This is a genomic window from Rhodococcus sp. RCBS9, from assembly GCF_029457415.1.
In the GTDB taxonomy this organism is placed as follows: Bacteria; Actinomycetota; Actinomycetes; order Mycobacteriales; family Mycobacteriaceae; genus Rhodococcus_F; species Rhodococcus_F qingshengii.
The window spans coordinates 3,721,386-3,779,056 of record NZ_CP120422.1 but is presented as its reverse complement, the minus strand read 5'-3'; the positions used below and the strand labels follow the sequence as shown (position 1 = coordinate 3,779,056).

Annotated in this window: 52 protein-coding genes and 1 riboswitch (2 of these 53 cut by a window edge); of the genes, 27 read left to right on the top strand and 25 right to left on the bottom strand. The window is 63.6% G+C overall.

Translation table 11 applies throughout. The features are described from left to right. Together P0M12_RS17715 and P0M12_RS17710 are read left to right on the top strand one after the other, a co-directional pair. Nucleotides 1-810, top strand: the 3' portion of a protein-coding gene (locus P0M12_RS17715; RefSeq protein ID WP_007734539.1) for a DUF3068 domain-containing protein. 324 nt of this gene lie to the left of the window's left edge; 810 of the gene's 1,134 nt are visible here — the last part of the coding sequence; the start codon falls outside the window, past its left edge; its stop codon occupies nucleotides 808-810. Nucleotides 811-979: 169 nt separating this feature from the next. Then, nucleotides 980-1,936, top strand: coding sequence for an ABC transporter substrate-binding protein (locus P0M12_RS17710; RefSeq protein ID WP_277376643.1), 957 nt, complete (start codon nucleotides 980-982; stop codon nucleotides 1,934-1,936). On the opposite strand, the gene P0M12_RS17705 is transcribed toward P0M12_RS17710, so the two are convergent. Continuing rightward, on the bottom strand, nucleotides 1,917-3,143 hold the full coding sequence (locus tag P0M12_RS17705; RefSeq protein ID WP_277376642.1) for a polysaccharide biosynthesis protein: 1,227 nt from the start codon (nucleotides 3,141-3,143) through the stop codon (nucleotides 1,917-1,919). The two genes, P0M12_RS17710 and P0M12_RS17705, sit on opposite strands and share 20 nt — an antisense overlap. 33 nt (nucleotides 3,144-3,176) lie before the next feature. Between P0M12_RS17705 and P0M12_RS17700 the strand changes: the two genes are divergently transcribed. After that, a complete protein-coding gene (locus P0M12_RS17700) occupies nucleotides 3,177-4,916 on the top strand; it encodes a hypothetical protein (protein ID WP_277376641.1) in 1,740 nt (579 codons plus the stop codon). Here P0M12_RS17700 and P0M12_RS17695 read toward each other — a convergent pair. Next, on the bottom strand, nucleotides 4,863-6,077 hold the full coding sequence (locus P0M12_RS17695) for a glycosyltransferase family 4 protein (RefSeq protein WP_007734528.1): 1,215 nt from the start codon (nucleotides 6,075-6,077) through the stop codon (nucleotides 4,863-4,865). The two genes, P0M12_RS17700 and P0M12_RS17695, sit on opposite strands and share 54 nt — an antisense overlap. Nucleotides 6,078-6,250: 173 nt before the next feature. On the opposite strand from P0M12_RS17695, the gene P0M12_RS17690 reads away from it, so the two are divergent. The 5 genes from P0M12_RS17690 to P0M12_RS17670 all read left to right on the top strand — a co-directional run bounded on the left by P0M12_RS17690 (nucleotide 6,251) and on the right by P0M12_RS17670 (nucleotide 11,861). Then, a complete protein-coding gene (locus P0M12_RS17690) occupies nucleotides 6,251-7,021 on the top strand; it encodes a class I SAM-dependent methyltransferase (protein WP_003945692.1) in 771 nt (256 codons plus the stop codon). 4 nt (nucleotides 7,022-7,025) lie between these two features. After that, nucleotides 7,026-7,913, top strand: a complete 888-nt coding sequence (locus P0M12_RS17685; protein WP_277376639.1) for an ROK family protein — start codon at nucleotides 7,026-7,028, stop codon at nucleotides 7,911-7,913. Nucleotides 7,914-8,052: 139 nt separating this feature from the next. Beyond that, nucleotides 8,053-9,240, top strand: a complete 1,188-nt coding sequence (locus tag P0M12_RS17680; protein ID WP_277376638.1) for a phosphotransferase family protein — start codon at nucleotides 8,053-8,055, stop codon at nucleotides 9,238-9,240. A gap of 1 nt (nucleotide 9,241) precedes the next feature. Next, nucleotides 9,242-10,411 (top strand): hypothetical protein, encoded by a 1,170-nt coding sequence (locus P0M12_RS17675; protein WP_007734519.1) that lies wholly within the window; start codon nucleotides 9,242-9,244, stop codon nucleotides 10,409-10,411. Between the two features lie 4 nt (nucleotides 10,412-10,415). Beyond that, nucleotides 10,416-11,861, top strand: a complete 1,446-nt coding sequence (locus tag P0M12_RS17670; RefSeq protein ID WP_003945530.1) for an aldehyde dehydrogenase — start codon at nucleotides 10,416-10,418, stop codon at nucleotides 11,859-11,861. Between the two features lie 330 nt (nucleotides 11,862-12,191). On the opposite strand, the gene P0M12_RS17665 is transcribed toward P0M12_RS17670, so the two are convergent. The 5 genes from P0M12_RS17665 to P0M12_RS17645 form a co-directional block, all read right to left on the bottom strand. Next, nucleotides 12,192-12,893 (bottom strand): (2Fe-2S) ferredoxin domain-containing protein, encoded by a 702-nt coding sequence (locus P0M12_RS17665; protein WP_277376636.1) that lies wholly within the window; start codon nucleotides 12,891-12,893, stop codon nucleotides 12,192-12,194. Further along, nucleotides 12,890-13,951, bottom strand: coding sequence for an ABC transporter substrate-binding protein (locus tag P0M12_RS17660; protein ID WP_070162151.1), 1,062 nt, complete (start codon nucleotides 13,949-13,951; stop codon nucleotides 12,890-12,892). The genes P0M12_RS17665 and P0M12_RS17660 overlap by 4 nt, the downstream gene beginning before the upstream one ends. Next, nucleotides 13,948-14,766, bottom strand: a complete 819-nt coding sequence (locus tag P0M12_RS17655; protein WP_277376635.1) for an ABC transporter ATP-binding protein — start codon at nucleotides 14,764-14,766, stop codon at nucleotides 13,948-13,950. Before P0M12_RS17655 ends, P0M12_RS17660 begins: the two co-directional genes overlap by 4 nt. After that, a complete protein-coding gene (locus P0M12_RS17650; protein ID WP_007734507.1) occupies nucleotides 14,763-15,770 on the bottom strand; it encodes an iron ABC transporter permease in 1,008 nt (335 codons plus the stop codon). The genes P0M12_RS17655 and P0M12_RS17650 overlap by 4 nt, the downstream gene beginning before the upstream one ends. 115 nt (nucleotides 15,771-15,885) lie before the next feature. Beyond that, a riboswitch (cobalamin riboswitch) is annotated at nucleotides 15,886-16,023 on the bottom strand. Nucleotides 16,024-16,039: 16 nt separating this feature from the next. Continuing rightward, nucleotides 16,040-16,648, bottom strand: coding sequence for a TetR/AcrR family transcriptional regulator (locus P0M12_RS17645; RefSeq protein ID WP_081557423.1), 609 nt, complete (start codon nucleotides 16,646-16,648; stop codon nucleotides 16,040-16,042). Nucleotides 16,649-16,700: 52 nt separating this feature from the next. Between P0M12_RS17645 and P0M12_RS17640 the strand changes: the two genes are divergently transcribed. Genes P0M12_RS17640 through P0M12_RS17630 form a run of 3 tightly spaced genes read left to right on the top strand, consistent with a single transcriptional unit; the run spans nucleotide 16,701 to nucleotide 18,931 of the window. Continuing rightward, on the top strand, nucleotides 16,701-17,639 hold the full coding sequence (locus P0M12_RS17640; RefSeq protein WP_277376634.1) for an alpha/beta hydrolase: 939 nt from the start codon (nucleotides 16,701-16,703) through the stop codon (nucleotides 17,637-17,639). Nucleotides 17,640-17,649: 10 nt separating this feature from the next. After that, nucleotides 17,650-18,597 carry a cation diffusion facilitator family transporter gene (locus P0M12_RS17635; protein WP_042452614.1) on the top strand — a complete coding sequence of 316 codons (948 nt, stop codon included), beginning with the start codon at nucleotides 17,650-17,652 and terminating at the stop codon, nucleotides 18,595-18,597. 28 nt (nucleotides 18,598-18,625) lie between these two features. Then, nucleotides 18,626-18,931, top strand: a complete 306-nt coding sequence (locus tag P0M12_RS17630) for a hypothetical protein (RefSeq protein WP_020968582.1) — start codon at nucleotides 18,626-18,628, stop codon at nucleotides 18,929-18,931. 58 nt (nucleotides 18,932-18,989) lie between these two features. Here the strand turns inward: P0M12_RS17630 and epsC are convergent, their stop codons facing one another. The 6 genes from epsC to P0M12_RS17600 all read right to left on the bottom strand — a co-directional run bounded on the left by epsC (nucleotide 18,990) and on the right by P0M12_RS17600 (nucleotide 25,500). After that, nucleotides 18,990-19,568, bottom strand: coding sequence for a serine O-acetyltransferase EpsC (epsC, locus tag P0M12_RS17625; protein WP_003945907.1), 579 nt, complete (start codon nucleotides 19,566-19,568; stop codon nucleotides 18,990-18,992). A 5-nt stretch (nucleotides 19,569-19,573) separates the two neighbouring features. Next, nucleotides 19,574-20,509, bottom strand: coding sequence for a cysteine synthase A (gene cysK / locus P0M12_RS17620; protein WP_003945916.1), 936 nt, complete (start codon nucleotides 20,507-20,509; stop codon nucleotides 19,574-19,576). A 181-nt stretch (nucleotides 20,510-20,690) separates the two neighbouring features. Beyond that, nucleotides 20,691-22,520, bottom strand: coding sequence for a phosphoenolpyruvate carboxykinase (GTP) (locus tag P0M12_RS17615; protein WP_003945806.1), 1,830 nt, complete (start codon nucleotides 22,518-22,520; stop codon nucleotides 20,691-20,693). A 277-nt stretch (nucleotides 22,521-22,797) separates the two neighbouring features. Continuing rightward, nucleotides 22,798-23,136, bottom strand: a complete 339-nt coding sequence (locus P0M12_RS17610) for a DUF6802 family protein (protein ID WP_007734497.1) — start codon at nucleotides 23,134-23,136, stop codon at nucleotides 22,798-22,800. Nucleotides 23,137-23,270: 134 nt separating this feature from the next. Then, nucleotides 23,271-24,422 (bottom strand): hypothetical protein, encoded by a 1,152-nt coding sequence (locus tag P0M12_RS17605; protein ID WP_231782974.1) that lies wholly within the window; start codon nucleotides 24,420-24,422, stop codon nucleotides 23,271-23,273. Between the two features lie 181 nt (nucleotides 24,423-24,603). Beyond that, on the bottom strand, nucleotides 24,604-25,500 hold the full coding sequence (locus P0M12_RS17600; protein WP_007734494.1) for a GTPase domain-containing protein: 897 nt from the start codon (nucleotides 25,498-25,500) through the stop codon (nucleotides 24,604-24,606). Nucleotides 25,501-25,699: 199 nt separating this feature from the next. On the opposite strand from P0M12_RS17600, the gene trmB reads away from it, so the two are divergent. Genes trmB through P0M12_RS17585 form a run of 3 tightly spaced genes read left to right on the top strand, consistent with a single transcriptional unit; the run spans nucleotide 25,700 to nucleotide 30,112 of the window. Further along, the gene (gene trmB, locus P0M12_RS17595) at nucleotides 25,700-26,458 is read left to right on the top strand and encodes a tRNA (guanosine(46)-N7)-methyltransferase TrmB (RefSeq protein WP_007734493.1); all 759 of its coding nucleotides are present in this window, start codon (nucleotides 25,700-25,702) and stop codon (nucleotides 26,456-26,458) included. Next, nucleotides 26,455-27,162, top strand: coding sequence for an NYN domain-containing protein (locus tag P0M12_RS17590; RefSeq protein WP_003945733.1), 708 nt, complete (start codon nucleotides 26,455-26,457; stop codon nucleotides 27,160-27,162). Before trmB ends, P0M12_RS17590 begins: the two co-directional genes overlap by 4 nt. Before the next feature lie 10 nt (nucleotides 27,163-27,172). Then, entirely contained in the window at nucleotides 27,173-30,112 is a 2,940-nt protein-coding gene (locus tag P0M12_RS17585; protein WP_277376632.1) for an MMPL family transporter, read from the top strand. Here P0M12_RS17585 and P0M12_RS17580 read toward each other — a convergent pair. Then, the gene (locus P0M12_RS17580) at nucleotides 30,087-31,949 is read right to left on the bottom strand and encodes a DUF2339 domain-containing protein (RefSeq protein WP_058227307.1); all 1,863 of its coding nucleotides are present in this window, start codon (nucleotides 31,947-31,949) and stop codon (nucleotides 30,087-30,089) included. The two genes, P0M12_RS17585 and P0M12_RS17580, sit on opposite strands and share 26 nt — an antisense overlap. A gap of 137 nt (nucleotides 31,950-32,086) precedes the next feature. Then, nucleotides 32,087-32,659, bottom strand: coding sequence for a TetR/AcrR family transcriptional regulator (locus P0M12_RS17575; RefSeq protein WP_042920278.1), 573 nt, complete (start codon nucleotides 32,657-32,659; stop codon nucleotides 32,087-32,089). A 152-nt stretch (nucleotides 32,660-32,811) separates the two neighbouring features. On the opposite strand from P0M12_RS17575, the gene P0M12_RS17570 reads away from it, so the two are divergent. Continuing rightward, on the top strand, nucleotides 32,812-33,339 hold the full coding sequence (locus P0M12_RS17570) for a cupin domain-containing protein (RefSeq protein ID WP_007734488.1): 528 nt from the start codon (nucleotides 32,812-32,814) through the stop codon (nucleotides 33,337-33,339). Nucleotides 33,340-33,374: 35 nt separating this feature from the next. Beyond that, nucleotides 33,375-33,827: a MaoC family dehydratase gene (locus P0M12_RS17565; RefSeq protein WP_003945664.1), complete on the top strand. Its 453-nt coding sequence runs from the start codon at nucleotides 33,375-33,377 to the stop codon at nucleotides 33,825-33,827. Nucleotides 33,828-33,831: 4 nt separating this feature from the next. Here the strand turns inward: P0M12_RS17565 and P0M12_RS17560 are convergent, their stop codons facing one another. From P0M12_RS17560 to P0M12_RS17545, 4 genes are read right to left on the bottom strand one after another with little or no spacing between them, the layout of a single operon-like run. Beyond that, nucleotides 33,832-34,551: a DUF1707 domain-containing protein gene (locus P0M12_RS17560; protein ID WP_007734485.1), complete on the bottom strand. Its 720-nt coding sequence runs from the start codon at nucleotides 34,549-34,551 to the stop codon at nucleotides 33,832-33,834. A gap of 17 nt (nucleotides 34,552-34,568) precedes the next feature. Next, the gene (locus P0M12_RS17555) at nucleotides 34,569-35,201 is read right to left on the bottom strand and encodes a response regulator transcription factor (protein WP_047269712.1); all 633 of its coding nucleotides are present in this window, start codon (nucleotides 35,199-35,201) and stop codon (nucleotides 34,569-34,571) included. Between the two features lie 28 nt (nucleotides 35,202-35,229). After that, the gene (locus P0M12_RS17550; protein WP_003945490.1) at nucleotides 35,230-36,453 is read right to left on the bottom strand and encodes a DUF5931 domain-containing protein; all 1,224 of its coding nucleotides are present in this window, start codon (nucleotides 36,451-36,453) and stop codon (nucleotides 35,230-35,232) included. Next, the gene (locus tag P0M12_RS17545) at nucleotides 36,446-37,624 is read right to left on the bottom strand and encodes an AI-2E family transporter (RefSeq protein WP_277377925.1); all 1,179 of its coding nucleotides are present in this window, start codon (nucleotides 37,622-37,624) and stop codon (nucleotides 36,446-36,448) included. Before P0M12_RS17545 ends, P0M12_RS17550 begins: the two co-directional genes overlap by 8 nt. A gap of 192 nt (nucleotides 37,625-37,816) precedes the next feature. Here P0M12_RS17545 and P0M12_RS17540 point away from each other — a divergent pair, with 192 nt between their 5' ends. Together P0M12_RS17540 and P0M12_RS17535 are read left to right on the top strand one after the other, a co-directional pair. After that, nucleotides 37,817-39,295 carry an adenylate/guanylate cyclase domain-containing protein gene (locus tag P0M12_RS17540; RefSeq protein WP_277377924.1) on the top strand — a complete coding sequence of 493 codons (1,479 nt, stop codon included), beginning with the start codon at nucleotides 37,817-37,819 and terminating at the stop codon, nucleotides 39,293-39,295. 9 nt (nucleotides 39,296-39,304) lie between these two features. Next, nucleotides 39,305-40,411, top strand: a complete 1,107-nt coding sequence (locus P0M12_RS17535) for a TIGR00374 family protein (protein ID WP_058039159.1) — start codon at nucleotides 39,305-39,307, stop codon at nucleotides 40,409-40,411. Here P0M12_RS17535 and P0M12_RS17530 read toward each other — a convergent pair. Continuing rightward, on the bottom strand, nucleotides 40,408-41,088 hold the full coding sequence (locus P0M12_RS17530; protein ID WP_007734477.1) for a FadR/GntR family transcriptional regulator: 681 nt from the start codon (nucleotides 41,086-41,088) through the stop codon (nucleotides 40,408-40,410). The genes P0M12_RS17535 and P0M12_RS17530 overlap by 4 nt on opposite strands. Nucleotides 41,089-41,251: 163 nt before the next feature. On the opposite strand from P0M12_RS17530, the gene P0M12_RS17525 reads away from it, so the two are divergent. The 4 genes from P0M12_RS17525 (at nucleotide 41,252) to P0M12_RS17510 (ending at nucleotide 45,587) form a co-directional block, all read left to right on the top strand. Continuing rightward, nucleotides 41,252-42,988: a 2-isopropylmalate synthase gene (locus P0M12_RS17525; RefSeq protein WP_277376630.1), complete on the top strand. Its 1,737-nt coding sequence runs from the start codon at nucleotides 41,252-41,254 to the stop codon at nucleotides 42,986-42,988. Nucleotides 42,989-43,066: 78 nt separating this feature from the next. After that, complete coding sequence (locus tag P0M12_RS17520) at nucleotides 43,067-43,615, top strand: YceI family protein (RefSeq protein WP_003945643.1); 549 nt, start codon at nucleotides 43,067-43,069, stop codon at nucleotides 43,613-43,615. Between the two features lie 64 nt (nucleotides 43,616-43,679). Further along, nucleotides 43,680-44,057: a DUF3054 domain-containing protein gene (locus P0M12_RS17515; RefSeq protein ID WP_003945710.1), complete on the top strand. Its 378-nt coding sequence runs from the start codon at nucleotides 43,680-43,682 to the stop codon at nucleotides 44,055-44,057. 57 nt (nucleotides 44,058-44,114) lie between these two features. Continuing rightward, nucleotides 44,115-45,587: a peptide MFS transporter gene (locus tag P0M12_RS17510; protein ID WP_003945468.1), complete on the top strand. Its 1,473-nt coding sequence runs from the start codon at nucleotides 44,115-44,117 to the stop codon at nucleotides 45,585-45,587. 6 nt (nucleotides 45,588-45,593) lie between these two features. Here P0M12_RS17510 and P0M12_RS17505 read toward each other — a convergent pair whose 3' ends face one another. The 3 genes from P0M12_RS17505 to P0M12_RS17495 form a co-directional block, all read right to left on the bottom strand. After that, the gene (locus tag P0M12_RS17505; RefSeq protein WP_003945554.1) at nucleotides 45,594-46,331 is read right to left on the bottom strand and encodes a sulfite exporter TauE/SafE family protein; all 738 of its coding nucleotides are present in this window, start codon (nucleotides 46,329-46,331) and stop codon (nucleotides 45,594-45,596) included. Nucleotides 46,332-46,361: 30 nt separating this feature from the next. Then, nucleotides 46,362-48,041 (bottom strand): NTF2-like N-terminal transpeptidase domain-containing protein, encoded by a 1,680-nt coding sequence (locus tag P0M12_RS17500; RefSeq protein ID WP_003945897.1) that lies wholly within the window; start codon nucleotides 48,039-48,041, stop codon nucleotides 46,362-46,364. Nucleotides 48,042-48,148: 107 nt separating this feature from the next. Next, nucleotides 48,149-49,966 (bottom strand): penicillin-binding transpeptidase domain-containing protein, encoded by a 1,818-nt coding sequence (locus tag P0M12_RS17495; RefSeq protein WP_042452633.1) that lies wholly within the window; start codon nucleotides 49,964-49,966, stop codon nucleotides 48,149-48,151. 96 nt (nucleotides 49,967-50,062) lie between these two features. On the opposite strand from P0M12_RS17495, the gene P0M12_RS17490 reads away from it, so the two are divergent. The 4 genes from P0M12_RS17490 (at nucleotide 50,063) to P0M12_RS17475 (ending at nucleotide 53,956) form a co-directional block, all read left to right on the top strand. Beyond that, nucleotides 50,063-50,617 carry a hypothetical protein gene (locus P0M12_RS17490; protein ID WP_003945732.1) on the top strand — a complete coding sequence of 185 codons (555 nt, stop codon included), beginning with the start codon at nucleotides 50,063-50,065 and terminating at the stop codon, nucleotides 50,615-50,617. A 234-nt stretch (nucleotides 50,618-50,851) separates the two neighbouring features. Continuing rightward, complete coding sequence (locus P0M12_RS17485; RefSeq protein WP_042452635.1) at nucleotides 50,852-52,453, top strand: ABC-F family ATP-binding cassette domain-containing protein; 1,602 nt, start codon at nucleotides 50,852-50,854, stop codon at nucleotides 52,451-52,453. 8 nt (nucleotides 52,454-52,461) lie between these two features. Further along, nucleotides 52,462-53,043 (top strand): hypothetical protein, encoded by a 582-nt coding sequence (locus tag P0M12_RS17480; RefSeq protein WP_228401920.1) that lies wholly within the window; start codon nucleotides 52,462-52,464, stop codon nucleotides 53,041-53,043. 142 nt (nucleotides 53,044-53,185) lie between these two features. After that, complete coding sequence (locus P0M12_RS17475; RefSeq protein WP_058039300.1) at nucleotides 53,186-53,956, top strand: alpha/beta fold hydrolase; 771 nt, start codon at nucleotides 53,186-53,188, stop codon at nucleotides 53,954-53,956. 18 nt (nucleotides 53,957-53,974) lie between these two features. Here the strand turns inward: P0M12_RS17475 and P0M12_RS17470 are convergent, their stop codons facing one another. Continuing rightward, nucleotides 53,975-56,023: a heavy metal translocating P-type ATPase gene (locus P0M12_RS17470; RefSeq protein WP_277376627.1), complete on the bottom strand. Its 2,049-nt coding sequence runs from the start codon at nucleotides 56,021-56,023 to the stop codon at nucleotides 53,975-53,977. 142 nt (nucleotides 56,024-56,165) lie between these two features. Further along, nucleotides 56,166-56,816, bottom strand: a complete 651-nt coding sequence (locus P0M12_RS17465) for a DUF305 domain-containing protein (protein WP_007734459.1) — start codon at nucleotides 56,814-56,816, stop codon at nucleotides 56,166-56,168. A 216-nt stretch (nucleotides 56,817-57,032) separates the two neighbouring features. Between P0M12_RS17465 and P0M12_RS17460 the strand changes: the two genes are divergently transcribed. Beyond that, nucleotides 57,033-57,671, top strand: partial view of a response regulator transcription factor gene (locus P0M12_RS17460; protein ID WP_007734457.1) — the 5' portion only. Its footprint extends 75 nt past the window's final position; only the first 639 of its 714 coding nucleotides appear in the window; it begins with the start codon at nucleotides 57,033-57,035; its stop codon lies off the right edge, out of view.

Below are 57,671 nucleotides of genomic sequence, written 5' to 3'. Positions count from 1 at the left end.
ACCGGACTGCTGACCGCAACCCTGGACCGCGTCACGCTCGATCGCGTCAGCTCGATGCCGACCAACGATCCGGTCGGAACCGTCCAGACGTCCAGCGACCAGCCCGCCGAAGAAGTTTCCCGCGACGGTCTGCAGTACAAGTTCCCGTTCAACACGGAACAGAAGAGCTACCCCTACTTCGACCTGAACGCTCGCGCCACGAAGGACATCGACTTCGTCGAAGAGACCGAGATCAACGGGCTGAAGGTGTACCACTTCCAGCAGACGATCGATCCCGTCGACCTGTCGAAGGTCGTCAACTCCCCCACCAACAAGCTGAGCCTGCCCGCCGACACCTGGGGCGTTCCCGGTGGCGCTACTCCGATCACGATGACGCGTTGGTACACCAACGTCCGTGACCTGTGGGTCGAGCCCAAGACCGGCGTCGTCGTCAAGGGCCAGGAGCAGTTGCACCAGTACTACGGACGCAACAAGGACTCGGTCGACGTCGAGGTTCTCAAGGTCACGCTGCCCTTCGACGAAGCAACCATCGAGTACCAGGTCCAGCAGGCACGTGACGGCATGGACAAGCTCTCGCTGTTCGGCCGCACAGTCCCGATCGTGGCAGGTGTGCTCGGCGTCATCGCGCTGATCGCCGGTATCTTCCTCGGCATTCGCGGCGGCAAGGGCGGAACTCCGGCCCGCGCTGCACACGGCGGAACGAACCAGAATCCCAGCGGCCAGGGCTCGCCCGAGCCGGCTCCGGGTGAGCACGACTGGACCTCGGACGACACTCAGGTGATTCCGCGTCCGGATCTGCGCAAGGACTGATTCAGACAGTAAGCAGAGCGCCCCTTCCACACGGAAGGGGCGCTCTGCTGCGTTTCGGGGCTTTGTTGCCGGATCGGCGTACGGATTGGCGCAACGGGTCGTTCCCTCCGCGTGGTTGCGGGCTTAGCGTTTTCTGGAAGTCCAGACCACCCCGAACACGAGGAGCCACATGCCCGCATCAACAGTTCTGGGTTCGCACATCCGTGTCAGCGATCTGACGCGACGGAGGTTTGTTGTCGGCACGGCTGCATTCTCCGGGCTGTTCGCCGCCGGTTGCGCGACGTCCGCCGGTACCGAGGGCGATTCGGCCGGGATGCGCACGGTCACGACCTCGCTCGGAACCTACGACATTCCGGTCACCCCGAAGCGCGTCGTCGCCATCGACTCCAGACTCGACCTCGAACCAGCCGTTGCGATGGGCCTGCCGGTCATCGCGTACAGCTTCGACGCCGCCGAGCCGTGGGTTCCGGCCGATCCCACGGCACAGGTGTTCGAGGCACCGGTCAACGTCGAGGCAATTCTCGCGCTGGAACCGGACCTGATCATCTGCACCGACATCGGTGAGGCCTCCGACATGTGGCCGCTACAGCAGTTGAGCCAGACAGCGCCTGTGCTTCCGATGGACTTCACGCGCCCGTGGCGCGAGAACATCGATCAGCTGGCGAGTTGGCTGAATCGCACCGAGAACCCCGACGTCCGTCAGGTCATCGGAGCGTACGAGGACAAGGCAGCCGGATTGAAGGAACGCCACGCCCCGAGCTTGGCGAGCAAGCAGATCGTGCTGCTGAACTACGTGAATCAGAAGGTCAACGGCGTCAACCGCAAGGGCATCTCCACACAGGTGGCCGAAGACCTCGGCGTCCAGCTCCAGTGGCCGGTCGAGGGACAGAAGGAGATCTCTACCGAAAACCTCGTGACTGCCCTCGACTCGGCCGACGGAATGATCGTCACCACCCCGCCCGGCGTGGATCCCGTCAGCGACGACCGCGCGATGTGGAACCGTATCCGCGCAGTACAAGGCGACAACGTCGTCTACACGGGTGGGAACATCAACTACGGATCCGTCTACACCGCGATGCGTACGCTCGACTACTTCGACGATTTGTTCACGCGTCTGGAGAACTGACGCCGGTGTGAGGTGCCGGCCGGGCGCGGTCGGCACTTCGCACTGCGGCGACGGACACCGCCAACGCCGTCGTCGACGCAACCACCACGGCGACGCCGATCAACTCTCCCGGCGTCTTCGCCCACACCAGCATCACCGTCGCCTCCACGGCCAGTCCTGCCCACGCCAAAAGGGCCACTCGCGTGCGTTCTGACGCGATTGCGGACAGCAAAGCACCCTGGAGTACCGCCAACGCTGCACCGTGCAGAGCGAAGGCCCACAGCATCGGAGCCACGGCGGCGTACGCGTCGCCCACGAGCATCGGCACCAGCGGGCCGGCAACCGCGGCCCCCAGAACCAGGACGGCGCCGATACCGACGAGCACCGCCAACGCCGAGCGAACCGCCTGCGCCGAGTGCGCCGGGTTCGCCATCTTCGGGTACAGCACGACGCCCACTGCCTGTGGCAGCCAGAACGCCACCTTCGTCGCGACGGCGCCGAGTGCGTAGACACCGGCGTCGTATTCGCTGAGAACGACACGGACGATCAGCAGGTCCAGCGAAGACAACGCGATCAGCGCGAGCTGAACCTGAGACGCCGCGAGCACGGAGACGACGCCGGTACGCACCGGACGGTCCTCGCTCACCGAGACGGTTCGGTCGACCACTCGAACTATCGCCACCAGCAACGCAGTTCCGGCCGCGCCCGCGACCAATGCCGCGCCTGCTCCGCCGCCGAAAGCCAGAACGATCACTGCCGGAAGGACTTTCATCACCCCGGCCCCTGCCAGTACGGCGCTGAGAGTGCCGAATCGACCGTGTCCTTGCAACAACCCCTGCTCCGTGGCCAGCAGAACCAACATGGGCGCAGTCACCAATGCCGAGAACGACGCCACGATTCCGGTGTCGAGCAGCCACGCCATCGCCGGAGTGAGCGCCACCGCGAGGACGGCGACGATCGCGGTGCATCGATACCCCAACGACCGCAACGCATCTGTGCTCTTGCCACGCACCGCCTCGCGGGCGACCACCGTCTGCAACGCCAAAGCCGGAACCGCAAGTACCAACTGGGCGGCAAGCAGACTCGCGAACTCGCCGTAGCCGACCGGACCCAACCATCGGCTGGCCAACCAGGCCAACAGGTACGACGCGACATTGGCCGTCATCGATCCCACCAAAACCATGCCGACCCCGGCCGCGGCGGCGCGATCGAGTGGTTGGCGAGGCATGGCAGTAATGATGCACCACGTATCGTGCGCGTCATGACAGTGCAAGCCGGATACCGCCGTTACCTGCCTGCGGCGTACAGCCTGGCGCTGGCACTGTTGATCCTCGGACCGCTGCTCGGCCCCGGCTACCTCCTGCTGCGCGACGCCGTCAGCACGCCGCGCTCGTACCTGACCGACTCCGCTCTCGGACTCACCGATGCCGCGGCCCGCGCCGTTCCCCAGGACGCGCTGATCGCAGCGTTGAGCACCGTGATCGACGGCGGACTGGTGGTCAAGTTCATCCTGCTCGTGGCGCTCTGGCTCGCCGGTTGGGGTGCGGCACGCATGGTCGCCGTCCTACTGCCGACGGCCGGTGTCGGTCCACAACTCGTCGCGTCGACGGTGATGCTCTGGAACCCCTACGTGGCCGAGCGCCTGTTGCAAGGACATTGGAGCCTGCTGACCGGATATGCCGCACTGCCGTGGATCGTGTGTGCCGGAATCGGAGTTCGCCGAGCCACGCCCGGGTCCTGGTGGGCGTTGGCCGCGTCACTGGCATTCGCGGGCCTGACACCTACCGGCGCTCTGCTCGCTCTGACGGCCGCACTGGTGGTAGTTGCCACCCCCGGAGGCCGAACCTCGGCCATGCGGCGTGTCTGCGGCACTATCGGACTGTTCCTCGTCGCCGCCTCGCCGTGGTTGGTAGCCACCTTCGTATCCGGAGCAGCAGGCGACGGTTCCGATCCGGCGGGAGTCGCCGCCTTTGCCGCCCGAGCAGAACCGGGACTCGCGACGCTCGGCAGCCTCGCCGGTCTCGGCGGTATCTGGAACTCGGCAGCGGTACCGTCCACGCGCACAACACTCTTCGCATTGGTGGGAACAGTTCTTCTGCTTGTCGTGGTGTTTGCCGGTATGCCCGCTCTGTGGCGCCGACGCCGGAACCCCGTTGTCAGTGGACTCGGCGCGCTGGCCCTGTTCGCGGTGCTCGCTCCGACCCTGGGCGCTACTCCGTGGGGGCTCGACGTCGGCCGATGGTCGGTCGAGGTGTTCACCGGCGCCGGTCTACTGCGTGACGCCCAGAAGTGGGTCGCGCTGGCCGTACCGTTCTACGCACTCGCTGCCGCCGCCGCGGTGATGTGGGCAGGCAATCGGTTCTCCCTTCCCCGCCCGACATTCTCGATCGCCGCCGTCGTGGTGACGATCGTGGCGCTACCGGATCTGGTGTGGGGTGTCGGCGGCGCGTTGAAGCCCGTGCACTATCCCGGGTCCTGGACCGTGGTGGCCGAGCAACTACGAGACGAAACCGGTGACGTTGCAGTGCTTCCCGCCGGGATGTTCCGCGCCTTCCCCTACAGCGGTGATGCGCCGGTACTCGATCCAGCACCACGCTTCCTACCCCTCGACGTGCTGCAGACCGGCCAACTGGTGGTTGCCGGTGGTGCTGTCGGCGGTGAAGGAACCCGGGCCACTCGGGTCGAGGACCTACTGCTGGCCGGCGGAAGTCCTACGCAGTTGGCCGATCTCGGAGTCGGATGGGTACTGATCGAGCGCGGGACACCAGGTCAACTCGGCAACTCGGCAACCACGCTCGACGGCTTGGAACAGGTCTTCGCCGACAACGATCTCGCGCTATTCCGAGTACCGGGAGACATTGCCACGCAGGAAGCCTCGACCAGTGCCCGAACTGCCGTCATCGCTGCGCATCTCGCGTGGGTACTGATGGGTGCGATCGCGCTGATCTCAGTCGGACTGAACCAGAACCGAATTCGACTCGCGCGGCGCGGCCAGTCCTGAGACCCACCGACCGTCCTTGTGCGCGGTCAGCACCTCGAGCACTCCGGTGCCGGTCTGCTCCCAGGAGAACTCACCGGACCACACCCGAGCTTTCTCACCGAGCACCATGCGAAGTTCGTGGTCGCGGAGCAGAGTGCCGGCAGCCTGCGTCAGATCGGCGATGTCGCCGTCGCCGGCATTCTCGCCCCCGACCAGAAGGCCCGTCACTCCGTCGACGATCGAGTCGGTCAGACCCTTCGAACTGCGGTAACCGATCGTCGGAACACCGTGCTGCGCAGCCTCGATGACCGCCAGGCCCCACCCTTCCTTCCGCGAAGGCATGAGGTGGATCCACGATTGCGCCAGCAGTTCGTGTTTGCGAGCCTCGTCGACGTGGCCGTAGAACGAGACGGCGTCACCGATCCCCAACTCGGCGGCGCGATCGCGCAGGTTCTGCTCCCACCAACCACCACCGATGACGTCGAGATGGATGTCCGGAAGCGTAGGCCGCAGGGCTGCGACCGCTTCGAGTGCGTCCTCGATCTGCTTGTGCGGCACCAGCCGTGAGAGAACCGAGATGGTGGGACGCTCGGCCCTGGTGATCGATCCGCCCGCGTCGACGCCGACGGGGAGCCGATCGGCACCGTTGCGCACCACGGCAATTCGTTCGCGCTCGACACCGAGATCTACCAATTCTTCCGCTGAGGGAAGCGACACCGTCAGATACTGACTACGTCGATGGGTGCGCGGTGACAATCGCGATTCGACCCACCAGCCGATCCGACCGACGAGCTTGCCTGCCACCGGCCACTGTTCACGATGGCAGTGATGGACCAGAAGCGTGACCGGCGCACCCGCCACGGTCTTGGAGAAGAAGGGGATGCCGTTCTGAGTGTCGATCACCGCGTCGGGGCGAATGCCCTTGAGCGATCCGAAACCCAGACGTCCGGCGGCAATGGCGGCCAGAGCGCGGGGGTACACGCTGAAACGTCCACCGGCCCGGCTGATCGTGATGCCGTCTCGAACCTCCGACGCGGGCGCCCCGGGATACGACGCCGTCCGCAGCGTCACCTTGATACCGCGCTCGGCCAACTGGGATCCGACCTGCTCGAGGTAACGCTCGCTTCCACCGCCCTGGGGATGCCCGGTATCGCGCCAGCAGAGCAACAGAACCTCGCGCACGTGCGTTACTCCCTGAGTTGGTCGGTGGCCACCCCGGTTCGGGCGATCCTGCGGGATGCCCCGCCTGACCGGCCGGTAACCCTGCCGAACACCCTAACTGTTCGAGCGTCGGTATTGCCGCGCTCCTGACGGTGTTCGTGGACCGGGTGCCCCAGTGGCTAAAGTTGCTACCCGTGACCAAGCCCGCAGTGACCCGCATTTTCGGCCGACGGGCAACCCTGAAACGCTCGTTCGGCCTGCTCAGCGACTTCCGCCACGAGCAGTCCGCGCCCGACATCTTCTACGGCGCGCTCGCGCGCGACTCCGTCGAATTGATCTCGGACCTGCACGAAGGTCACACCGGACGATCCCTCGACGGTCTCACCGTCCTCGACGTCGGCGGTGGTCCGGGCTATTTCGCGGAGGTCTTTCAAGCCGCAGGTGCCCGCTACATTCCCGTCGAACCCGATCCGTCGGAGATGCATGCTGCGGGTCTGACCGTGGGCGGCGCGGTGCGTGGATCCGGTTTGGCACTGCCGTTCCTGGACTCGTCCGTGGACATCTGCTTCTCCTCCAACGTGGCCGAACACGTCAGCGAGCCCTGGCTGATGGCCGAGGAAATGCTGCGCGTGACCAAGCCCGGCGGCTTGATGGTTCTCTCGTACACCCTGTGGTGGGGTCCGTTCGGCGGCCACGAAACCGGACCGTGGCACGCGCTGGGCGGCGAGTACGCAGCCAAGCGGTACCTCCGCAAGACCGGGCGCGAACCGAAGAACAGATTCGGGGTGTCGTTGTTCAAAGTCGGCGCCACGGACGGCTTACGCTGGGCCCGTGGAACCAGCCAGGGCACGTTGCTCGCCGCGATCCCGCGCTACCACCCGTCGTGGGCGTGGTGGATGGTCCGAGTCCCCGGTCTGCGGGAGTTCCTGGTGAGCAACCTCGTCGTGGTTCTCGAAAAGCGATAGCGACATGCGCCTCGCAGTCGACATCGGTGGTACCAAGATGGCTGCCGGGGTCGTGTCCGAGGACGGCCGCGTTCCCGTGTTCGACAGCGTGCCGACGCCGCAGACCGACCCGTGGAGAGCGTGTGCGGCGCTGCTCGAACGAGTCGCAGACGGCCGAGAGGTCGACGGTGTCGGCATCGCGTGCGCCGGGCCGGTGGACACCGTCGCCGGCGTTGTCGCTCCCATCAACATCACCGAGTGGGCACAGGGATTCGAGCTCGTAGCGGGCGTCCGCAGCGTCTTTCCCGATGCCGGAACCGCCCTCGCCATGGACGGAGCCGCAGCGGCATTGGCGGAGTTCCACCACGGCGCCGGACGCGGAACCCCGAACCTCCTGAGCCTGGTCGTCTCGACGGGAATCGGCGGAGGAATCGTTCTCGGCGGTGAGATTGCTCGGGGTCGCACGGGGAACGCCGGTCACATCGGCCACCTCGTCGTTCCAGGATCTTCCGAACCGTGCAGCTGCGGGGGCGTCGGCTGCCTCGAGACGGTGGCCAGTGGACCGTCCGCGGTGCGATGGGCTCGTAGCCAGGGCTGGTCGGGAAACACCGGCCGTGAACTAGCCGAGGGTGCACGCAGCGGCGACGCGATCGCCGTGGACGCGCTTCACCGTGCAGGCACGGCGCTCGGTGGTGCCATCGCCTCGGCGGCTGCCCTCCTGGACGTGGACCTCGCGGTGATCGGCGGCGGTTTCGCCCAGTCGGGTACACCGCTGTGGGAACCGATGCTCGACGCGGCTGCCCGACATGCCCGTTTGTCGTTCGTCGCCGGGCTCCGGATCGTTCCCGCCGAGCTGGGTGGCGCCGGAACTCTGACCGGTGCGGGCTTGCTCGCGCTCACCGCCGTTATCTGACACGCGTTCTTCCCCGATAAATCCGCAGGGAGTCCCACTAAACGGGTGCCACCTGTTCCCAATTTCTGTAACGTGTTTTAGTGTTCTGACTCACACCGTTACGGGCATTGCACGTGACGCCTACGGGAAGGAGGTGACCGTGAGCCCAGACGCTTCCTCATCTGACGTTGCCTCGACTGCTTCTTCGACCGATGAAACCGAGCATCACGCCCAGGTCGCCCGACCAAGCGATTCCCTCCGCGACACCGAAGACCTCCGTGAGCGCCTGGAACGGTGGATGGCCGGCAAGGTGCCGAGTGGATCCACTGTGACCGTCGCCGACGTCACTTTGCCCGCAGCCAACGGCATGTCCAGCGAAACCATCCTCTTCGACGCCACCTGGGACGGCGAACATCATCCCTTGGTCGCTCGGGTGGCGCCGACGGAATCGACCATGCCGGTCTTTCCTGCCTACGACCTCGAATCCCAGTTCCGCACCATGGCTCAGGTGCGCGAGCACTCGGCAGTGCCCGTACCCGCGGTGTACTGGTCAGAATCCGACCCGGACGCGTTGGGTGCGCCGTTCTTCGTGATGGAACGCATCTCAGGCAACGTGCCACCGGACGTCATGCCGTACAACTTCGGATCGTGGGTCACCGAAGCGTCACCCGAGCAGCGAAAGACCCTGCAGCGCAGCTCGGTCGACGTCCTGGCTCAGTTGCATGCCATCGACAAACCTGGTGAGCGTTTCGACTTCCTCCGACTCCCGAATTCGGGAACGACTGCACGAGAAGCATTCACGGCGCACATCGCCGAGCAGCGCGCGTACTACGAGTGGGTGGTCTCCGACGGGATCAGATCACCGCTCATCGAACGTGCCCTCGACTGGATCGAGGAGAACAATCCCGCGGACGATTCGCCGGCAGTGCTCTGTTGGGGCGACTCGCGCATCGGCAACGTCATGTACCAGGACTTCGCGCCGGTAGCCGTACTGGACTGGGAAATGGCAACTCTCGGCCCGCGGGAGATGGATCTGGGCTGGATGGCATTCCTGCACAGGTTCTTCGAGGACATCGCCGGACTTGCGAACCTACCCGGCCTTCCCGACTTCCTTCGACTGCCGGATCTCGCGCAGACCTACGCCGAGATCACCGGCCACACCCCACACGATCTGGAGTTCTACGTTACGTACGCTGCACTTCGCCAGGCGGTGATCATGTGGCGAATCCAGGCCCGTGCCATAGCTTTCGGCCAGTCACAGCGACCCGAAGACCCCGACGACATGATCATGCACCGCGCTTCGCTGGCCGCCATGCTGGACGGTACCTACTGGGAGAGGTTGGCCTGACATGCTCTCACCGATGGACGACTACCCCGTTCACCAGATCGCCGAACCGATCCGTCACGTAGCCACCTCGGATCGGAACTTCTACGACCGCTACTACTTCAACTGCTACCCCACCGAATCCCCCGACGTGTTCCTCATCGTCGGACTCGGCCAGTACCCCAACCTCGGCGTCATGGACGCCTTCGCGGTACTGCGCCGCGGTGACGACCACATCGTTGCTCGTATGTCGAAGGCTCTGGGCGCCGACCGCACCGACACCACCGTCGGACCTTTGCGCATCGAAGTGCTCGAAGGACTGCAGAAGCTCCGCGTCGTCCTCGAACCAGGCAGCGAATACGATCTCTCCTTCGACATCACCTTCGACGCCACCATCCCGGCGGCGCTCGAGCCCAAGCACTTTCGCCGTCAACTCGAACGAGTCACGTTCGACACCTCACGCTTCCTGCAGACCGGAACCTGGACCGGATCGCTCACCGTCGACGGGGAGGATTTCGCGATCGAGCCGAACACGTGGCGGGGGAACCGCGACCGCTCGTGGGGTGTGCGTCCGGTCGGTGAAGCCGAACCGCAAGGCAGACGCGCCGTCGACGGAATCCAGAACTTCTTCTGGATCTACGCGGTCATGCAGTTCGACGAGTTCACGATCTCGGTGATCATGCAGGAAGACGAGCAGGGCAGGCGCATCGTCGAAGAAGCCATGCGAGTGTGGCCGGACGAAGCCAGGGACAACGAATGGCTCGGCCGGCCCGAACACGAGCTGACGTTCTGCCCCGACACCCGCGACGTCACCGGAGCGACCATCACCTTCCACCGGCCAGGCGGTGAAGTCCTCACCGTCGCCTGCGAACTGCTGCTGGCCAACTACATCGGAATCGGCACCGGCTACGGGCTCGAACAGGACTGGCGTCACGGAATGTGGCAGGGCGAACTCGTCGTACAAGGGCTCCGCCACAAGGTCCACGAGATCGAACCGTTCCAACGCATGTTCTCCCCCGTCGACAACCTCGCGTCCTTCACGCTCACCGAAGGCACGAACACCAACACCGGCACCGGTCTTTTCGAGGTAGCCGCCATCGGACCGCACGAGAAATACGGATTCACCAGTTTCACCGACACCGCACAGGCAGACGACGCGTATGCCCTCGCGGCGACCGACAACACCGAGGAATGAATTGATGACTGACTACGACAAGCTCTACATCGGTGGAGCATGGGTGGCCCCGGCCACTGACCAGGTACTCGAAGTGTTCTCTCCCGCAACGGAGGAGCGCGTCGGCAGCTGTCCCATCGCAGCACCGGCAGACATCGACGCGGCCGTGTCCGCAGCCCGCGCGGCGTTCGAGGGACCGTGGTCACGCACCACCCCCGCCGAGCGCGGCGCGATCCTCGCCAAGGCCGCCAAGCTGATCGAAGAGCGCAGCGCGGAGATCAACCAGCTCATCTCCAACGAGATGGGCCAGCCGCCCGCCATGGTCGGCATGATGCAGCAGACCCCGTCGATGGCGACGCTGGGCTACTACGCCGAGCTGGCCGACAAGTTCGCGTGGGAAGAGAAGCGCACCGGCGCATTCGGGCAGACCAAGGTGACCCGTGAGCCCGTCGGCGTCGTCGCCGCCGTGCTGGCCTGGAACGTCCCGCTGTTCCTGGCGATCAACAAGCTGGCCCCCGCACTGCTCGCCGGCTGCACCGTACTGCTCAAGCCCGCACCCGAATCCCCTCTCTCCGTCCACGTGATCGCCGAGATCTTCACCGAGGCAGGCGTTCCAGAAGGCGTCATCTCCGTGCTCCCCGGCGGAGCCGAGACCGGCGAATACCTGGTCTCTCATGCGGGCATCGACAAGATCACGTTCACCGGATCCAGTGCCGTCGGCCGCAAGATCGGTGCCATCGCCGCACAGAACCTCAAGCGCTGCTCCCTCGAACTGGGTGGCAAGTCCGCCGCGATCATCCTCGAGGACGCCGACATCGCCGCCGGAATGCCGATGCTTGTCATGTCCGGCCTGATGAACACCGGTCAGGCCTGTGTCGCTCAGACCCGAATCCTCGCTCCCCGTTCGCGTTACGACGAGGTCATCGAGGGAATGAAGACCGCCGCAGGCTTCATGACCGTCGGCGATCCGTCCGATCCCGCAGCACAACTCGGCCCGCTGATCTCCGAGAAGCAGCGCGAGCGCGTCGAGGGTTACATCGCCAAGGGTAAGGAAGAAGGCGCGCGCGTCGTACTCGGTGGTGGACGCCCCGCCGGCCTGGACAAGGGCTGGTACGTCGAGCCGACCATCTTCGCCGACGTGGACAACTCGATGACCATCGCACGCGAGGAGATCTTCGGACCCGTTCTCTCGGTGATCCCGTACGACTCCGAGGACGAGGCCATCAAGATCGCCAACGATTCGGATTACGGCCTCGCCGGATCGGTGTGGACCACCGACATCGATCACGGACTCGAAGTTGCTGCGCAGATCCGCACGGGTACCTACGCGATCAACTGGTACGCCTTCGATCCCGGATCGCCGTTCGGTGGTTACAAGAACTCCGGTATCGGGCGCGAGAACGGACCTGAGGGCCTCGAAGCCTTCTGCGAGACCAAGTCCGTACTCATGCCGCCCGGCTACGTGGGCTGACCCACCCGGGAGTTGGCACCCTTTGCTGACAGTTGGCACCCGTTCCGACCTGCCGGAACGGGTGCCAGCCCCATGAAATGGGTGCCAACTCCCAGCGAATCCACAGATCCACCCGGTACCGTCGAAAACGAATCAGTCATCTCACAAAGGACATTCATATGCTCACCAACGCCATCAACGCTTTCCTCGCACTCTGGGGCAGCGCCTCCGTCGGCAGCAGTGGATACCAGATCCCGCCGGGAACCCTTCCCTTCGGTTCCTGAGACAGGACAACAGAACCCGCTGAGCGCACTTCGCGCTCAGCGGGTTCTCTGTTTCGCCGACCTATATCTACCGGTCCAGAACGTGATCCACCAATTGATTCTCCTGACCGGAGACCAAGGCCTCGGCATCACCGGCGTCCACGTGCCCGAACCAGGTACCGCCGGGGTTCGCGATCACCAACGGCCCCAGGTTGCACGGGCTCAGACAACCGGTTCCGGTCACCTTCGACGAGGTACCTTTGGCCGCCGCGCTCATCGCCCGGTGCAACGGTCCTGCTCCGTACGCCATACAGCGAGGGCCCTTGCACACCAACAGATGCCTATCGTGCTGCTCGATCACGGACCACGCCGGACTGCGATACGACGCCGGACTCGCGGTGATCGGCTTTCCCGCCGAGTCGAGTTCGTCGATCACCTGCCCGGCCACCGCACCTTCGAGCGTTTCCGATTCGTGGAGCGTCACTTCCAGTTCGGCGTCGATTCGGGTTTCGCGCCAGTTCGCAACCGCCTTGCTTGTCCACGTGAGCAGGTACCGATCCCTCGGCACCGCAACTGGAATCAACACGACCTTGTCGACGTCATCGACATGGGCTCGATCGAGTTCCTCGTGAAGGCTCGGTGAGGAGACATCGAGGTACGCAACGCGAACGTCGGCGTCGGTGCCCGCCTGAACAGCGTCGAACATCCGTCGCGCGGCCGACTCGTCGAGGCCGCTGACGGTCGGCCGCAGTACGACAATCACCCGACGCGAGCACCGGTTGTTGCTCATGCCGACGGCGCGGTTGTCCAGTCGATGCTGCTCGACGGAGCCAGCCCGAACTCTTCGATCTTCGCGCGCAACTGTTCCGCGCCGTAGATATTGGGGAACCCGCTGGTGAACATGGCGAGCGGGAGTACGACGAAACGGTTCTGCTTGACTGCGTCGAGGTCACGCAGGCCTTCTCGGCTCTTGATCGCGTCGATCTTGCCCTGCACTTCGTCGGCACTCTTCTTGTAGTCCATGATCACGATGACGTCGGGTTCTGCCTTCGCGACGGTCTCCCAGCTCGCTTTGAACCAGGTGTTGTCGACGTCGGCGAACACGTTGGTTCCCCCGGCGACGTCGATGATTCCGTTGGGGGCTCCGTTGCCTCCGCTGGTGTACAGATCTTCTTCACCGCTGTCGTAGATCAAAACCTTCGGCTTGTCGGCGGCATCTGGCGCGGACTCCAGACGTGCCGAACGTGAATCCAATTCGGTCAATGCCTCGGCGGCGATGTCCTCGGTTCCGAACAGCTTTCCGTAATTGGTCACGTCCGCACGAAGGGCATCCCACGGACCCATCGTGCCGAGCGCGGAATCCGCTGCGGCACTCTGCCGACAACTATCGGAGATCACATATGCATCGATGTTGTTGCTCTGCAGCGATTCCGGCGTCACACCGGAGGCGCCCTTGAACAAGCCGCTGTAGGAGCCGACCACCAGGTCCGCCTGCTTACCCAGAATCGTCTCCATCGTGATCGTTCCGTCCAGGTGTGGGACGTCGGCGATTCCGGGACCGAACATCGAGTCCATGACCGCGTCGTTGTTCGTGTTCAACACGACGGCAGCGAGACGATCCAGACCGCCGACTCGGAGAATGGTACCGATATTGGCCGCATTGCTTGTGGCAACAACCTTTTCGATCGGAAGTTGGAAAGTGCTTTCCGTTCCGCAGTTCTCCAGCGTGACCGAAGTCTTGTCTGCAGCTTCGTCCACCGGTGCAGTTGCCGAGCAGCCGGCAACTGTCAACAACGCTGTCGCGGCTACAACCGCACCGAACGACGCGCGGGTCTTGACCTGTATCAAAGTGCACTCTCCGAAAATGATTGTTGTGGTTGAGAATTTCGTGATTCGAATACGAGGTGTGAACGGCCTGTCGCGGGGTTCACGAGTTCGAAAGTCTCGACGCCGAAAACAGTTGCCACCACCGAGGTGGTGAGTACGTCGGATGGATGTCCGAACGCCCTGGCCACTCCATCCGCGAGCACGAGCACCCGATCGCACACTGCCGCAGCCAAATCGAGGTCGTGCAGTGCCATGATCACCGTCCGGTCCAACGACCGGACCAGATCGAGCAGTTCGAGTTGATGCCGGATGTCGAGATGATTGGTCGGCTCGTCGAGGATGAGCACACCGGCGTCCTGCGCGAGACCTCGGGCGAGAAACACCCGCCGACGCTCACCGCCGGAAAGCGTGTCCATCGAAGAGAACCGGTGCTCGATCATTCCGACCTCGCCCAGAGCACGATCGACGACGGCATTCCCGTGCTTTCCACCGACGCTCCAGGGCTTTGCATGTGGTGTGCGGCCCAGACTCACGTACTCGTGAACCAACAAATCGGCGGGACTCTGCTCTTCCTGCGCCACAAAGGAAATGGCTTTGGCCCGCGACCGCGCGGGCATCGCGTGCACGGAGTCGCCGCCGACACGAATGTCACCGCCGGCGATCGGCCCGAGACCGGCGAGAACACGCAAGAACGTCGACTTGCCCGAGCCGTTCGGACCAACCACGCCGACCACTGCGCCGGCGTCGGCCGCGATGTCGACACCTTTGACGATGGTTCGACGGTCGATGCGGACAACTACTCCGGACGCGGTCAGCGCCAGGGCTCGGGCGCTCACGAACTGCCACCGAATCGGTAGCGCCGACGGCCGAGAAGCAGGAGAAACAGCGGTGCACCGATCACCCCGGTCACCACGCTCAGCGGGATCTCGGTCGGCCGCAACGAGGTCCGCGCCACGACGTCGACCCACACCAGGAACGACGCGCCGATCAGCGCTGCCGCCGGCAACACCACTCGATGTCTGGCTCCGACAAGCATGCGTGTGACGTGCGGTATGACCAGGCCTACGAAGGCAATCGCGCCGGACACCGCAACCATCGTGCCGACCAACGCTGCCAGCACGCCGAACAGCACGTTTCGCAGGGTTCGGATGGGAATACCGAGCGAAGCCGCGACGTCCGGCCCGGCCGCCAGCGCGTCCAGCCAACCGTGCAGCGCGAACACCGCTGCCGTCAGCAGGAACACAACGATGACCGGCGCCCACAACTTGTCCCAGGATGCCCCGGCCAAACTTCCCAGGAGCCAGAACAATACGGACTGCGCGGCCTGGGAATCATTGGTACGCAGCACCAGAAAACTCGCGATCGCCGACAGGGCGGATGCGGTAACGGTGCCGGTCAGAACCAATCGCAGTGGAGTGATACCGCCTTGCAGCGTCGCGATGGTGAAGACGAGAATCGCAGCTCCCAACGCCCCGATCATCGCGCCGAAACTGAGCGCCCACACTCCCGCGCCGGCGAACAGTCCGGTGGTGATGACGGCGGTGGCACCGACACTCGCGCCGGACGACACTCCCAGCAGGTGGGGATCGGCAAGAGCGTTACGGACGAGGGTTTGCACCACCGCGCCGGCGACGGCAAGACCAGCGCCGACGGCCAGACCGAGCAGTACCCGAGGTGCTCTGATCCCCCACACGATCGCAAGTTCGGAACGCGTGACGGGTGGGCCTCCGAAGCGCGAGTGCACCACGTCCACCACAGTGGACACGGGGAGCATCTCGGATCCGAATGCCAACGCGCACACAGCAGAGAGCACGGCGACGACCAGCAGAGCGGGCAGCACGATACCCGGACTGAGCCGTCCTCGAGGCGCACCAGCCTTCGGCGAAGGCAGGTGGGTAGGTGGAGACAGAGCTCCGCCAACAGCATTCATGGTGTGACCGATCCATCCTCGTGGCATGACACAACGTCAACGAGGGTGGTATCTGGCTACGGTCGACGCAGGGACGACCTCACAGTGGCGGGACCGCGCCGGAATTGCACCGACTTCCCATTACCTCGATGATGACGTCAGAACCATAACGGACTGTGGTCACCATTCTCGACACCGGATCAAGGTTGCGACCCGATCATCGATCTCGCGTGCCGTACGACGGCTTCCGTTCGCACTCGAAGTTCTTCGGGTGAATCCGATTCCAGCACAACCCGATGCACCTGACTGTCCACGGCAGTCACGGTCAGCCGCGACGTCAGCAACGCATCCTCCGCACTGAAACCGTGGCTCTGGAGGCACTCCGAAAAGCCTAGTACCAGTTGACGATTCATTTCTTCGACCTGCTCGATGAGCTCACGCGTACGCGGAACCTGATCGTAGAGCAGGTGAAAGAACTCTCGCGGCTTACTGTTCACTTCGACCGCGCACTCCACCAACATCCGGACGGCCTCGTCCGGGGAGAGCTCACGCTCGACGATGTCGGCAAGGCAGAGAGCAAAACTCTCCCGCGCAGCACTCACGTGACGGTTCGCCAACTCCGAGAGGATCTCGTACTTGTCGCCGAAATACTGGTAGAGCGAGCCCACCGACACCCCTGCTTCGTCAGCGATCCGGTTGGTGGTCGCTGCCATGGCTTCCGAAGCGAAAACGCGAGTAGCTGCCTCCAGGATCGCGTCGTAGGTAGCCCTCGAGCGCTGCTGGGAGGGCCTTTTCCGCCGAGTCGACACGGTCCTCCGATGCGAGTTGTCAGCCGCGACGCCGATACCGAGAATTGTGTAGGTGACCAGCGCCGATTACTCGAAGTTTATGCCCGACCGGTACACCGACCACATGCCGGCGCCGACCCCGACGTGGTGGGAGTGGAACGGCAACACCGTCCACGTCGCACGGGCCGTGGTTCCAGACGCGCCGGTTCGTGTTCTCGGCATCCACGGCGCCGGCGGCTACTCGGGCGCGTTGTGGCCGTTCGCCGGGATCGGCGTGAAACTCGGAGCCGAAGTCCTCTTCCCTGATCTTCCGCTGTACGGCGACACCGTCGTAGCCGATCCCGCCGGCGTCCGGTACGAGCAGTGGGTCGATCTCCTCTGCGATCTCGTCCGGGCCGAGAAGGCGGCCGACGATCGGCCGCTTGTGTTGTTGGGCGCCAGCATCGGCGGTCTGCTGGCCTACGAGGTGGCCGCGCGGACCGGTCTGGCCGACGCCGTCGTCGCTACCTGCCTGCTCGATCCCTCGGATCCATCGGCCAGAGCTGCCGCGGCGCGGTTCGGCCCGATGGGTGTCTACGGCGCTCCCCTGATGCGGCGCACCGAACGACTGGTGGGCCGTATCCGCGTGCCCATCCGTTGGGTCGCCGACGTGACGAACATGAGCAGCAATCGGGAGCTCGCAACGCTGTGCGCAACCGATCCGCGCGGTGGCAGTGTTCGGGTGCCACTCGGATTCCTCAGTAGCTACTTCTCGTTCGAGCACACCGCACCCGAAGCATTTCGGACGACGCCCGTTCTGCTCACCCACCCGGCCGACGACCGATGGACGCCACCCGAACTGAGCCTGCAGTTCCTCCGCCGCATCAACGCACCCACCGAATTCGTGATGCTGGACGGGTGCGGGCACTTTCCCGTCGAAGAGCCGGGCCTGACGCAGTTCCACGACGCCGTCGCCACACTGCTGCACTCCGTCGCCGAGCGTCACCGCACGAAACCGTCGTCACCCGCCTAGCCTGAGAATCGTGAGCACCGAAACGGAAGCATCGGCCGACGAGAGCACCACGACGGTCGTACTGGCGTTTGCGGCGAACGCGCTGATCGCCGGTGCCAAGACGGCGGCCGCCATCGTCACCGGATCTGCATCGATGGTCGCAGAGGCCACCCACTCCTGGGCCGATACCGGCAACGAAGTGCTGCTGCTGATCGCGAACCGCCGCTCGAAAAGGGTTCCCGACCGAGACCAGCCACTCGGCTACGGCCGGGAGGCATACATCTGGTCGATGTTCGCCGCTCTCGGACTGTTTGCACTCGGCGCGGGTGTCTCGATCACTCATGGCATCCAGGAACTGTTCCATTCCGAACCGGCGTCCGACTTCGGTGTCGCCTACGCCGTCCTCGGCGTCTCGTTCATCCTCGAAGGCATCTCGTTCCGGCAGGCGTACAAACAACTCCGAAACGAAGCGTCCGCCGTGAACCGCGACGTCATGACCCAGGCACTCAACACATCCGACCCGACGACTCGGGCCGTGTTCGCCGAAGATGCTGCGGCACTTATCGGTTTGGTCATCGCGTTCGTCGGTGTTCTGTTGCACCAGGTCACCGGTTCACCCATCCCCGACGCCCTCGGCTCCATCTTCGTCGGCATTCTCCTCGGGGTCATCGCAATCATCCTGATAGATCGGAACCGCCGCTTCCTGGTCGGCGAAGAGGCCTCACCGACGCTGCGGGCAGCAGCCGTCGAAGCTCTCACCCAACTGCCCGAGATCAACCGAATCACGTTCCTGCGTATGGAATACCTCGGGCCGCGACAGGTCTACCTGGTGGCCAGCGTCGACCTGGTCGGTGACTACGCGGAATCCCGAGTTGCCCACACGTTGCGCGAACTCGAGCGCTCACTCGAGCAGAGCCCACGTGTCGTGCGGGCGATCCTGACCCTCTCGACCCCCGAAGAACCGTCGATCACAGTCTGAACTTCCGGCCGGGCGATAGGCTCGTCCGATGCGCGCACTGATCGTGATTCTGGCGGTTCTGGGATTTGTCGTCGGGGGAATTCCCCTGGTGGGCAGTCTGATCGACGTGATGACCAGTCCTGACGAGACCATCGTCTATCAGGGTTCCTACGTACCACTGCGCGGCGTACAGATGGCTCGGGACTACGAGTCGTCGTTGAACATCGCTTTCGACGCCCGATCGGACAATCCACGCTGGCTCGTCCTGGCCTGCTATCCCCTGATCGGAGCAGCATTGGGCGCTGCGACGGCCGTCGTACTGGGACGTCGCGGGTGGCACCTGACGCGAGCCTGAACAGACGCCGACGGCCACCCGCCGTCTACACGAGGGTGGCCATCGAAGAAGGAGTGCTTCAGATGTACATCGCCGGATCGATGTAGCTGTTCGGGTCCACCAGTTTTTCCTTGGTGGTCCGTGGCCGCGCCACCGCCGGGATACCCGTCGCGATGGATTCGGCCGGAACATCTCTGGTGACAACGGCATTGGCGCCGATAGCGCTACCTTCACCGATGACGACAGGTCCGAGGATCTTGGCACCAGCGCCGACGGTTACCCGATCACCCAGCGTCGGGTGACGTTTGACCTGTTCGAGCGAGCGACCACCGAGAGTGACGCCGTGATAGAGCATCACGTCGTTACCGACCTCGGCCGTCTCCCCGATCACGACGCCCATGCCGTGGTCGATGAAGAACCGTCGACCGATGGTGGCACCGGGATGAATCTCGATGCCGGTGACGAAGCGTGTCAGCTGCGAGAGCACTCGCGCCGGGCCGCGTAGCGCAGGGACGGCCCACATGCGATGTGCAACCCGATGCGCCCAAATAGCATGCAGCCCTGAATAAACGAGCGCGTTCTCCACATTGCTGCGCGCGGCAGGATCCTGACCGCGCGCAGCCTGCAGGTCCTCGCGAATTGTCCCGAGGATACTCACAAGTCTCAGTCCCGGATGTGTTCGAACAGCGGGGTGGAGATGTAACGCTCGCCGAAGTCACACACGACAGCCACGATCAGCTTGCCGGCGTTTTCCGGACGCTTCGCCAACTCGAGTGCTGCCCAGACGATGGCGCCGGACGAGATGCCGCCCAGGATGCCTTCTTTGGTGCCGAGTGCGCGAGCGACCTCGATGGAATCGGGGAACGAGACGTCGATGATCTCGTCGTAGATCTCGCGATCGAGGACGTCGGGCACGAAGTTCGCGCCGATTCCCTGGATCTTGTGGGGGCCGGGCTGGCCACCGTTGAGGATCGGCGAGTCGATGGGCTCGACGCCCACGATCTTGACCTCGGGCTTGTACTTGCGAAGGGTGCGTCCGACGCCGGTGATGGTGCCGCCGGTGCCGATGCCGGACACGAAGATGTCGACGGCGCCGTCGGTGTCGGCCCAGACCTCTTCGCCCGTCGTTGCCTCGTGGATGGCCGGGTTGGCCGGGTTCGCGAACTGGCTGGCCGAGACGGCGTTCTCGGTCTGCTCGACGATTTCCTTGGCCTTGGCGACCGCACCGGCCATGCCCTCGGATCCCGGGGTCAGCACGATCTCGGCGCCGTAAGCACGCAGCATCACGCGACGCTCGGTGGACATGGTCTCGGGCATGGTCAGGATGACCTTGTAGCCACGAGCAGCACCGACCATGGCGAGTGCGATACCCGTGTTACCGCTGGTTCCCTCGACGATCGTGCCACCGGGCTTGAGTGCTCCGGACTTCTCGGCGGCGTCGATGATCGCCACGCCGATCCGGTCCTTGACGCTGTTGGCCGGGTTGTAGAACTCGAGCTTGACGGCGACCTGTGCGTCCAGGCCCTCGGTCAGACGGTTGAGCCGCACGATCGGGGTGCGCCCGACCAATTCGGTCACGTTGTTGTAGATCCCGCTCATATCTGGTCCTCCTGAGGATCGAGTGTGTCGACCCGCTCGCTGATCACTGCTTTACGGCTGAACTGCATAACGGCTGAACTGCTTAACGGCTACAGGCAAGGGCATACAGACGACCGATGCCGCATCGGTTCATCAAATTGAACCAATGCGGCATCAGGCCACTACATACGGGGGCGGTTTATCAGGCCAACCGCTGCTTCAGAGCTTCGAACTCGTCGCGAATGCCGGTCGGCAGCTTCTCGCCGACGAAGTCGAACCACTCTTCGATGAGCGGGATCTCGGCCTTCCACTCGTCGATGTTGACCGCGAGGGCCTCGGTGATGTCGGCGTCCGACACGTCCAGTCCTTCGATGTCGAGTGCCGATCCGGTGGGAACGACGCCGATCGGGGTGTCGATACCGGCAGCCTTGTGCTCGATACGCTCGACGATCCACTTCAGGACGCGGGAGTTCTCGCCGAAGCCTGGCCACAGGAAGCGTCCGTCGTCGCCGCGGCGGAACCAGTTGACGTAGAAGACCTTGGGGAGCTTGGACGCGTCCGCGGACTTGCCGAGGTCGATCCAGTGCTGGAAGTAGTCACCGACGTTGTAGCCGAGGAACGGCAGCATTGCCATCGGATCGCGGCGAACCGTACCGACCTGGCCTTCGGCTGCTGCGGTCTGCTCGGAGCCGACCGTTGCACCCATGAAGACGCCGTGCTGCCAGTCGCGAGCCTCGGTGACCAGCGGAACCGTCGTCTTGCGGCGTCCGCCGAACAGGATTGCCGAGATCGGCACGCCCTTCGGGTCGTCCCACTCGGGAGCCATGATCGGGCACTGCGACATCGGGGTGCAGTAACGCGAGTTGGGATGAGCCGCATGGGTGCCCGACTCGGGCGTCCACTCGTTGCCCTTCCAGTCGATCAGGTGCTGCGGGTCGCCTTCGAGGCCTTCCCACCAGACGTCACCGTCGTCCGTCAGAGCGACGTTGGTGAAGACCGTGTTGCCCTGGTCGATGGTGCGCATGGCGTTGGGGTTCGAGGACCAGTTGGTGCCGGGAGCCACGCCGAAGAAACCGAATTCCGGGTTGACGGCGTACAGCTGTCCGTCCTCACCGAAACGCATCCAGGCGATGTCGTCACCGAGGGTCTCGGCGCGCCACCCGGGGATGGTCGGCTGGATCATCGCGAGGTTGGTCTTGCCACAAGCGGAGGGGAATGCCGCCGCGATGTAGTAGGCCTTGTCCTCGGGCGAGATGAGCTTGAGGATGAGCATGTGCTCGGCCAGCCAGCCCTCGTCGTGCGCCATTGCCGAGGCGATACGCAGCGAGTAGCACTTCTTGCCCAGGAGAGCGTTTCCGCCGTAGCCGGAACCGAAGCTCCAGATCTCACGATCCTCGGGGAAGTGGGTGATGTACTTGGTGTCGTTGCACGGCCACGCGACGTCTTCCTGGCCTTCGGCCAGCGGAGCGCCCAGCGAGTGCAGCGCCTTGACGAAGAACCCGTCGGTGCCGAGCTTGTCGAGAACCTTGCTGCCCATGCGGGTCATGACGCGCATGGAGACGACGACGTACTCGGAATCGGTGAGCTCGACGCCCAGCTTCGGGTCCTCGGCGTCGAGGGGGCCCATGCAGAACGGCACGACGTACATGGTGCGTCCACGCATGCAACCGCGGTACAGGTCACCCATGAGGGTGCGCATCTCCGCCGGGTCCATCCAGTTGTTGGTGGGACCTGCGTCGATTTCTTCCTTCGAGCAGATGTACGTACGCGATTCGACTCGCGCGACATCGGACGGATCGGAGTTGCCGAGGAAAGAGTTCGGCTTCTTCTCGTCGTTGAGGCGGGTGAAGGTTCCTGCCTCGACCAACTTCGTTGTCAGTCGGTCCCATTCTTCGTCCGAGCCGTCTGCGAAGACGACGCGATCAGGCTGGGTGAGTTCGGCAACCTCTTGCACCCATGCAAGCAGTTCCTTGTGCTGCGTGGGGGGCGTGCCGTCAGTTCCATTGAGACCGGGAATGGTCGCTGAGGTCATCAAACTCTCCTGGGGTGAGCCGGAACCGGGTTCTCGTGACACCGGATGCGAACTGCAGCGCCCCGATACCAGTCGATCCCGGTGTCCCCCTCTCGACGGGGTCCAGCCGCGTCATCCACTCACGTGGATTTCACGGACGCCGGGTGTCCTATGTATTGAGGTTAACGCTGGCTGTTCACCTGCAGGTAATCGGGTGCGGTCAGAAATGTCACAGAAACGATTCAGTTGGTGTGTTCAGGTGCCTACCCGGCGCTCAGAGCACATAAACGGAAGCTTTTCAGAGCGCTCCGGCATCGATTTTCTGCCACACGAGGGCGCCTTCGTCGTCTCGACTGCATTCCCAGGCCGAGTAGTCGCCGTCCGAGTCGATCATCGTGAGGCGATCGGCGCTACCGTCGCGATCGAAATCGGACACGATCACGACGGCGTCGTCGGAGTGGACGACACGGCTGTCGACCGTTCCGTCACCGTCCAAGTCGAAGGCGTCGAAGTTCAGGTCGCCGGCATCGACCGGTCCCGACGCGGGCCCGAAGGCCTCGGGCTCGATACGCCCAGGATCGAGCGCTTCGGCTTCGTGCCCGTCGATGTGTCCGGCCGTGATCAGAAATGCGTCCATTACTCCCCCTACTGGATGGTGACCTACTGCTTCGGCAACCCCTACCGAAACCGTCCGCTCAGTATTACCAGACCCCGACGATCAGTCGAGGCCGAAATTGCGGCACTGTGGAGAACTCTGCACTCGCGGAATGATCAGTAGGCGGCGTTCAAAACGGCGAGGTCGCGCTCGCACGACGCGAGCTGACCCGATCTGGCCGCGGCGAGCTCACGAAGTTCACCGTCGATCTCCACGATTCGGGCCTGCGCCGACGCCACCTGCTCGCGGCTCTCCGCCATGATCGCCGCTCCCAGATCCGCCTCGGCCTCAAGCAGAACACTCTGGACTCGCTGCTCCCACTGTGCGCGAACCGTCGACATCGATTCGACAATCCACGACCTGGAGTAGGCACGATCCGCCGTCAGCCCGCGAGTTCGCGCCAACCACCACGCCGCGGCGCCACCCAGAATCAACGTCACGGGGATACTTGCGAACTCCAAGGCCGGAATCATTTCCAGCGGAGTCACTGCGATACGGCCGAGGCCGAGACCCGCGGACGCGCCGACAAGAATTGTCACCCGGTCCTCGTTTCCGCGCTGACGGCGCGGCGGGCCCTCCGGAATCCGTGGGGAAGGCATGTATCCGGTCGTGCCCGCCACTTCCACCGCTGCCGCCATCGCGGCGTCGAACACCCGGGTGTGGTGGTCGACCTCGTGCTGCAGTCGCGTCGGCACGCTGCCCAATTCGGCTCGCGAGGCCGTGTCGACCCAGGCACGTGCCCCGGCGACCGTCGCCCGGGTTGCCTCGGCGATTTGTTGTGACAGATCCCCGCGCGCTCGTTGCAGTCGGCTTCGCACCTGCACCAGGCGTTCGCCTCGCCGGCCGTCACGGTCTGCGAGCAGCTGCGATCGCTCTGCCCGCAGTTCGGCACCAGGAACACCGTCACGTAGATTCCGGATCTCCATCTCGATCATCCGGCGCGTCTGTGCGATGACTCCGGAATCCGAACCACCTGCTTCCCTCTCCCGTGCCGCCCGGCTCACGACCGCAACGAGCGACTGCTCCTGACCAGGCGCAATCGGGACCACGGGAGCCTGCGCAAAAGCGGTGCAGTGCGAAGCGAGAATCTCGGCATCACGCCGGCGCACCGCCTGCCAGTCTCGATAGACGTCGACGCGGGTCAGCGCCACCACCACCGGGGTTCCGCTCGCCGCAGCGTCGCCGAGGAGAAGGAGATCCTCGCGTCCGATCACACTGGCGGCATCGACGACCAGAAGTACGACGTCGGCGTCCACCTCGCGTGTCACTGACGAACAATCATCCGAAGCATCGAACATCTGCGCGACGTCTTCCCGTCCACACCTTGGTGGACCGACAACGTAAATGCGAGTGCCCCTGCATGTTTCGGCGGCGACCTGGCGACCCGGATCGGATGCCGGATTCCATCGCTGCACCACGCGCAGCACCGAATCCGGAAGTACCGAAACGCTATTCATCGGTCACCGCCGGGGCAGAGCGATCGCCTCCGAGCTGCGCCCACCGACGCACATACCCGCGTCGAATCAGTGAGACCCTTTGTTGCGGACACTGTTCCGACTCGTCCACGAGCTCGCCCCACCACCGGCTGCACGTGCCCGCGTCGTCAGCGGTACGAGGATCGGGAGGCTCGCCTTGACGCAGGGCTCGAATTTCGGGGCTCATCATCGCCGCCGCAGCGCCGAACAACACCGCGGAGTCCGAACTCAGATACAACTCGATCTCGTCCCTGCCCGCAATGCTGCGCGAGGCAGATCGCCTCAGCGCCGGGCCGATCTGCTCGACCCGGCCCCACCACTGCGCCTCCAGAACAGGTCCGAGAGCCGCGAACAACTCTTCGACGCCGCGCCCGGTCAGTGTCTCCACCGGAACCGTGGGCACGCCGACGTTCTCCGAGATTTCCGCCGCCCGTCCCAGCGCCTCGTCCCAGCGCGGACCGAACAAGTCAGCCTTGTTCGCAGCGACGACCACACGATCGGAAACTCGAGCAATGGCTCGGCCGTCGACGTCGCGGACCGCGTCGACCACCACGTAGACAACGCAACGACGACCCAGATCGGGGTTCGACGTTCCAGGGACATCGAATGCCCTCGACTCGGTCACCACAACCGGTGCGCCGACAACTCTGCGCGAGAACCGGTCGTCGCGCCCCAGGATCCGCGCCAACGACGACCGCCCCACCCCGGCTCGCCCGGCGACCACCAATTCGAGCGGCGCTGTCAGCGATCCGAGCACCGAGTGAACCGCCTCGGCGGCTCCCGAATCGATCGATGTCAGCCGATATGCCAGAGCGCGCAACTGATCGATCGGCTCCACGCAGGCGTCGTCGATCGATTCTGCGGGCAACATTCGTGACCAATTACTGCATGCAAATCCTGTGTTCATCCCCACCCCACGTCCCCATCGTGTCGGTGAGATTCTGTCAGGTTCTCGGCAAGGACGGCAGGTGACACCGCCCTTTCGCCGACAGTCCGAAGTCGACGGTTTCAGGACTTTCCGTGGAAAGTCTCAACTCAAACTTCAGACCCGTCTGCGCTAAACGGGGGTCATGCGTGACAATGGGTTCGTGAACGAAGCCGATCAGCATGCACCGCAGACCCCTGACACGGGGCAGACGGACCACACCAAGGGGTCCCGTCTCCATCCGAGAGTGACCAGCTTTCGCTCTCGCCGGGGTGCGCTGACCGACGCACAGCAGCAGGCTTGGGACCGTCAGTGGCCGCTCATCGGCGCCGACGTCTCGGACACACCGCTCGACGCGAACGCCTGGTTCGGACGCGAAGCACCCCTGATCATCGAGATCGGTTCGGGTACCGGCACCGCGACGGCCGCAATGGCCAAGGCGGAACCGCACGTGAACCTGATCGCGATCGAGGTGTACCGCCCCGGGCTCGCGCAGCTTCTCCAGCAGGTCGAACGCGAAGAAATTCCCAACGTCCGCGTACTGCGCGGTGACGCGATGGACGTACTCGAGAACATGGTCGCCCCCGAGTCCCTGACGGGCGTCCGGGTGTTCTTCCCGGATCCGTGGCCCAAGGCCCGCCATCACAAGCGTCGCCTCCTGCAGGGGCCGACGTTCTCGCTGATCGCCAACCGCCTCAAGCCCGGCGGAGTTCTGCACGTGGCAACCGATCACGCCGAGTACGCCGAATGGATCGAAGAAGCCGGCAATGCCGAGCCGCTGCTGACCGCACTCGACTGGGAGTCTCCGATGACCCACGAGCGTCCGGTCACCAAGTTCGAGGACAAAGCCCATAAGGTCGGAAGTGCAATCACCGAGCTTATATGGGGGAAGATCAGAGCATGAGCGTCAGCGAACAGCTATCCGACGACGTGACGTCGTCGGAATCTCCTCTCGACTTCGGTCGTGACTCCCGCCACCCCAAGCGGGTGCTTCTGGTCTGGGACGCCCCTAACCTCGACATGGGCCTCGGCGCTATCCTCGGTGGCCGGCCTACCGCCGCCTACCGGCCACGATTCGACGCTTTGGGTCGTTGGCTGCTCTCTCGCACCGCCGAACTGTCCGCACAGAACAGCGGCACGCTCGAGCCTGAAGCGACCGTCTTCACCAACATCGCGTCCGGCAGCGCCGACGTCGTTCGTCCTTGGGTCGAAGCCTTGCGTAACGTGGGTTTCGCGGTGTTCGCCAAGCCGAAGGTCGATGAAGACAGCGATGTCGATTCGGACATGCTCGAGCACATCGCGCTCCGGTACGGCGAGGGCCTCGCCGGAATCATGGTCGCGTCCGCCGACGGCCAAGCGTTCCGCGAACCTCTCGAGGACATCGCAGCAACCGGTATCCCGGTCCAGGTTCTCGGGTTCCGTGAACACGCCAGCTGGGCTGTGTCGTCCGATATCTTGGACTTCGTCGATCTCGAGGACATCCCAGGTGTCTTCCGTGAGCCTCTGCCACGGGTAAGCCTGGACACCCTGCCCGACGAGGGCGCCTGGTTGCAGCCGTTCCGACCGCTTTCTGCCCTGCTCATCGGGCGAAAAAGTGTTGCCGAGTAGGAGTTGATCAGTGTTCGCCAGCTGGGGAAGCATCGTCTATCGAGCCCGCTTCACCGTCATCGCTGTCATGGTGGCGGGGCTCCTCGGGCTCGCTGCGTACGGCCTGAGCCTGCAGGATCATCTCAGCCAGAGCGGCTGGGACGATCCGGGGTCGGAATCGGTAGAGGCTGCCAAACTCGCTGACGGCACGTTCGGACGCAGCACGACGGGTGACGTTCTGGCGCTGTACACGGCGCCGGAGGGCAAGACCGTCGACGACCCCGAGTTCCAAGCGAAGGTCATCGACAATCTGCAGCGACTCGTCGCCGACAACCCCGACCAGATCATGAAGATCAACGGCTCGTACTTCAAGGTCGACAACGGTCTCTCGGTGGCGGCCCTGGCGGACAAGACCAAGCAACACGCGGTCACCAGCATCGCGATCGCCGGAGACAACGACACCGCGGTGTCCAACAACTTCCGCGACGTCGAGTCGCAGTTCTACATCGACGGCGTCGACGTGCAACTCGCCGGCCTGCAACCTGTCGCGAATTCGCTCAACGACACGATGGCCAACGACATCAAGCGCATGGAAATGCTCGCGATTCCTGCTGTCGGTGTCCTGCTGTTCTTCGTCTTCGGTGGCGTCGTCGCTGCTGCCCTCCCGTTGATCGTCGGCGGTCTGACCGTCATCGGCGCCAACGGCATCATTCGACTGATCACCAACTTCACCGAGGTCAACGCGTTTGTTGCGCCCGTGGTCTCTCTGGTCGGCCTGGGTCTCGCGATCGACTACGGACTGTTCATCGTCAGCCGTTTCCGAGAAGAGATAGCCGAGGGGTACGACACCCCGACCGCAGTACGCCGAACGGTCATGACGGCGGGTAGAACGGTCATGTTCTCGGCGACCATGGTTGCCGTCAGCCTTGGCGGTCTGCTGTTGTTCCCGCAGGGCTTCCTCAAATCGGTGGCTTACGGCGCCATTGCTGCCGTCATGCTTGCCGCGATCTCGTCCATCACGATTCTTCCCGCGATTCTCGGCATTCTCGGCAAGCGGATCGACGCGCTGACCTTCAAGAAGCTGCGCCAGACCAAGACCAACGAGGAAATCGAGAACGGTTTCTGGGGCAAGCTCACCCGCTGGGTCATGCAGCATCCGCTCAAGGTCGCGGTCCCGATCGTCGCGGCTCTACTGCTGATGATCATTCCGCTGACGGGCATCAAGTTCGGCGGTATCAACGAGACGTACCTGCCCCCGGACAGCCCCACGCGTGTCGCGCAGGCGCAGTTCGACGAACTCTTCCCCGGCAATCGCACCGAGCCCGTTCGACTCGTCATCGAGGGAGCCGACAACACCACCCTCGGTCAGATTTCCAAGACCGCAAATGCTGCGCCGGGTCTGGTCGAGAAGTTCACCCCGGAGGTTGCGACGAAGGACGGTGTCAACGTCCTCAAGGCCGGTCTGACGGAGCGGAACGAGGCACGTCCCACCATCGACTATCTGCGGTCCGCGGACTGGCCCGAGGGCACAACTGTGCTGGTCGGCGGTACTCCGGCCATCGAGCAGGACAGCGTCGACGCATTGCTCGATCGTCTGCCGCTGATGGTCGTATCCGTCATCCTGCTGACGACCTTGCTGATGTTCTTGACGTTCGGCTCGCTCGTCCTGCCCATCAAGGCCGCATTGATGAGCGCGCTCGGACTGGGTTCGACGCTCGGAATCCTGACCTGGATCTTCATCGACGGGCACGGTTCCGGTCTCTTGAACTTCACGCCGGGACCGATCATGTCTCCCGTCCTGGTGTTGATCATCGCGATCGTCTACGGCCTGTCGACCGACTACGAAGTGTTCCTGCTCTCCCGCATGGTCGAAGCGCGCGCGCAGGGCGCGAGTACTACCGAATCCATCCGTATCGGCACGGCACATACCGGCCGGATCATCACCGCTGCCGCACTGATTCTGATCGTGGTCACCGGCGCATTCGGCCTGTCCGATCTGGTGATGATGAAATACATCTCCTACGGCATGATCTCCGCGCTGATCATCGACGCGACTCTCATCCGAATGTTCCTGGTCCCCGCGACCATGAAACTGCTCGGCGACGACTGCTGGTGGGCTCCGGCCTGGATGAAGCGGATCCAGCAGAAGATCGGGCTGGGCGAGCCGATCCTCGACAACGAGCTGGTACTCGCGAACGTCCCGCAGATCGCGCCTGTCGGTGCGATCGCCGGACCGGGGCAGCCGCGCAAGATCGAAGCGGCCTCGCGGGTCATGCCGCCGCCTGCCCCGGCTGCACAGCCGGAAAGCGGACCTCGCGTTCCCGATCCTCTCACCGAGCCCATTCCGCTCAGCGAAATGGCGATCAAGGCACCCAACACGGAGGCTCCCGCCGCGGAGAAGCCGGCACCGCGACGTCGTCTCGATATCGGGAGTGCAGCCAGCGCCCCCCAGAACCTGATCGAGGCACCTGTACCCAATCCCTCGTACCGGCCGCAACCGAATGCCAGCGACAAGCGCAGAAACCCCACGCCCGCTGCGCCGGTCGAGCGTCCCATCGAGAGTTGGTTGTCGGACCTGCGGGCCCGGGAACAGACTCCCCCGGCCTCACGTCCACTGCCGGTGGTCCGGACGCCTTCGCGGACAAACGGTTCGGCGACCAACGGTGCTGCCAGCAGCAGTTCAGGCTCCAACGGCGCGAGCCGGAACGGCTCCGCAAACGGTGCTACCAACGGCTCTGCAACAAACGGTTCAGCCCCGACCTCGGTGGAGGCGACCCCCCAGTCGCCGCCTCCACCGACCGCTCCGGAGCGTCGTAACGGGGTTTTCACGGATTCGCCTTCGCCTACCAACGAGCCCCGAGTCTCGGACGCCACCCCTGACGGCGACGACAACGCCACCGGCAGGCACCGGCCTGACGACGCAGGCGCCATCAGCGTGAGCGAGCTCATCGCTCGCCAGAAGCGAAGCTGACCTGCTCCTGCTCCTGCTTGGCGAAGGCTCGTGCATAACGTGTCCCGACCAGCAGGAGCAGCAAGCCGACCACCAGGAAGGCAACGCTGCGCACCAGCCCACTGAGTGTGGCCAGGTCGAAGAGGAACAGCTTTGCCACGGCCGCACTGGTGAGAGCAAGCCCGGCTCCGAGCAAGACGCGAGCGTGCTGGCGGTTGTTCAATCCGAGCACCAGCGCTGACGTGGCGGCAAGCATCCACACGATGGTTGCAACGCTGTGCCCGGCAACGAAACCGGTTGCACTGTCGAAAATTTCGACGCCGGATGAGACGAGCGCGCACGTCACCGCGTAGAGGACACCGAACCCTGCGGCCGCCCATAGAACCGCTGCATTCGAATCGGCGATCAACTTCAGTCGGTGAATCGCCCAGACCAGCATCACCAGCGCGCCTATCGCCGTCAGGCTCGAGAGTGCCGTGATCGCACCGAGTTGCCTGGACGCGGCGCGAGCGGTCGTCAACGCTTCCGGCGGAACCGTCGTGAGGTATCCGATCGATCCGATTGCCGCAAAGGCGGTTCCGAGTGCGAAGACGAAGCGCGAACCCGCATACAGCGAGACTCCGAGGAAGATCATTCCGACCGTGAGGATCAGCGGTACGACCAGAGATTCAGTCGCCCCGGAGAAGCAGCAGAGCAACAATGCGAGGGCGCCGGTTGCGCCCAGTCCGAATCGCAGTTGCGTCGGCAAAGGCTTGGCCGCCGCTGCAGCCGAAAGAAGTAGTGCCGCAGCAATTCCGTACAGCACTGCGGATTCGGTGCGCCCGAGCACGGCTCCGACGCTCATCAGCGGAAGGGACGAGACAACAAAGGTAGCGGTGGACCACGCCCCTGCAATGCCGTCACGCGAGGGCGAACCCGTCCACTGCATAACCATCGCGCAGCCGGCCCCCACGATTGCAACCACGCCGGCACTGACCACCAATTGCACTGCACTGTTACCGGATTCGTCAAAGATGGACTCCGACGCTATCGCTGCGAGCAGTGCGAGAACCACCGGTACGGTGCGCGCCATGCCCAGGTACTTCCAGTCACGACCGAGCTGGGCGGAGAATGTCGCCGACTGGATCGCGAAGAGGAAACCGATGAGGGTCAACGATATTCCCGACGTCAACACGGGAGCCAGCAGCGCTGCTCCCAGAACGATCATGAGCGCCAGCGATTCGGAATGCCACTTCACGGCGAGGGCAACGCCGGCGGCGGCGATTCCGAAGGCAATCACCACCGCGAGCGGTGTCGTCACCCAACCGTAGAGAACGGAGGCTGCGACGACATCGAGATACATCCCTGCAAAACCTGTGGCAGCCAGGGCAATTGCCCCCACTTTGCCCCCTGGTCGTCCGTGGACCCGCACCCCGGCAAACACCAAGGCGCCGGAAAGGAGCGCACCGCCGAGCACCCGCAGCGGAGGTCCGAAGAATCCGGCCTGCGCTGCAAGTACCAGCAGCATCACGACGCCGATCAGTGTGACGGCGACACCGGCCGCGGCCAGGAGTCGACTGATGACACCGTCGCGTTGCCACCAGGGCTGGCGAGGTGCGGCAACCGGATACGTCGGCGGCTGCCACGCGGGCACGCTCTGCTGAGAACGCATTGGCGGCATCTGCGGCACCTGTGGCACCGGAGCTGCGGGTGCCGGGACTACCGCCATGGGCGGGGTCGCAGTAGCCGAGGCCAGCTGAGTCTGCAGGATCGACAGGTTCTGGCCCATGTGACGCAACTGCCGGCCGATGCTGTCGCACTCGGCCGAGAGGGCGGTCACCAGTCGCGGATCGACGGCGGAAAAGCTCGGTGTGGTCATGGCTTCGAGCTTGCTGCGTGGCCGAACCGATCAGATGAGTAGTACTACTCGATCAGCCTGAGGACTTCTCGTACTCAACTGAGGACAACTTCGACTGACAGCACCCTCGACTGACTGCATCATCGACTGACAGGGCACTAACGCCGAGGTGCCGCGTTCCGCAATCGTTCGGACAGAAGCCGACCCGAAGTGTGAAGCGGAGCGGGATCCTGACGCGCCCGAGCAAGGACCAGCGCGCCCTCGAGTGCGGACAGAGCGAGAATTGCCTCGGACTCGGCGTCTTCGCGGGACCAACCGTCTGCCTCGAGGCGCTGAGCCAGCAGTGCGAGCCACGAGTTGTACCCGTCCGCACAAGCACCGCGGATGACCTCGGATTCGGTTGCGGCATCCAGTGTTGCCGTAGCCAGGGCGCATCCACGTTCGTAGTCCGAATCCGACAAACGCGCAGCCAATGCGGCGGCGAATGCCGAGATCGCGGTGGCTGCATCGGGTGAGCTCTCCAGCAGGTGCCGGATGAAATCGGCCATTGCCTCGCCACGTCGCCTCAGAGCCTCGCCTGCGAGTTCTTCCTTGCCGCCGGGAAAGTGAAAGTACAAGGAACCTTTGGTAGTCGCACTAGCCGAGAGAACTTCCGACACCCCCGTTCCGGCGTAGCCCTTCCGCTGCAACAAATCGGCAGCGGCATCGACCAACAAATCTCTCGTAGACATACGTTCAATATACCGATCAGTACACATATCGACAACACTTGAAGTGCATAAATTGCCAAAACCTTGCATCACTAGACCGATTGGTACATGATTCGGGAATCAACAAACCGGAGCACGGCCAACGACGTTCACGACGGCAAAGGACCAAATCGATGTCACCGAATTCCCCGAACAACACCACCACGACCGTCCTCGGACCGGACGAAGACCTCGCCGGGACCCTCGCGGCCACCGGCGTCCGGATGATGGTTCGTAACAAACAAACCGAGGGAGGTTTCTCTCTTGTACAACACCGCATCGCTCCGCATTCGATGACCTCACCGGTCCATCGCCACAGCCGGGAAGACGAGTACACGGTGGTTCAAAGTGGCCGCGTCGCAGCGATGGTCGGAGACGAGGTCGTCTACGCGGAGACCGGCGCCATGATCTTCAAACCGCGTGGCCAGTGGCACGCCGTGTGGAATCCCGACGACGCTCCAGCACGGATTCTCGAAATCATCACGCCCGGAGGGATGGAAGACCTGTTCGAACTGATGCCGAAACTACTGGCCGAAGCAGGTTCCGCCGCGGAATCGGTTGCAGCGCGGGTAGAAGCAGACTTCGGGATCGAATTCGATCTCGTTGCCACCGCCGAGATCGCACAGACACACGGTGTGGGATTCGGCATCGAAAGTCACTGACCGACTGTCAGCACCTACCGATCGAAGGAAAATTCATGCTTGTACTCACCGGAGCAGAAGACCTCAGCGCCAACCTGAACCAAGAGCTGGGCGTCAGCGACTGGCACGATGTCACCCAGGAGTCCATCGACGAGTTCGCCCGGGTCACCGGCGACGATCAGTGGATTCACGTCGATGTGGATCGCGCGAAGGAGTCGCCGTTCGGCGGAACCATCGCGCACGGCAACTACACGCTCTCACTCGGCCCCAAGTTCTCGTACGCAATGTTCTCGCTCGAAGGTTTTGCGTTTGCTCTCAACTGCGGATTCGACAAGGTCAGGTTGCCCGCTCCGCTTCCGGTCGGCTCTCGTGTCCGCATGCGCGCGACGTTGAGCAAAGTCGAACCGATCAACGGCGGTGTCCAGATCACGGTGACGCAGACGTTCGAACGAGAACACGGTGACAAGCCCGTGTGCGTCGCCGAGATGTTGACCCGCGCGTATCACTGAAAGGTCAGGAGCCGAACATCTTTCGGATCGTGGTACCGAAGGGATGCTTCGCGGTGACACTGCCGAATCGCACCTTGCCGTGCACCACCAGATGCAGCGGGCCCATCTGTGGGCCGGACCGAACCTTGTTCGACGCGCTTCCCCCGACTGCCTCGACACCGTTCATGTCCACCGTCGCCTCTTCGGGAACGATCAGTGAAATCGAGCTGGCGTAGTCGTCGATCGAGATGTTCACGACCTGCGTCTGCATCACCGCGCGCGTGAAATCGATAGTCACACTGGACATTCTGGTGTCGACCACGACAGCTGGTGGAACGATCCAGGCACCGTTCCGCGTCACCGTCGCCATTCGTCCACGGATCACGGCAGCATTTGCCGCTCCGTAAGTACCTACAACCGGAGCCCCGACGGGAGCGCGGTAAGGCGGGCTCGGGTGAACCGGCGGCGGTTGGGGTTGGTACGTCGGCGCCGGGTAGGGCTGGCCTTGGTACATCGGCTGACCCGCATTGGGATACGCGGGTGGGTCGTAGTCGGAGATCAGTGTGATGCCCGGAAGATCGGCGAGAACCGAGTTGAGCTCACCTCGTGTCTTTGCGGCCAAGGCAGTGTCCATGCGCTCGGTGAACTCACCGAGCGAGAGCATCCCTTGACCGACAGCTTTCTGCAGCAGCTCGCCGACATGCTCTCGTTCGGCATCGGATACGCGTAGATTCCTGGCCTCCATGATTTCCAGGATAAACGTTATTCGAGACCTTGTTCTATCGCGTATCGCGTGAGCTCGACGCGATTGGCCAACTGAAGCTTCCGAAGCGTTGCCTGCACATGGTTTTCGACGGTCCGGTGGCTGAGCGAGAGCCTCGTGGCGATCTGTTTTGCGCTCAGCCCCTTGGCGACAAGACGGAGCACTTCGGTCTCACGGTCGGTGAGCCGAGGCAGCTCGGGTGCGCGATCGTCGGCCGGTGCCGTCGACATCCGGCGGTACTCACCGAGCACCAATCCGGCGAGGCCGGGGGTGAAGACGGCTTGTCCGTCGAAAGTCGCTCGCACGGCCTCGAGCAGTTCCGCCACCGAAGCACTCTTGACCAGGTAACCCGACGCTCCGGCTTTGACCGCGTCGAGGACGTCGTCACGTTCGGCAGAGGCCGAAAGCACCAGTACCTTGCTCTTCGGCGAAACCTCGAGAACTGCGGTGGTGGCGTCGGCACCGTTTCCGTCCGGAAGGTTCATGTCCATCAGAACCACCGCCGGTTGCACGGCGGCGGCCCGGCGCCGCGCACTCTCGACACCCTCCGCCGTGGCGCTCACGGTGAAGCCGGCAGCTTCGAGGTCCCGGGAGACACCGTCGCGCCACATCGGGTGATCGTCGACGACCATCACCGTCACCGGATTCTCGCCATGTTCGTCAGCCACGCTCACTTTTCCCCTTCGGAACGTTGATCTCCCATTCGGTGCCCTCCCCCGGCCCGGTTTGCAGGACTGCAGTGCCGCCGAGCACCTGCACTCGGCCGAGAATGGACTTCGATACTCCCATGCGGCCTTCGGCTTCGGCCTGCGCCAAGCGACCCTCGGGGATTCCGACGCCGTCGTCGCGGACGCTGACGATCACCTCGTCCGGCAAATCTTCGAGCAATACGTATGCCTTCGCCGCGGGCCCGGCGTGCAGCCCGACATTGGACAGAGCATTGTCGACGATGGCTGCCAGTTCGATGGCTCGATCACGCTCGATCACGACGGGGTGCGCGGGCGTCGACACCGACACCGACGTGCTTGCCTGCGTGGTCAGCAGCGGACACAGATCCACTGTCTGTCCGCCGACGTCTGCCGCGGCGCCCGAAACCTGCTCGGAGATCAGCATTCTCAAGGCGACCTCCTGCTCACCGGCCAGAGCAGCCAGTTCAGCTGCCTCGCCGCCGAGTGCCGCACCTCGCCTGCGCACCATCGCCAGCACCTGCAGAACGCCGTCGTGTACTTCGCGTGCCAAACGCTCGCGCTCTTCGGTGGCCGCCGCCAGACGGACGGCTTGCTCGAGTTGTCGATGCGAGCGCCGAGCGGTGGTGGTGGCCAAGCCCAACGCCAGGCCGACCGATACGAGCACGGGAGCCGTCGCATCGCGCCAGAGGTCCAGGTTGACCTGGTCGCGGATGATCGCGCTGGCCGCCGAGATGACAACTCCGGACGCCATACCGAGCCACGGCCCGCCGAGAATTGCCGCGGAGATGACCGCGTTGGTGGCCCACAGCGTGGTGGGCAGCGTCTGGTGATTCTGATACCACTCGTGGTCGGAGACCAGCCTCGTCGACGCCATCAGCAAGATGACGACCACCTGATCGGCGATCACCACCTGATACCGCGGCAGCTTCTTCCCGAACAAAGCACCGGATGTCCCGAGCAACAGTGCCGACACCCCGGTCCACACGGCCATCAGAGCGACGAAGAACCAGCTGAGCCGAGAGTTGGTGTAGTCGGAGGCCGAGGCGAACTGGTAGCTGATCGCGTACACCAGCGTGACGAGCCGAAATGCCTGTGCCGCCCGCCACAGCGGGGCATCAGGGTCGGTGTCGACACCCGACGCCTCGCGAACGGTCGGCTGATAGTGCAGCCGACGACGGCGGGTGGGCTCAGTCATCGGGAGGAGTGGGGTTCACGATGCGAGGCTCGGCGCGCGGCTCGTCGGGTTCGGCGGGGAACAGTGGGGTTTCCGGATCTTCGACGTGCAGTTCGGCGTACGCGATGTCCGGGTCGTCGGCGAGGAGGGAACGAATAGCGGTATTCAGGACCGCGACGATCGGAACAGCCAAGAGCCCGCCGACGATTCCAGCGAGAACGATGCCCGTTGTAATGGCGAGAACGACTGCCAGCGGATGCAGGCGAACAGCGCGACCCAACAACAGCGGTTGCATCACGTGCGCTTCGAGCTGCATGACGCCGATGATGATGCCGAGGACGATCAGCGCCGTCAGGAAACCCTTCGTGACCAGAGCGACAAGCACCGCGAGAAAACCGGTCAGAAATGCACCGACGATCGGAATGAACGCGCCGATGAACACCAACGACGCCAGCGGCAGGGCGAGCGGCACCCCGAGGATCGCCAGGCCGGCACCGATACCGATCGCGTCGGCGGCGGCAACCGCGACCGTGGCGCGCACGTAGCCGATCAGCGACCCGAAACCTGCAGAACCGGCGATCCGTACGCGACGACGCGCGTCGGTGGGAACGATCCGGGTGACGAACTGCCAGATCTGATCGCCGCCGTAGAGGAAGAACATGAGAGTGAACAGCGTCAGCAATGCCCCGGTGAAGATCTCGCCGATGACTGTCGCCGTGGTCAAGGCGCCGCTGGTCAGGGACTCACGATTGGATTGCACCGACTTGACGACCGAATCACCTGCCTGGCGGATCTGATCCTCGCTGAAGTGCAGCGGACCGCTGGTGAGCCAGTTCTGAATTTGCGTGACGCTGGCCGTGAACTGGTCGGTGAGCTGGGGCAACCCGTCGATGAACTGCTCGACGACAAACGTCATGATTCCCGCGACCAGTCCGATCGAGGCAAGCAGAACGACGATGACGGCTGCCGAGCGGGGAACACCCCACACCTGTAGCCGATCGACAATCGGGATCAGCAGAGCTGATGCCAGCAGAGCCAGCCCCACCGGGATGAGCACGGTTTCGAGGCGGAGTACGACGTACCCGAGAACCAACAGTCCGGCGAAGATCACAATGAGGCGCCACGACCATTCCGCAGCGATGCGCACGCCGGGATGCACCGCCCGAGCGTCGGCGGAGATGGGTTTGTTCATCCTCGATGCTCGCTCCGCACGCCCCCTGTTTGCGTTCACATCGCGAGCCTAACCGGCCCGGCCGACACAGGTGAGCGGACGAATAATCGGACGCGCGTACCAACACTTCGACCTCTGCCAGCTAAATTGAACCCTGTGCGGGCCTCATACAGAGCAATAGCGGTGACCATCCGCAGCCGGTGGCCCCTCTATATGCTCTCCATGCTCGCAGCCAATCTGATCGGCGCGGTACTGGTCTTTGCCTTCGTCCGGTACGGCGTGCCGATCCAGGAGTCCGACGCGATAGTTGCCGACCGGGTCCGCAACTTCGCGATCTTCGGCGTGTACCTGGCATTCGCCGGCGCCGTCAGCCTCACGGCGGCGGCGATGATGTTGAAGTCGGTCATTCGCTGGCGGCTGCGCGGGGGTCCACCGTCGAGGTCCGAGCAGATGGCGGCACTGCACGCGCCGCTTCGCCAGGCCATCGTCCACCTGGTGCTGTGGATTCTGGGCGGCATCATCTTCGTGTTCCTGACCATCACCGAGATGCCCGGACTCGCGATCGCCGTGATCGTGACGGTCTGCATGGCCGCGACCACGACCTTCGGGTTCACCTACATGCTCGGTGAGCGCATTTTGCGTCCGGTCGCCGCCCAGGCCTTGAGCGAGGGCGAATTCGATCGGACCATGGCGCCTGGCGTCGGAACCCGGCTGGCGATGACCTGGGGTCTCGGCACGCTGATGCCCGTCGCAGGCATCATCTTGCTGTGCTCGACGCAGCTCACGACCGATCTCGAGTTCTCCCCCGACTCTCTCGCGTGGGCGATCCTGCTCATCTCGATCATGGCGATCGTGCAGGCCTTTGCGCTGTCGATGCTGACGGCTACCCAGATCTCCGATCCGATCCGCCAACTGCGACGCGCCATCGAGCGGGTGCAGCGCGGCGCCACCGACGTACGCGTCGAGGTGTTCGACGGCAGTGAGATCGGCCGGCTGCAGGTCGGCTTCAACCGCATGATGAAAGAGTCCGACGAACGTCGTCTGCTGCGTGAGCTGTTCGGTCAGCACGTCGGCGAGGACGTGGCCCGGCGCGCGTTGAAGTTCGGTACCGAGCTGGGCGGCGAAACTCGATTCGTGGCAGTTCTGTTCGTCGACATGGTCGGATCCACCGGTGCCGCGGCCGAGCGCCCGCCGGGTGAAGTGGTCGAACTGCTCAACGAGTTCTTCCGTGTGGTCGTCGACGTCATCGATCGTCACCATGGTTTTGTCAACAAGTTCATGGGTGATGCGGCACTCGCCATCTTCGGTGCACCACTCGATCGGCCCGACGCTCCGACGGCAGCCCTCGCTGCGGCTCGCGAGCTGCGGTTCAAGCTCAACGACATCACCGGCCTCGACGTCGGAATCGGTGTGAGCGCGGGGCTCGCGGTCGCCGGCAACATCGGTGCTGCCGAACGTTTCGAGTACACCGTGATCGGTGATCCGGTCAACGAGGCGTCACGGCTCACCGAGCTCGCGAAACTTCGGCCCAGCCGGGTGCTGGCGTCGACGAGCGCGTTGTACTTCGCCGACGAAGAGGAACAGGCCGAGTGGGAACTCGGCGAGCAAGTCCAACTGCGTGGGCGCCGACGACTGACGCATCTGGCGTGGCCCGAAAAGTATCCAGAGGTCGATCCGGATCAAATTGGTTAGGGTGAGTCGATGGCTCAGCCTGGAAACACCCCACGGCGACTGAGACGACCACGCTCGCCCGTGGCCGAGACCAGTCGGGCCAGAGGGCGCTTCTGGTGGCTGAAGTGGGTGCTCGGGATAGCACTCATCGCCCTCCTGATAGTCGAAGGCGCATATCTCTGGCCCAGGCTAAGTGAGGCCTGGCGGGTCCTGACCGAAATCCATTGGGGTTGGGTGGCCGCGTGCGTCGCGGCCCAACTCATTTCACTCAGCGGTTACGCGTCCGTTCAACAACGTCTGCTCAATGCCGCTGGTGTGGTTGCCGGTCACCTCAAGAACCTCTCGGTCATCTATGCCAGTACGGCAATGGCGCTGACGTTGCCTGCGGGCCAGGTCTTCTCCACTGCGTTCACGTACAAGCAGACTCGAAAGTGGGGCGCTACACCGGTTGTCGCATCCTGGCAGTTGGCGATGTGCGGTGTCATCGCCGCCGCGACTCTGGCACTACTCGGCGCTACCGGCGCGGCGGCGTTCGGCACCAAGGTCAGCCCGGTGACGCTGACGATTTCGCTCGTCGGCATGGCAGCACTGTTTCTGGCGTTGCGATACATAGCCCAGAATCCCGGCAGCATCGAGCGCATCGGGCACCGAGTTCTGGCGCTGTACAACCGTTCTCGCAAGAACCCGACCGGGCGCGGTATGCACCGTTGGTCCGAAATCCTCAAGCAACTGGATTCGGTCGAGCTCAGCCGCACCGACTCGGTCATCGCATTCGGGTGGTCGGCCATCCATCGTGTCGCCGATGTCGCTTGTTTGGGTTTCGCATGCTGGGCGGTGGGCGCGGAACCCTCCTTCGCGGGGCTCCTGATTGCCTTTACCGCCGCCAAAGCAGTCGGCAGCATTCCGCTGCTGCCCGGCGGGCTGGGCTACGTGGACACCGCACTGATCACCGCGCTGACGATCGCCGGTGCCAGTGGAGCGCAGGCAATTGCGGCATGGTTTGTATATCGGATGGTCAGCTTCGTCGGGGTCGCTGTCGCCGGTTGGATCGTCTTCTTGATCACTTTCCGTGCAACCCACCACGAAGACCTCGAGATGGACCTCGAGTTCGAACGCCGCGAACAGCCGGGCGTCTAGCGTCGCAACGCTGCCGCCATGTCGTCGAGGTGTGCCCGACTGATCCGTACGGCTGCCTCCGCGTCGCCGGCTTCGATGGCGTCCACCAACATTCGATGTTCGTCCGCGTCGGGCTGGCTGTGGGGATGCAGGTCCAGAACCGCGATCAACTCGATCAACGCCGCCCGCAGACGCGGTACAAAGGTCTCGAAGAGTTCCGACAGCACGGGATTGTGTGCCGCGTCCACCACTGCTCGGTGGACGGCGATGTCGGCGTCGACGAACGCTGCGTCGCCAGAGTGCGCTGCGGCAGTTCTACCGTCGAGCGCTTGCCGCAGAGCCGCGACGTCAACGGCATCGCGCCGCTGCGCGGCGAGGCGAGCTGCTTCGATCTCGACCGCGTTGCGCACCTCGACGACGTGAAGGATCGCCTCGGCTTCGAGCACTCGGGGCCACTGATCCGGAGGCGTCGTACTCCGTAGGAAGACCCCGGCGCCCTGCCGCGATTCGAGCATGCCGAGGCCCGCGAGAGTCCGCACTGCTTCCCTGATAGTGGACCGCCCGATACCCAACTGCGCAGCAAGAGTGGTTTCACCTGGAAGTTTGGCGCCGACTTCCCATTCACCGCTCACGATCCGCGCGCGTAGCAACTCCGCGGCCTGGTCGGTGAGCAGCCGACGCTCGACGATCGGGGACACGTGAACTCCTCAGGTTGTCTGATAAGTGATTTCGTTCTAGTGTAGCCCGCATGGCTACAGGAGCACTCCTTCTCGACTGCCGCGGCGGGGCCTGAAAGACCGGCACCCCTCCGCGGGGTTTCGCCATGCCGGTCTCTCGACTCGACCGCAGGAGAAACCGAAGATGAGTACTACCCGAGCCAACCGCTGGAACAACCAGAAACCGTCACCCATGCCGTCCGAGCGCTATCGCGCCGCGTGGGATCGCGTCGACATTCCGACTTTCGAGCGGACGTGGCCGTCCAATCGCACCACCGCGGCGCCCCTGTGGGTGCCCGTCGATCTGCGCGACGGCAACCAAGCCCTCGCAGAACCGATGGACCCCGAACGCAAGCGTCGAATGTTCGAACTGATGGTGGCAATCGGCTACAAGGAAATCGAGGTCGGCTACCCCTCCGCGAGTCAGACCGATTTCGATTTCGTTCGCGACCTGGTGCGCTTCGATCTCGTTCCCGACGACGTCACTATCGTCGTATTCACTGCCGCGCGTACGGATTTGATCGAACGGACATATCAATCGATCGAGGGGCTGCCTGACGCGGTCGTCCACATGTACACGGCGACTGCGCCGACGTGGAGAAACGTCGTTCTCGGCAAGGAGCGAGAAGAGTTGCACGACATGATTTTCCGCGCCGCGCAAGACGTTGCTCGTGGCGGCGAAGGCCACGACGGCTGGCGATTCGAGTTCTCACCCGAGGTCTTCAACCTCACCGAACCCGACTACATCCTGCAGGTCTGCAACAGTCTCACCGAACTCTGGGACGCCAACCCCGATCGCCCAGTCATCCACAACCTCCCTGCCACAGTCGAAATCGCCACCCCCAACATCTATGCCGATCAGATCGAATACATGCACCAGAATCTGGCCCGACGCGATTCGGTGATCCTCTCGGTCCACCCGCACAACGACCGCGGCACCGGCGTTGCGTGCGCCGAACTGGCAGTGCTGGCCGGCGCGCAGCGCGTCGAGGGATGCCTGTTCGGCAACGGCGAGCGGACGGGCAACGTCGACCTGGTCACACTGGGGCTGAATCTGCATGCACAGGGCGTCGATCCGAAAATCGACTTCTCCGACATCGACAAGATCCGTCGAACGGTGGAGTACTGCAACAGAATTCCCGTCCACGAACGCCACCCGTACGGCGGCGATCTCGTGTACACGGCATTTTCCGGAACCCACCAGGACGCGATCAAGAAGGGCTTCGCGCATCACTACGAGAGCGCGGAGGCTGCCGGCGTCGATCCGGGATCGGCGCCGTGGGCGGTCCCTTACCTGCCGATCGACCCCGCCGACGTCGGCCGCGACTACCAGGCGGTCATTCGTGTGAACAGCCAGTCGGGCAAGGGCGGAATCGCATATCTGCTGCAGACCGAGTACGGGGTCGAACTCCCCCGGCGCCTGCAGATCGACTTCGCCTCGCGAGTGCAGCTCGAAACCGACGACTCGGGCACCGAAATGACTGCCGACCAACTGTGGAAACTGCTGCTGCGCGAGTACGGGTACAACGGAGGAGTGCGTCGGTACTCACTGGAACACACCGCCGACGGTGATCAGTTGTTCGTTGCCATCGATCGCAACGGGCACGAGGTCACCGCCGCGGCCAGTGCGTCCGGCCCAGTCGAGGCATTGAGCAAAATCCTGACCGAACAGGGCTCGGCCGTCGAGGTCGTCTCGCTCACCCAGCATTCACTGCCCCGCAACCCGAATTCTTCCGGGAGTGCGAATTCGGCAGTCACCATTGCAGAGTGCGTGGTGAACGGTGAAGGACGCTGGGGCATTGCGGTGCATCAGTCGGTGACAGCGTCGGCGCTTCACGCGGTCTATGGCGCAAGCACAAACACTGTGATGCAGCTCACATGATCTTGCGGAAGGATTTCCTGGGGTCCATAGTTGAAGCTACAAGAACTTGAACATTCAACTACTTATTCAGGAGCTTCCATGACCACCGCAACCTTGCCCGCATTGACCGCCGGAACCTGGGTCATCGACACCGTCCACTCCACTGTCGGATTCTCGGTTCGCCACCTCATGGTTTCCAAGGTTCGTGGAACGTTCGACGAGTTCTCCGGAACGATCACCGTTGCCGAAGACGGAACCCCCGCCGTCGAGGCCGAGATTTCCGTGGACTCCATCAACACCAAGAACGAGCAGCGCGACGGCCACATCAAGTCCGCTGACTTCTTCGACGTCGAGAAGTTCCCGAAGGCCACCTTCAAGTCCACCGCAGTGCGATCCAAGGGCAGCGACTTCGTCCTCGCCGGCGACTTCACGCTCCACGGCGTCACCCGCGAGGTCGAGCTGAACCTCGAGTTCAACGGCGTCAACCCGGGCATGGGCCAGGGCCCCGTCGCCGGATTCGAGGCCACCACCGTCATCAACCGCAAGGACTTCGACATCTCCATCGAGATGCCCCTCGAAGGCGGCGGAGCAGTTGTCGGCGACAAGATCACGATCACCCTCGAGATCGAAGCCGGCCTCCAGGCCTAACAACACTGTGCGCCTTTATTAACCGCCCGCGGTTAATAAAGGCGCACAGTCGTATGGTGTGAGCGTGAAGAAGTACGCACCATTCCTGCTGATCGACGCCATTCTTGTCATAATCTTCTGCGCGATAGGGCGCCGTACCCACGAAGAAGCCAATGCGCTCGCCGGTCTGGCGAAGACATCCTGGCCCTTCCTGACCGGCCTGGTGATCGGATGGGCTGCCACGTTCGCGCTCTACCGCGACAAGTTCAACGCCGTTCTCCTTGTTCCCACCGGCGTTGTCGTTTGGCTCGGCGCCGTCGTCATCGGGATGATCCTGCGAGTGTTGAGTGGCCAGGGCACCCAGTTCAGCTTCATCGTCGTCGCGACGCTGGTCCTCGGCGCGTTCCTTCTCGGTTGGCGCGCACTCGCTCCGCTGGTAGTGAAAATCCGCACCAAGTCGTAACCAAACTCCACGGCTCGGAACCACCCGAAATGCCCGAGCACGTAGGACACTTTTCGGATGAGCAACACTACGGAGCCCGTCGAACGTAGCGAGAAGGAAGACCGGGGGTTCTTCGGCCAACCCTTTGCGCTGGCGAACCTGTTCGGCGTCGAGATGTGGGAGAGGTTCTCCTTCTACGGGATGCAAGGCATCCTCATCTATTACCTGTACTACAGCGTCAGCGACGGCGGCCTCGGCATCAGCCAGGCGGCAGCGACCAGCATCGTCGGCGCGTACGGCGGCACCGTCTACCTGTCGACGATTCTCGGGGCGTGGGTGGCCGACCGACTGCTCGGCTCCGAGCGCACGCTCTTCTACAGTGCTTCGCTGGTGATGGCCGGCCACATCGCACTGTCGGTTCTTCCCGGCATGTGGGGTGTCGGCGTCGGCCTCGTCATGGTCGCCTTCGGCAGCGGCGGCTTGAAGGCCAATGCGACCTCTCTGGTCGGAGATCTCTATTCCGAACAGGATGTTCGCCGCGACGCCGGATTCTCCATCTTCTACATGGGCATCAACATCGGCGGTCTTGTCGGTCCGCTGCTCACCGGAGCCGTCCAGGACGCCTGGGGATTCCACGCCGGTTTTGCTCTCGCTGCCGTCGGCATGGCGCTCGGCCTGATCCAGTACACGCTGGGCCGCAAGCATCTTCACGGAATCGGTGCCGAACCAGGCAACCCGTTGCCCGCGGACAAGCGCGCACTCTACATCGGGATCGGCATTGCCGCGATCGTCGTCGTCGCGGTCGCCTCCGTCACCGGCTTGATCACGGCGGACAACATGTCCGACGTCGTTGTCGGACTCACGATCGTCGCGTCGGTCGGTTACTTCCTCCTCATGCTCACCAGCAAGAAGGTCACCAAGGTCGAACGCAGTCGAGTCTTTGCATTCATCCCGATGTTCATTGCGAGCGCGGCCTTCTGGTCGCTGTTTCAGCAGCAGTTCACCACCGTGCCGGTGATCTCAGACAAGCTCCTGGACCGCAATCTCTTCGGTTGGGACTTCCCGCCGACGTGGGTGCAGTCGATCAATCCGGTGTTCATCATCATCTTTGCCGGTGTGTTCGCAGCGATGTGGACCAAACTCGGTGACCGTCAGCCGTCGTCGCCGATCAAGTTCGCGCTCGGCACCGGCACGATGGGTCTGGCGTTCCTGGCGTTCATCCCGATCACCGGGGGCGGACCGAACAGTGCACCGCTCCTCGGCCTTGCCGGTGTGCTTCTGCTCTTCACCTTCGCCGAACTCTTCCTGTCCCCCGTCGGCCTTTCCCTTGCAACCAAACTCGCGCCCGAGCATTTTCACACTCAGATGGTGGCGTTGTTCTTCTTGTCCGTTGCATTGGGTTCTTCGATGGCGGGAACCTTGGCCGGTTACTTCGACATCGACGACAGTCGCCCGTTCTTCCTGATCATCGGTTTCTCGTCGATCGGAATCGGAGTGATTCTTGCTCTTGCCTCGCCGTGGATCAAGAAGCTGATGCAGGGCGTGAAGTAGACGGGCTCACTTCACCCACAACCACAGAGCCAACACGAATCCCGCTATCGCTACTGCCACACGCAGTACCGATGGCGGGATTTTCTTGACGACGGGCGGGCCACACCAACCTCCGGCCAACGCGCCGAGCGCCATCGCCAACGCGGCCACCCAATGCACCTGTCCAGAGAAGGCGAAGATGAGTGCAGCCACAAGATTGGCGATGCCGAGAAAGAAACTCTTCAGGATCGTTGCACGCCACACCGTTTCGGAAGTGAGGATGAGCGTCGCAGCCAGGAAGATGACGCCGGCACCGGCACCGAAATAGCCCCCGTATACCGCGACGGCGAACAGTGCTGCGGAGTAGATTCCGGGGCGGTCACCGCCGCCGGACAACTCACGAATCTTCGGCTGCAGCAGCAGCGCGAGCGAGGCGAACACGACCATCGCCGGCACAACGGATTCGAACGAGCCTTCCGGTGCCAGCCACAGGATGAGGGCACCGATGATGCCACCGGCCGCCGAATAGAGAGACCAGCGAACAAGTTTCGGACCGGTATCGGCAACTTCACGGGACGAGTTCGCCAACGCTCCGACGCCGACGGCCACCAACGCGACGGTATTGGTCATGTTCGCGCTGACCGGTGAGAGCCCGACGCTCAGCAGCGCCGGATACGAAACGATCGATGCAAGACCGGTGACAAAACCGACTAGACCGCTGAAGAATCCCGCTACGACGAGGAAAAGGAAATCGAGCAGGTTCACGAACCAGGAATCTACTCGCGGTGCCCGGTACTACTTGTCGGCAGGCTTGCCGAGTTCCTGGAAGAGCTTGTCCGTCATCTGCATTGCTCGATCGCCGCCGTCGGCGTCTGCGACGAACACTGCGAATGCGAAGTCTCCGCGTGATCCGTAGAACCAGCGATCGTCACCGCTCGCTGCACCGGCCGCCATCATGTCCGGGTACCCAGCCAGTCCGCCGGCGCCTCGCATGGCGTCACGCAGACGATTGTTGACGTCGCCGGGCAATGCCGTCGGCGTGACGTCGGCGGTAGCCGGTTGTCCGAAGACCATCATCGGCATCGGGGCACTGCCGCGGGCGATCGATGCCGCGAGCATCGCCATTCCGAACGGAGTTACCGTCGGCGCGCTCGCGTCGTTGGACGTCTTGTTGGCCATGACGTTGTTCATCGCCTGGTCCACGCCGGGGCGGTTCGCGGCAAGCACTGCTGTCTGCTGTTCGAGTCCCTGAATGTGGAAGCCGTTGCCGAGTCCGAGTTGCTGCCCGGTGTCGGCCAACTGCTCGGCTGACACGGCGCCGGGGTCGACGCCGTTCTGCATCGACGATGCGAGACGGACCAGATCGAGGGCACCGCCGGCCGGGCGCAACCCGGTGAAGGCGATCGGGCCCTGTTCGATGGCCTGATTGTTCTGTGCGGCAGCCAGAATGGCGCCGTCCGACGGGCGGATCGCGACGATGGCCGCAGGAGTACCTGCACTGACGACAGCTTCGATCGCGGCGAGTTGAGCGTGCGAGTCGAGGGTCGCGGCGACGTCGGGGCCGGGAGGTCCCTGGAAGCCGGCTTGCTTGATCGGGAATCCGTTGGGCTCGACCAGATTGACCGCCCAGCCGGCGGTGGCGTCGCGATTGGCCTGCCACACGGTCCGCAGTGGGTCCAGCAACGGCGAGTTGATGCGACGGTCGGAGGCGATCAGCTTGGGTGTCTTGACCACGACGACACCGGGGATCGCAAAATCGCTTTCCAGGTAGGCGTAGTCGGGATCGCGGAGCAGTACGGCGGTGACGGGCTTGCCGGGGTTTGCGGCGAGGTCGGCCAACATCGACTCCGAAGTGACCAACGGTGCGACAGGTTCGAGCACCGTGGCGAGGCGACGAGTGGTGTCGACGGGGTCCGGCATGGTGGCCGGGTCAAGAGTGATCGCGTTGATGGTCTGCTCGTTCATGAGCAGGGTGCCGGTGCTGTCGACTACCTTCGGCGGCGCTGCGTCCGTGCGGGTGTACGAAACGGTGCGACCGTTGCCGAGGTCGGGGACGAGGACCGACGGGTCCCAGGACACACGCCAGCCGACCGACAGATCACGAACCTCACCCTGCGACTGGTAGCTCCAGTCCTTGCCTTCGCCGAAGTTCCAGGACGCGTCGAGTGTGAAGAGTCCGGAGTCGCTACCCAGATCCATGACCTGAGCGACGTCGAAGTCGGTGGACTTGGCGGCCAGTCCGTCGAACATCTGCTGGATCGACGGCCGCGCCGCGTTGGGGTACGACGTGAGCGCCGCGGCAGCTTCGGCGTCGTGGTTGTTGAGGGCGGTGACGAAGTCCTCCACCACCGAGGCGGCGTCGGATTTCTTCTCCCCACCGATGACACACGACGCGAGCGCCACTGTCAGAACGACAGCAGTTATCGACGCAACGACATATTTTCCACGACGGTTGTGCTGTCCTCCGGGCCCCATGCATGTAACTCTTTACTTCTGTCACACGAGTAACAAGCACGGGATGCCTACGAACGTGTCACGGTTGAGCTACGACGGTGTGATCCAACTGCAACGGAAAACAGGTTTCAGCGCAGAAAAGTGCCCGCTACCTGCACTGCAGGCGAAGAGCTGTCCGCACCCGCGATGAATACCGCAAATGCGAGGTCTCCCTTGATTCCGACAAACCACCCATGTGCCGGGCCACCCTCGGTTTCGGCCGTGCCGGTCTTGCCGAGAAGCCCCGGAATGTCCTGCAACGACGTCGCCGTACCGCCGGTGACGGTCTCGCGCATCATCACCCGCAACTGTTCGGTCACCTCCGCGGGAGCCGGTGCAACGGTCTGATCTGCCACGCCGGGCTGTCCCTTGACCAACATCGGCGCGGGTGTCGTTCCGTTGGCGATCGAGGCCGCCACGAGAGCCATCCCGAAGGGCGTGGCGGTCACCGTGCCCTGTCCGATCGCGGACTCGACGCGTTCGGCGGGGGTGTTCGCGTCAGGGACGTTGCCCGTCACCGTCGTGAGTCCGGGGGTGACGTAGTCGACGCCGAGCCCGAACTGCAGCGCCGCTTTGTGCAAAGCATCGGCGGGCAGACCGACGGCCATCCTCGCCATTGTGGTGTTGCACGACTTCGCGAACGCGGTGTGCAGCGGAACCGATCCGAGGTCGAACTCGTCGTCGTTGGGAATCTGACGGCCCTCGATGTTCTCGGTACCCGGGCACGGCAGAACGGTGTCCGGTGTAGCGACGCCGGCTTGCAGGGCCGCGGACGTCGTCACGGTCTTGAACGTCGAACCCGGTGGGTACAGGCCGGTCAGAGCGATCGGGCCCTGTGCGTCGGCGGGGGCGTTCTGGGCCACCGCCAACACCGCTCCGGTCGACGGCTGCAGCGCAACGATCGCCGCCTGTTGTGTCACCCCGGCGAGCGCATTCTCGGCCGCGAGTTGCATCGGTCGGTCGATCGTTGTCGCGATGTTCGGAGCAACCGGCCCGTCTTGGCCGGCGACGGTGGTGACGGTTCCGTTCTGCTTCACCTGCTGTACCGCCCAGCCCGCGGACTTGTCCTGCCCCTCCTGCCACAGATCGGACAACCCACTGAAAGTCGGCGACGCCAGAGTTTTGTCCACCGAGAGCAACCGAGCCTGCGGCGCCAAGCTCACTCCGGGAATCGCCGCCAACCTCTCCTCGATCGGTGCAAGATCCTCGGCCCGCAAAGTGATTGCGGTGACCGGCTTCCCACTTGCCGACGCAAGATCGCCGCTCAGCGATGCCGCCGTGATCGTCGGTGCGACGGGCGAGAGAAGGGCCGCCACGGCTGCCGTGTCCACCGGGGGCACCGCGGCGGAATCGAGATTGACCAGCGTCACCACCTGCTGCTCCATGATCGGCTGGCCCGCCGCGTCCAGCACCGACGGCGGAGCACCGGTAGTGGGTGTGTAGCGCAAGGTCGTCGAGGAGGTCAGGTCCGGGGCCAACAGCGCCGGGTCCCACTGAATCAGCCAGTTGTCCCCGCTTTTCGACGCGTTTCCCTGCGTCGAGTAGTTCCAGTCCTGACCTTCACCGAACTTCCACGCCGCATCGAGTGTGAACTTCCCCGCAGAATCACCGGACTCGGTGGCGTCGGAGACGGTGAATGTTCCCTCGTCCTTGCCCAGCCCGTCGATCAGAGCCGAAATCGCAGTCGACGCCGCCGCCGGATCGGTGGTCAGGGCTGCCGCCGCTTGCACGTCATCGGACGTGAGCGCGGAGGCGAACTCCTCTGCCACTGATTTCGGCTGGTCAGGGCCAGAACTGCAGGCAACTACCGATCCTGCGGCCAATACCCCCAGAGCCACGGCAGCCACGGGACGACGGAAAGTTCGGAAGCTCTGACGAGCGTGTGAAAGGCGCACGACTCCGATCATGCCCGAATTTGTGGCGCCAGTTCGACTATCGGTGTAATCATGTAATCAGTGCAATAAACGCACGCCACACTCCACCAGGTCTCCGAGGAGAACGCCATGAAGAACTCACAAAACTCCGGCGACCGCAGGTTCGGCCGTCCCGGAGGTTGGCAACAGGCGTCGGTTCCCGACGCGAGTGATGCGTCCGACTGGTTTGCCGGTCGACTTCCAGATGACTGGTTCACCGGAACGGCCGACGTCCAGGTCGACCGCGAAGAAATCGTCGTGATCGGTGAACTCCCGGCAGTCGACGGTGGCGAGGCCGCCGCGGACGGAAGGATCTCACGCTTTCGCGAAACCACGCGCGCCGACCGGATGCGCATCGCCGACGAGGCCGAGGCTCGCTACGGGCGCAAGGTCGCCTGGGGTGTACGTCTGGACGAAAAGACCGTCCTGTTCACACATCTCGCAGTTCCGGTGATGACACGACTACGTCAGCCCGAACGCAAGGTTCTCGACACTCTGGTGGACGCGGGTGTTGCTCGTTCGCGAGCGGACGCCCTCATGTGGACAGTCCGGTTGGCGGGCAAGCACAGCGAACAATGGCTCACCGAACTCCGCGAAGCGATGTCGAAGGTCGACGACCTCCGATCCGAAGGCCCGAAGATCTGAAGGCCAGAAAATCCGAGGGCCCGAAAATCTGAGCACCGAACACTGACGAGACCGACAGCACAGAATAATTCGATTGCACGGGACCGTTCGAGTGTTCTAACCTGGAACACGAATCATTCCCGACAGAACAGGAAACGGGCCGTTGCTCCTCTAGAGGTTCATCACGCGAAGGCACTCGCACCCATCAGCACTTGCTGAGCCGGGCGCACAGTCCAAGCACCCTCTGGAGTACTCATGACCCAATCCCATCTTTCTCTGTCGCTCTCGGATCTCACCTTCATCTGGCCGGACGGCGAATCAGTCTTTTCCCACACCAATTTTGTATTCCCCAGTGGCCGTGTCGGTCTCGTGGGACTCAACGGATCGGGAAAGTCGACTCTGCTGCGATTGATCGCGGGAGAGCTCTCACCGGAATCTGGATCCGTGACCGCTTCCGGCGAGGTCGGCTACCTCCGTCAGGACATCACACTCGATCCGAGCGTTCGGGTGGATGACATCCTCGGTATCCACGAACTCCGAAACGCTTTGCACCGCATCGAAACCGGCGACGGCTCCGAATCCGACTTTGCGCTCGTGGACAACAACTGGGATATCGAGGAGAGCGCTCTCTCCACCTTGCATCGACTCGGCCTCGAGAAGGTGGTTCCGGATACCGCAGCATTGAGCCGAACTGTCGGCACCCTCTCCGGCGGAGAGACCGTCCTACTCGGCCTGACCGCAACGCTGCTGAAGAATCCACAGGTACTGCTCCTGGACGAGCCGACCAACAACCTGGATCGCGACGCTCGATCACGAGTTCATGCTGCAGTCCAACAGTTTCCGGGAACCGTGCTGATCGTCAGCCACGACCGGGAACTGCTCGACACCGCGGAGTACACGATCGAACTACGTCGGGGGGATCTACGCGTGTTCGGCGGCAACTACTCGCACTACCAGGAGGTCGTGACCGCTGAGCAGGAAAACGCACTCGCCACCGTTCGCGACGCCAAGGCCGATCTGGCAAAGCAGAGCCGCGAGCTGATCGACGCTCGAACGAAACTGGACCGGCGTAAGCGCTATGGGCAGAAGATGTTCGAGAACAAGCGGATGCCGCCGATCATCGCGCAGACACGAAAACGTCAGGCCCAAGTTTCAGCGGGAAAGCTGGCCCTCAACCATATCGGGAAGGTGGACGAGGCCAAGTCTGTCCTGTCGGAGGCAGAGGAACTCCTTCGAGACGATCGCGAGATTCGTCTGGATCTGCCTGCTACAGAGGTTCATCCGGGGCAGCAGGTTGCGCGGCTCGACGAGGTGACGTTGCAGAGCGGCCAAGTGGTATCGCTCCAGATCACCGGGCCGGAGCGGATTGCGATAGTGGGACGCAACGGAATCGGCAAGACGACGTTGCTCGATGCACTCGCCGCGTCGACTCCGTTCGTAGCCTCTCGTGCGCTCCCCCAACGTCTCGACGTGTTCGACGAGGATCTCTCGGTGGCGGACAACGTCGCGTTGGCCGCGCCACACGCGACAGCCGAGGAAATTCGCGGGCAGTTGGCACGGTTCCTTTTCCGGGGAACGGATTCCGACGTATCGGCATCCGCGCTCTCCGGCGGTGAACGATTGCGTGCGGCGTTAGCCACGATCCTGCTGGCCGAGCCCGCGCCCCAGCTGCTTCTTCTCGACGAGCCGACCAACAACCTGGACCTACCGAGTCTCGCCCACCTCACGCAGGCACTTTCCGATTTTCGCGGCGCCATGGTGGTGGTGAGTCACGATCTGCCGTTCCTTCGCGGCATCGGCATAACGCGATGGATCAGCATGGACGAGACTGGTATTCGAGACATCGATCCCGAGTAGGCCGACGGTTGACGCTGTCGGTGCTCGACGGTCTGGCCTACCGTGGGGCGATGTGCCTTCACCTCGACGCAACCGCCGCGCTGTCGCTCGCAGGTTGGGTTCGCGAAGAACCCACTCGATCGGCCTCTGCCCCAGTTCCGCAACCACTGGTCGGCGGTTGTGACCAACTCGTAGTGTGGGCGAGTTCGTTCTCCGTACTTGCCAGCTCCGACGACCAGGTGTGGTTTCTCTCGGCGGAGAACTATGCCGGTGGCGTCGGCGTCAGCGATGAGGCGTTTCCCTGGAATGCGTTCCGGCACGAGAGCCTGGCGGTCGCTTCCGGGCCGGCGGAGCGCGCGGCGATCAACGCCTTCTGGTCCACTCACCTCCCGGTCCTGCTGTCGGTGCGCAATGGGTACGAGTACTTGGCGCTCGCACCCGACGGTCAGGTTGTCCGTGGAGGAGAGCCGGAGTTCGAGGAGGTCACCATCGTCGCCGCTGATTTCGAGGCTCTGATTCGGGGCATAGCCGCAGGCGTCAGCACTGCAGACCCCTCCACCGATGCATTGCTTGGAACAGTGGGTACTGCCCCGCCGGGCAGTGACCGGTAGCTCTGGGGGAGGCCGAGTTGACGGCCCGACTGTTCGTGAGAGTCCACGCCATCCGTCGAATGGGACCGGACGACTACTCGAGTTCACGTGCGTAGCAACTGGCACCCATACTGGACGGGTGTTGCACGACGTGAGAAATCCGGTGGACGGTGCGCGGATCACCTATCAGATCGTGGGCGATGGCCCACCCCTGTTGATGGTGCACGGCACAGCGTTGTCGCGCTCCATCTGGCGTGGCTTCGGGTACGTCAAGGCACTTCAGGAGCAATATCGTCTGATCCTCGTCGACATGCGGGGTCACGGACGCAGTGACAAACCACACGACTCCGATTCGTATGCAATGGATCTGGTGGTCGGCGATCTCCTGGAGATCCTCGACACGGAGTCTCCGTTCGAGCCGGCACACGTCCTCGGATACTCGTTCGGCGGACGTTCGGTGATGTCGCTGACAGTCGAGCACTCCGAACGGGTGCGATCGCTGACCGTCGGGGGCGGTAGCAGCCGACCGATGACGGGCGCGTTCGACGCATTGTTCTTCCCGGGTTGCATCGACGTACTCGAAAGCGGCGGTATCGAGGGATTTCTGACCGGTTGGGGCGTGAGGCGCGGCAAACCGGTGGATCCTCAGACTGCGACTGCCTTCCGAATCAATGATGCCATCGCGCTCGCTGCCTACATGCGCCGCGCAGAGAAGGAGCACGGCATCGACGACGCCGTGCTGCAACGGATCACCACACCGGCGTTGTTGTTCGTCGGATCGAGAGATCGCGAGCGCCTGCCGGATACCGAGCATCTCGCGTCGCTGATCCCGGACAGTGCCTTGACTGTGATCGAAGGGGCTGACCACGCAAGCGCAGTCGCAGACTCCGATGCTGTACTGCGTGCGCTCATTCCGTTCCTGAGCCGACAGTAGTCCGCCTTCAACCTCTCGCTACTGCGATGTGAGCACTCTCGACTCCAACGCGGTCACCGGTGGTTGCCGCAAGTCCAAGCGCCTCAACAACTGGGCATTCGCGGCAACGACCACAGTGGATACCGACATCAGGATTGCTCCGACCTCCATCGGCAGCACGAACCCGACGGGCGCCAGTACTCCCGCAGCGAGGGGAACCGAGATCGCGTTGTATCCCGCTGCCCACCAAAGGTTCTGAACCATCTTCCGGTAGGTGGCGCGGGAGAGCTCGATGACCGAGCTCACCGAACGCGGATCATCGCTGGCCAGAACAACTCCCGCCGACGCGATCGCCACGTCGGTTCCGGCACCGATCGCGATGCCCACATCCGCCTGGGCGAGTGCCGGCGCATCGTTGACCCCGTCACCGACCATCGCCACGCGGTGGCCCGCAGCCTGAAGCCGAGATACCTGCGCTCCCTTGTCCTGCGGAAGCACTTCGGCGAAAACTTCGTCGATCCCGAGCCTGCGAGCCACCGAATGGGCCACGGCCTCCGCGTCTCCGGTGACCATGGCCACCCGCACACCGCGAGCATGGAGGGCGTCGACGGCCAATGCTGATTCCGGGCGAATCTCGTCGGCCAATGCCAATGCGCCGATTACCTTCTCGTCACGCACTACATGCAGGACGGTCGACCCGTCACTGAGCCACTCTTCGGTCCCCGGGATCGCGGTGGCCCCGACCGATCGCAGCATCCCCGGTCCGCCGACACCGACGCGTGCACCGGCGACGTCCGCAGCAACCCCGATCCCGTTGTGCGCCTGAAAGTCGGAACCCGAAGTGAATTCGAGCGACAACTCCCGCGCCGCCGCGACGACGGCGCGCCCGAGTGGATGTTCGCTGTCGAACTCGACGGCAGCCGCTGCGCTGAGAACGGCGTCATCGGAATACCCGTCGACACCGCGTACACCGACCACTGCGGGCTCCCCCTTGGTGAGAGTGCCGGTCTTGTCGAAGAGAACGGTGTCTACGTTACGCATCGCCTCGAGGGCCATGCGGTCGGTGATCAAGATCCCAGCCCGAGCCGCCCGTTCCGTCGCGATCGAGACGACCAGTGGAATCGCCAACCCGAGCGCGTGCGGGCAGGCGATCACCAGAACGGTGATCGTCCGGGTGACTGCGCTCTCCGGGGTGCCCCAGATACTCCAGGCGATCGCGGTCAGCACTGCCGCGCCCAGTGCGTACCAGAACAGCAGAGCAGCGGCCTTGTCCGCCAACCCCTGCGCGCGACTCGACGAGTTCTGGGCTTGTTCGACCAGGCGCCGGATACCGGCGAGCGCGGTGTCTTCTCCCACGGCGGTGACTCGAAGCCGAAGTGCCGAGTCGGTGGCTACCGTGCCGGCCACCACCTGATCTCCGACAGTCCGGCGGACGGTCTTCGACTCGCCTGTAATCATGGATTCGTCCATGTCGGCGCTTCCCTCGACCACCGTTCCGTCCGAGGGAACACGGGCGCCGGGACGAACTATCACCAGGTCGCCGGTCGCCAGAGCTGCGGTGGGCACGGTTTCCACCGATTCCCCCACCACCCGTTCTGCCTCGTCGGGCAGCAAAGCGGCAAGTGAATCCAAGGCGCTCGATGTCTGACTGAGCGAACGCATCTCGATCCAGTGGCCCAACAACATGATCACGATCAGAAGCGCGAGCTCCCACCAGAAATCGAGAGTGTGATCCACCCAGTGCAGACTCGCAGCCCATGACGCGAAGAAGGCCACGGTGATCGCGAGCGCGATCAACAGCATCATTCCCGGCTGCCGAGAACGGATTTCGGCAACAGCGCCGGTGAGGAACGGCTTGCCACCCCAGAAGTACATCACCGTGCCGAGTACCGGTGACATCCATTCCACCAGAGAGTTTTCCGGCAGTGTGTACCCGACCAGATCAGCGAACATCGCGTCTGCCGCAACGACCGGAACCGCGATGACCAGCATGACTGCAAACAACGTCCGGAACTGTGCGACGTGATCCCCGTGACCACCGTGTGCCCCATGCTCCATCTGGCCATGGCTCATCTGGCTATGGTCCATCTGGCCATGGTCCATCTGACTGTGATCCATGTGGCGGTCATCCCCTCGCGTGTGATTGCAGCACAGCACCGGTCAAGCCATCAGCCTCGAACGTATGCCCAGGTAGCCACCCGAGCAAGGTCACGCGGCCAAGGCCTCCTGTTCAACTCCCCTTCAACATCGCTTCCATCTGAGTGATTTCCGCCTGCTGACCGGCAATGATCGCTTCTGCCATCTTCTCCGCCGACGGGTCGAGCCCGTTGTCGAGTTCGGTCTGGGACATGGTGATGGCACCCTTGTGGTGCTCGATCATCATCGTCAGCCACAACTTGTCGAACTCCGCGCCACTGGCATCGGTGAGGGCGGTCATGTCGTCGGCCGACATCATTCCCGGCATCTCGGCCATCCCGACGCCGTGTCCCGCGTGCGCCGACTCATCCATGCCCTCCATCGAACTCGACGAAGGCTCGGGGCGTCCCCACTCCGTCAACAATTCGGTCATCTGAGCCATCTCCGGGCCTTGCGCTGCCTCTATCTGCGCTGCAAGAGAGAGAAGTTCGGCATTGTCGGTTCGACCGTCGACCATCCTGGCCATGTCCAATGCCTGCGCGTGATGCGGGTACATCCCTTCGAGAAACTCGATGTCGGCAGCATTGACACCCGAAGGAATTTCCGACTGTGCTGCAACACTGGTTGTTTCGGAAGAATGGTTGATGCTCTCCCCGGAGTTGTCCGAGCATCCGGCAATCAACAGTGCTGCCGCTGCCACAACCGGAACGAACCGCGCGGCGCTCTTCCTGACCGTCAAAGACATGTTTTCACTCCCGAGAATTGATTCTGTTCGATATGCACTGCACCACAATTGATTTGACAAGAGTGCTGCACATGCACAGTTGCCACGTTACCGGCGAAAATCCACCGCGAAGCCCGATAACCGGCTCGAACAGGCGTCCTTCATCGAATCTTCACAGTCGAGTGGAAACCACCACGCGCCAGCAATGCAGACACGCAGTCGACTAACCTCGGTCTGATGAGCGCCGAACTACGACCTGGCGAGGAACCGGGGCGCGTTCTTGTCGTCGACGACGAGACTGCCCTCGCCAAGGTTGTCGCCAACTATCTGACACGCGAAGGATTCACCGTGCGCCTCGCCCACGACGGGCCGAGCGCAGTACGTTCGGTGCGCGAATTCGAGCCCGCGCTGATAGTGCTCGATCTAATGCTCCCGGGCTTCGACGGCATGGAAGTCTGCCGACGAATCCGTACCTTCTCCGATGCGTACATCCTGATGCTGTCCGCCCGCGGTGAAGAGTCGGACAAGGTGACGGGTCTGGCGGCCGGCGCAGACGACTACGTGGTCAAACCCTTCGGCCCCCGCGAACTGGTTGCGCGAGTGAAAGCACTGCTCAGACGGCCACGCGCGTCGAGTTTGCTGCCAAAAGTGCTGCCGACGCCTCCCGGTCTCGACATCGACGTCCTCGCCCGCACCGTGCATGTCGACAACCACCCTGTCGATCTCACTCCCACCGAGTTCGCGTTGCTCTCCGCGCTTGCATCCCGACCCGACGCTGCCTGGAGTCGGGCCGAGATCATCGCCTCGGTGTGGGGCTCGTCCTGGTTCGGGGACCAGCACATCGTCGACGTCCATGTGCGTGCATTACGCCGCAAA

Excerpts from the sequence above, each read along its gene's own strand:
- P0M12_RS17710 (WP_277376643.1), top strand. The coding sequence starts at position 980 with ATGCCCGCATCAACAGTTCTGGGTTCGCACATCCGTGTCAGCGATCTG.
- P0M12_RS17705 (WP_277376642.1), bottom strand. The coding sequence starts at position 3,143 with ATGCCTCGCCAACCACTCGATCGCGCCGCCGCGGCCGGGGTCGGCATG.
- P0M12_RS17700 (WP_277376641.1), top strand. The coding sequence starts at position 3,177 with ATGACAGTGCAAGCCGGATACCGCCGTTACCTGCCTGCGGCGTACAGC.
- P0M12_RS17685 (WP_277376639.1), top strand. The coding sequence starts at position 7,026 with ATGCGCCTCGCAGTCGACATCGGTGGTACCAAGATGGCTGCCGGGGTC.
- P0M12_RS17675 (WP_007734519.1), top strand. The coding sequence starts at position 9,242 with ATGCTCTCACCGATGGACGACTACCCCGTTCACCAGATCGCCGAACCG.
- P0M12_RS17670 (WP_003945530.1), top strand. The coding sequence starts at position 10,416 with ATGACTGACTACGACAAGCTCTACATCGGTGGAGCATGGGTGGCCCCG.
- P0M12_RS17665 (WP_277376636.1), bottom strand. The coding sequence starts at position 12,893 with ATGAGCAACAACCGGTGCTCGCGTCGGGTGATTGTCGTACTGCGGCCG.
- P0M12_RS17630 (WP_020968582.1), top strand. The coding sequence starts at position 18,626 with ATGCGCGCACTGATCGTGATTCTGGCGGTTCTGGGATTTGTCGTCGGG.
- cysK (WP_003945916.1), bottom strand. The coding sequence starts at position 20,509 with ATGAGCGGGATCTACAACAACGTGACCGAATTGGTCGGGCGCACCCCG.
- P0M12_RS17615 (WP_003945806.1), bottom strand. The coding sequence starts at position 22,520 with ATGACCTCAGCGACCATTCCCGGTCTCAATGGAACTGACGGCACGCCC.
- P0M12_RS17610 (WP_007734497.1), bottom strand. The coding sequence starts at position 23,136 with ATGGACGCATTTCTGATCACGGCCGGACACATCGACGGGCACGAAGCC.
- P0M12_RS17600 (WP_007734494.1), bottom strand. The coding sequence starts at position 25,500 with ATGTTGCCCGCAGAATCGATCGACGACGCCTGCGTGGAGCCGATCGAT.
- trmB (WP_007734493.1), top strand. The coding sequence starts at position 25,700 with ATGCGTGACAATGGGTTCGTGAACGAAGCCGATCAGCATGCACCGCAG.
- P0M12_RS17590 (WP_003945733.1), top strand. The coding sequence starts at position 26,455 with ATGAGCGTCAGCGAACAGCTATCCGACGACGTGACGTCGTCGGAATCT.
- P0M12_RS17580 (WP_058227307.1), bottom strand. The coding sequence starts at position 31,949 with ATGACCACACCGAGCTTTTCCGCCGTCGATCCGCGACTGGTGACCGCC.
- P0M12_RS17575 (WP_042920278.1), bottom strand. The coding sequence starts at position 32,659 with ATGTCTACGAGAGATTTGTTGGTCGATGCCGCTGCCGATTTGTTGCAG.
- P0M12_RS17570 (WP_007734488.1), top strand. The coding sequence starts at position 32,812 with ATGTCACCGAATTCCCCGAACAACACCACCACGACCGTCCTCGGACCG.
- P0M12_RS17565 (WP_003945664.1), top strand. The coding sequence starts at position 33,375 with ATGCTTGTACTCACCGGAGCAGAAGACCTCAGCGCCAACCTGAACCAA.
- P0M12_RS17560 (WP_007734485.1), bottom strand. The coding sequence starts at position 34,551 with ATGGAGGCCAGGAATCTACGCGTATCCGATGCCGAACGAGAGCATGTC.
- P0M12_RS17555 (WP_047269712.1), bottom strand. The coding sequence starts at position 35,201 with ATGGTCGTCGACGATCACCCGATGTGGCGCGACGGTGTCTCCCGGGAC.
- P0M12_RS17550 (WP_003945490.1), bottom strand. The coding sequence starts at position 36,453 with ATGACTGAGCCCACCCGCCGTCGTCGGCTGCACTATCAGCCGACCGTT.
- P0M12_RS17545 (WP_277377925.1), bottom strand. The coding sequence starts at position 37,624 with ATGAACAAACCCATCTCCGCCGACGCTCGGGCGGTGCATCCCGGCGTG.
- P0M12_RS17540 (WP_277377924.1), top strand. The coding sequence starts at position 37,817 with ATGCTCTCCATGCTCGCAGCCAATCTGATCGGCGCGGTACTGGTCTTT.
- P0M12_RS17535 (WP_058039159.1), top strand. The coding sequence starts at position 39,305 with ATGGCTCAGCCTGGAAACACCCCACGGCGACTGAGACGACCACGCTCG.
- P0M12_RS17525 (WP_277376630.1), top strand. The coding sequence starts at position 41,252 with ATGAGTACTACCCGAGCCAACCGCTGGAACAACCAGAAACCGTCACCC.
- P0M12_RS17520 (WP_003945643.1), top strand. The coding sequence starts at position 43,067 with ATGACCACCGCAACCTTGCCCGCATTGACCGCCGGAACCTGGGTCATC.
- P0M12_RS17510 (WP_003945468.1), top strand. The coding sequence starts at position 44,115 with ATGAGCAACACTACGGAGCCCGTCGAACGTAGCGAGAAGGAAGACCGG.
- P0M12_RS17500 (WP_003945897.1), bottom strand. The coding sequence starts at position 48,041 with ATGGGGCCCGGAGGACAGCACAACCGTCGTGGAAAATATGTCGTTGCG.
- P0M12_RS17495 (WP_042452633.1), bottom strand. The coding sequence starts at position 49,966 with ATGATCGGAGTCGTGCGCCTTTCACACGCTCGTCAGAGCTTCCGAACT.
- P0M12_RS17490 (WP_003945732.1), top strand. The coding sequence starts at position 50,063 with ATGAAGAACTCACAAAACTCCGGCGACCGCAGGTTCGGCCGTCCCGGA.
- P0M12_RS17485 (WP_042452635.1), top strand. The coding sequence starts at position 50,852 with ATGACCCAATCCCATCTTTCTCTGTCGCTCTCGGATCTCACCTTCATC.
- P0M12_RS17470 (WP_277376627.1), bottom strand. The coding sequence starts at position 56,023 with ATGGACCATAGCCAGATGAGCCATGGCCAGATGGAGCATGGGGCACAC.
- P0M12_RS17465 (WP_007734459.1), bottom strand. The coding sequence starts at position 56,816 with ATGTCTTTGACGGTCAGGAAGAGCGCCGCGCGGTTCGTTCCGGTTGTG.